The following is a 56380-nucleotide window of genomic DNA, read 5'->3' on the forward strand; positions in this document are numbered from 1 at the left end:
ACTATATTCACTATTATAACCATATCCGTATTCAAGCGAAACTAAACAACCAGCCGCCGGTCAAGTACCGGCAGCTGGCTGCTTAAAGGTGTTTTGATCCCTGTCTCAAAAATGGGGGTCAGTCCCATAAAAAGGGCGGCTTTTTATATATTGCCGGCAATAAAAAAACCCTGCGCGGATATCCGGCAGAGTCATTCAGAAGAAGCTCGGGAGCTTCGCTTTCCTTTATTTCCTTGAATAAGAGTTAAATGTGAGGCTTTCTTGCGGCGGGCTGCTTTCTTTTTCGGTTTTCCTGTCGTGAAAGCAACGGATGATTTCGGTTTAAAACCTGTTTTTGTGGCGTAGCGTTTTTTGGATTGTTTCACAGCTTTAGAGTAAGCGCGGTTTTCGCTGCGGTTTCCTCCAGTCCGGTTACGCATAAACAGCCGGAGCAAGAACATCACAATCGCAACAGTGATTACAGCAAAAGCAATTTGCTGCACGAGCTGCCCGGGAGAGGTGATCATCATTGACACAAGACCAATGGCAGCGAGTGCAGTAATGACGGAAACGACAACAGTGCGAACATTCATTAAAGCCACCTCCCGGAAAAATAGTGTTACTTACATATTAGACAATTTCGTCTGCTTTTAATCCTTTTGCAGTACTTTCTTCAATGGAAATTAATTTCTTGAAAGAGGCGATCGCCACTTCCACTTGATCATCTGATGGGTCCTTTGTGGTTAAAAGTTGAAGCCAAAGTCCAGGATACCCAAGCCACTTTAAGCCGGGAACATCACGAACTTTGTTTGTGAGCTGCAGAACCTCAAAAGAAAGGCCAAGCACAACAGGAATAAGAGCAAGCCGGTTAAGCACTCGTACATAAAATGGCTCAGTCGGTACAAGCATATACACAAAAACACCAACAATAACCGTAAATAAAATAAAGCTGGATCCGCAGCGGTAATGAAGCCGGGAAGAGGCCTGCACATTCTGCACAGTCAGCGAAAGCCCATTTTCATAAGCATTTATTACTTTATGCTCCGCTCCGTGATATTGGAATACACGTTTAATAAGCGGCGTCATCGAAATGGCCCAAATGTAAACAAGCAGCAAGAGTAATTTAAACAGCCCTTCTACCAAGATCTGGGCCATATCACTTTGAAAAATAGGCCTTGTCAGTTCAGCCAGTCCAACCGGTACAAGAGTAAAAATAAATTTTCCAAACAGGAACGATAAAATCCCAACGAGCGCTACCCCAAACATAAGGGTAAACTTCGACGGCTCTTCTGCTTTTGCTTCTTCTTCACCCGGCGGGACATCATACCGGTCATTGGCAAAGTTTAAATGTTTAGACCCTGTGGCAGCAGCTTCTAAAATGGCAACGATACCGCGAAGAAGAGGAATTTTTTTCATTGTCTGGAGGGCGGGGCGAATCGTGCGGGGCAGATGGAAATATTCAATCGACCCATCGTTGCGCCGTACGGCGGTAACCGTATGATTTTTTCCGCCGAACATAACACCTTCAACAACGGCCTGCCCGCCATACACCGGCTTCTCATTACTCATGTGTTCGTTCCTTCTTTCGTTCATCCTTTAGCAAGGACGTATAGTAATCATATTTTAGCGATAATCCGGCTAAAATAAAAGCGGGACCTGCTTGAAGGAGGAAAGAAATGATTCAAACCAACAATTCTAAACATTCTGATTATTTAAGGCGTATGATAAGTGAGACCGGCGTGATGGCAGGCCTGCTGCTGCTGCTATTCAGCTGGCTTTCTTATACCTTTCATTTTATGAACTGGAACCCTGTCTTTATGCTTGCTGCTTTCCCGCTGCCGCTGCTTGTAAAATACGGAATTGCCTTAGTGATAAGTGTGCTTATTTCTATTGTACTCTCTTTATTATACTATGCGCTGTTCCGTAAAAGAAAGCCCTTCCCCGTTGGAATTTCCATAACTGTTTTCTTTTTTTTGTTTGTTTTTTTCGGTGCTGACCGGTCGCTCCTGCACCTGGCCACCATTTTTTCTCTTTTGCTCGGTTATTTCTTGTTTATCAGCCTCACAATTTCCTGGCATTACGAAAGAGCCAAGTAGTCAGAAGCCGGACAAATATGGTAAACTAGTCGGGAAAATGAATAGCCGGGGGATAAGAAATGAAGAAAATTTTGCTTATTAATGGGGTAAACCTGAACCGGCTTGGAAAGCGTGAACCGCATATTTACGGAACGACGACGCTTGCCGAGCTTGAGGAACGGCTGATCAAACGCGGGGAGCAGGCAGGCGTGGAAGTGGTAACCTTTCACTCCAATTTTGAAGGAGAAATTGTGGAACGGCTTCATCTAGCAGAGGATGAAGGAATGGATGGGATTATTTTCAATCCCGGCGCATTCACCCACTACAGCTATGCTATTGCTGATGCAGCAGCAGGGATTAACGTACCGATTGTGGAAGTACATATTTCGAATATTCATAAGAGAGAAGCTTTCCGGCATCATTCAGTTACAGCACCTCACGCGGTAGGACAGCTGTGCGGCTTCGGGTTGTATGGCTACGAAATGGCACTCGACTTTTTGGTAAACAGGGAGGGCTGAGAAAATGGGACAGATTGAAAAGCTGCGCTCAAAAATAGCTGAGCAGGGGCTGGATGGCTTGTTTATTATGAGCCCTTATAATCGCCGCTATGTAAGCGGGTTTACCGGTACATCAGGCGCTGTACTCGTTACAAGCGAAGAAGCCGTTTTTATGACCGATTTTCGTTATACAGAGCAGGCAGCAAAGCAGGCAGCTGGATTTACGATCGTCCAGCATACAAAATCGATTTTCGAAGAAGCTATGCAGAAAGCAGAAGCACTTGGTGTACAGACGCTTGGTTTTGAAAAAGAATACGTTTCTTACCAGGAGTTTGAATTGCTTCATAAGTATTTCAACGGGACACTCAAGCCGGTGGCAGGAATCGTGGAAAACTTGCGCTTGATTAAGACCGAACCAGAGATTAAGATATTAAAGGAAGCGTGTGACATCGCAGATGCAGCGTTCAAGCATATTTTGGATTTTCTAAAGCCGGGAGTAAGAGAAATTGATGTATCGAATGAACTTGAATTTTTCATGAGAAAATGCGGTGCAGATTCTTCCTCTTTTGATATTATTGTTGCCTCAGGTGTCCGCTCAGCTTTGCCGCACGGTGTAGCGAGTGAAAAGGAAATCCAGTCAGGCGACTTTGTTACGCTTGATTTTGGCGCATACTATAAAGGATACGCATCGGACATCACCCGTACAGTAGCGGTTGGAGAACCATCCGAGCAGCTAAAGGAAATCTATGCGATTGTATTGGAAGCGCAAATGGCTGCGGTAGATCAAATCAAGCCTGGAATGACAGGTGCCGAGGCAGACGCTGTAGCACGCGATATTATTTCATCAAAAGGATATGGAAATGCATTTGGCCACTCCACTGGACACGGCCTTGGTCTTGAAGTGCATGAAAGTCCGAGACTCTCGGTAAAAAGTGATAAACCGCTCGAATCCGGTATGGTTGTAACAGTGGAACCGGGCATTTATTTGCCGGGTATCGGCGGCGTCCGGATCGAAGACGATATCCTGCTTACAGACAGCGGAAATGAACGGCTCACACATTCTGCTAAAGAACTTATTATTTTGTAAAAACCTCAGGAGGAACACACATGATTTCAGTAAACGATTTTCGTACAGGCTTAACGATTGAAGTAGACAACGGCATTTGGCGCGTTGTAGATTTCCAGCACGTAAAACCAGGAAAAGGAGCAGCATTTGTTCGTTCGAAGCTGCGCAACCTTCGTACGGGTGCCATTCAGGAAAAAACATTCCGTGCCGGTGAAAAAGTAGGAAAAGCACAAATCGACAACCGTCGTATGCAATACTTGTATGCAAACGGCGACCAGCACGTGTTCATGGATAACGAATCATATGAACAAATCGAAATTCCAGCATCTCAAATCGACTATGAGTTAAAATTCTTGAAAGAGAACATGGAAGTATCCATTATGATGTTTGGAACAGAAACACTTGGTGTAGAGCTTCCGAACACAGTAGAATTAAAAGTAACAGAAACAGAACCGGGCATCAAAGGCGATACAGCATCAGGCGGTACAAAGCCGGCAACTGTAGAAACAGGACTTACTGTAAACGTGCCGTTCTTCGTAAACGAAGGTGACGTACTGATCGTAAATACAACGGACGGATCATACGTATCGCGTGCATAATGATTTTTTAGGGCGTACCTGACAGGTATGCCCTTTTTATTTGCGTTCTGTCCTGCTTATTCGTACGATGAAAGAAGATAAAGAGAAAGAAGGTCGATCGTATTGAATATGAAAGAAAAAATCGAGCCGCTGATTCCGGCCTTTCAATCTAGGGAACCGGCATTAGACGAGCTGAATTCTTTTCCATTTGAAAATATAAAAGATTTAAAGAAGATCGGCTATACAAAAGCAATGCTTCCGCAAAACGGAGGAATGTCACTCGTTGATTTTATCCAGCATCAGGAGTTAATCGCAAAAGGATGCGGGGCAACGGGCCTTTCGATTGGGTGGCACACCGGCATCCTGATGGAATATGCAGAGTACCGGCACTGGAACCCGTCGATTGCTGACTTTCTTGCAGAAGAAATCCAAAACGGCAAACTGGTCAATGCGGCAGCAAGTGAACGCAATGCAGGAAGCCCGCTTCGAGGGGCACGATTTAAAACAAATGCCGTTCGTGACGGCCAGGGATATGTAATCAACGGGGAAAAAACATTTACCTCTGCAGCGCCCGTCTTGGATTACGTATTTGTCTCTGCATCCATTGGTGAGACAAAAGAGGCAGCTGTGTTTCTTGTACCGATGTCTGCCGAAGGAGTTTCCATAGGGGAAACGTGGGACAGTGTAGCCATGCGTGGAACAGCGAGCCATGATTTAATTCTCGAGAATGTGAGAATTCCGGCTGATTATATTGTGGAGAAGCTTGATCAGTCCCAGCGGCTTCGCCGAAAAGGGTCTCTTCTTCACATTCCGGCTTGTTACATTGGCATTGCCGGTGCCGCCCGTGATTATGCGCTTAAGTTTGCGGCCTCTTATACGCCGGCTGCACTCGATCACCCGATCGGCGAATTGCTGGTTATGGAGCAATCTATTGGTGAAATGGAAACCAAGCTGATGGCTGCCCGTCAATTTTTGTACCGAACGGCAGAGCTGTATGACCGGGAACCAGAGAATCCGATCAGTCCGCAAATGGCCGCCGCAAAAGCGTTTGTAACCAACACGGCTATTGAAGTAACCGATATAGCCATGCGGATTGTCGGGGCCAGAAGCTTGTCTGCGAAAAACCCGCTTCACCGGTACTGGCAAAACGTTCGTGCAGGCCTTCATAATCCGCCAATGGACGATATTGCATACCGGATGCTTGCCCAAAGTGCGCTGTCGCAATTTCGCTCATAAATATTAAACCGCCAATCTCTTGGCGGTTTTTTTCATGGATAATATCCCTGCTTCAGTCATACAATGTGGAAAGAGCGGAAGGAGGCGGCGGATTGCCCTATAAAACCATTATCCCTTATTTACCCGAATCGACGCTACAAGCTGTCAGTCCTCTTTTGAGAAGCGATCCGGCGATTGAAGAAATCCGGCTTCGAACCGGGCAGCGTATAGAGCTGTCAGGACCAAAGCCGTACGTGCTGTCTACTTGTTTTTCTGAGCAGGACCGTGCCGCGTTTGTTCATAAAATCACCAAACATTCTGTATACCGGCTTGAGGAGCAATTAAAGCGCGGTTATTTAACAATCGAAGGAGGACATCGAATCGGTCTGGCGGGACAAGCTGTTTTAAAAGACGGAACGGTGTCTTCGATGACAAACTTATCATTCTTCAATATTAGGATCGCCAAGCAAAAAAAAGGAGCAGCTCTTCCGTTGCTGGCATCTTTATGTGAAGACGGATGGAAAAGTGCGCTGCTGATTGGTCCCCCAAGGTCTGGCAAAACAACGCTGCTGCGGGATATTGCCCGCATTGCGGGTACGGGGGAGGACAAGCGGAATATAAAGCCGGTGAAAACATGCATCGTCGATGAAAGATCTGAAATTGCCGGATGTCTCTATGGGGTTCCCCAGCTCGACGTTGGCATGAAAACAGATGTACTCGATGCATGTCCTAAATCGGAAGGCATGATGATGATGATCCGTTCGATGAGCCCGGAAGTTTTGATTGTGGATGAGATTGGACGGCCAGAGGATGCACAGGCGCTTTCTGAAGCCCTGCATGCAGGCATTGCGGTAATTGCCACTGTTCATGCACGTTCCCTAGAAGAAGCGCTTCGTCGTCCCGTTATTCGCCATATTAAAGAAAGCGGTTTGTTTGATACGTATATTGAGGTAAACCGGGAGCATGGCTTTACGATTTTAAAAAAGGAAAGGCAAGCGGCCGGATGAAGTGGGCAGGGGCTCTTTTTATTATCGCAGCGAGCTTGTTTATCGGCTGGCACAAGTCCAGGTCATACGGGGAGCGTGTTCGTCAAATTCGCCAGTTTGAAACAGCCCTAATGATGCTTGAGTCTTCTATTGCTTATGGTGCTGAATCGATGGAAACGGCTGCGCGCTCTATTTCCCAAACGATTGAAAAGCCTGCCAATCTGGCTTTTGCAGAATTTGCTGAAGCGCTGGCCGTCTCAGAAAAAAGTGCCGGTGATCTTTGGTCCGCTGTTTTAAAAAAGCAGGGAACCGGGCTGGCATTGAAAAAAAGGGACTTACAGGTTGTAGAACAGGCAGGCTGTATGCTGGGGACTGTAAACCAGACGGCAGAAGCGAGAAAGCTCCAGCTTGTTTTAAAGCAGCTTGAAAAGCAGCGGGAGGAAGCAGCGATCGAAGAAAAAAGGCTTTCCGGCATGACACGGTCCGTCAGCCTGCTGTGTGGACTTATGACAGCCATTTTGCTCCTATAGGGTGGGTCGATAGATGGATATGGACGTGGATTTACTGTTTAAAATTGCAGGCATTGGCATTGTCGCTGCTTTTCTGCACACCATTTTAGACCAGCTTGGAAAAAAAGAATATGCCCAGTGGGTCACGTTGTTTGGATTTGTTTACATTTTATTTATGGCGGCTACTATTGTTGGCCAGCTGTTTGAAAAAATCAAATCCGTATTTTTATTTCAATGACAGGAGCGGTGAATCATTGCCATTACTCATATTGCCGCTATTATACTCGTCGCTGTTTTTTTAGCCATTCTGCTTCATGAATATAATCCGGGTTTTTCATTGCTGTTTGTCCTGTTTACGTGCAGCATTCTTTTATTTCAATTTGCAGACGAAATGGCCAAATTGATCGCGGCCGTCCGGAAAATGGCTGCCTATGCAGGAGTGGAAGCCCTTTATATTGAGACCGTCTTAAAAGCGGTCGGCGTAGCCTTTATATCGGAATTTATCGCCAATATTGCGAAAGATGCTGGTCAGCAGGCTCTTGCAGCAAAAATGGAGATAGCCGGGAAAATTATTATTATGGCGCTTATCCTGCCGATTTTGACCATTTTGATTGAAACAGTGTTAAACATGCTTCCAGGGCGGTGATCCATGGGATCTATATGGCAGCCGATAATGGAGCAAGCGGATTTATCGGCGCTTGAAAAAAGGTGGAGTGAATTAAAGCAGCTGTACGGCCCTTTTTTGCCAAGAAAAATGGAGTTTGATTCCGGAAATATTGATTTAGCTGCTTTGTTTTCTCCCGAAAGCTGGATGTCGGCATTGAAGTCTTACGTGCTTTTCGAAGTTACCACACACGCGCAAAGCTTAGCCATTATTTTTTTGCTGTCCATTTTGGCAGCTGTGCTTAAAACAGTAGGACAAGCATTGGAAACGCAGACGGTAACGAAGACAGCAGAAGCCGCCGTATTGATTCCGATTTTTATACTGGCGATGGGCACATTCCGGCTCGCTGTCGAGTCTATTTCGGGTGCGGTAGAGCAAATGACCGTTTTCATGATGGCCTTTATGCCGGTCTTGATCGCTTTATTGACGATAAGCGGCGCTGTAGCCTCTGCTGCTTTATTCCCACCGCTGCTTCTTTTTATGATGAACGCGTCCGGCATTTTAATTGACCAGATTATTTTGCCGTGCTTGATCTTCTCGGTTGTTTTCAGCCTGGTCAGTTTGCTTTCCGACCACTACAATGCCGATCGGATTGCTGCACTCCTTAGAACGGTCAGTATCTGGCTTCTCAGTGCGTTTATGACGGTGTTTCTGACCATTTTGACTTTAAGGGGCGTGACTGCGGCGGCGGCGGACGGTTTAACCGTCAAAACAGCAAAATTTATAAGCGGTACGTTTGTGCCGGTTGTAGGGCGCATGATGGCAGATGCCGCGGACACAGCTTCCGGTGCCGCTTTAATGATTCATAATACAGCCGGTGTGGCTGGCATTGGGCTTTTGGCGCTGACGGCCCTTTTTCCCGTCGTAAAACTAATGGTGCTCGTCATCCTGTATAAGGCATCTGCCGCCGTGCTGCAGCCGCTTGGTGACTCAGCGGCTGCGTCACTTCTGGATATTATCGGCAAAACGATGTCATTTATGCTGGCTGCGCTGGCACTCGTGTCTTTTATGTATTTTCTATTCATGGCCGCTGTTGTAGCGGCTGGAAATGCCGCTTACATGATGAGGTGAGGAAATGCAGGGGCTTTTTGACTGGCTTGCATCAGTGCTGGCACTTCTTTTATGCGCTTCTATCGTAGACATGTTTTTGTCCGAATCACCGATGAAAAAATATGTCAGGCTGGCGGCAGGACTTGTGATCATGGCCGCCCTGGTCAAGCCGCTCTTTTCTGCTGATTGGTCCTTTTCTTTTTCGAATGAGCGAACCGTTTCTTCGTTTGAGCAGGAAACGAAACAGCAGGTCGAGCAGTTGTCCGGTGTTTCTGAACTGGCTTCTGATACCTATGTCAACCAAGCGCTGCAGCAGGAGGCACAGGCGACTGTTTCTGCTTTTTCTTCCTGTGAAGTAACCGCTGTTGAAGCAGAAGTGGCAGAAGAGCAAGTAAAACAGGTGGACATAGAGATGAAAGGGCAGTGCCCGGAACAAGAAATTGAGCGCCGTTTAACGGAAAAATGGAATATTGGGGCTCATCAGCTGAATATGGTGATGGAAAAGGAGGAAACAGGAGGTGGCTGACCGGCAATCGCTTTTAACATGGTGGAAAAATGGAAAAGCGGACAAGCCGCTGAAGTGGGCAGCAATCATGCTGGGCGCCGGCATCGCACTAATGGCTCTTAGTGATTTAACCGGACCGGAACAACCGCCTGAGAAAGAAGAAAGCAAGCCTGCTGCTGCGAATACAGAAGCGGATTGGAAAAAAAGCTACGAAACAGAATTAACAGACGTATTAAATAAAATTGAAGGTGTATCGGATGTTTCAGTAGTCGTGAACCTGGCTTCTTCTGAACGAAAGGTATACGAAAAAAACATTGTTTCTTCCGATGGAGAAAGTGAAAGCACGAGGGATGAACAAATCGCTCTTGTGCGGGATGGCGATGTAGAAAGTCCCGTCATGATTGAAACGCGCAGGCCGGATATTCAAGGAGTACTCATTGTTGCCGGAGGGACAGAACGGGCTCAAGTGAAAAAAAGGGTGGTAGAGGCGGTCACACGGGTGCTTGGTGTTCCGGTGCACCGCGTAGCCGTCATGCCCGGAAAATCAGGAGGGAAAAACTAATGCCGAAAAAACAAACGGTTTGGCTGTTTACAATGGTTAGTTTAACGGCTGTGCTTGGTGTGTATTATATGACCGGTCCGGAGAAGCTGCTGCCAGCCTCTACCCTTGAGGAAAAAGTGTCAGAACCGGAAAAAGAAGTAGATGTAGCCGTCGAAGAAACGCCAACGGATGAAGTATTTGAAATGATCCGGCTTGAAGCAGAAGAAGAGCGCAGCCGCTTAAAAGAAGAATTAACCGCTAAAGTAGCTTCTGCGGACCTGTCAGCGGAAGCGAAGGATGAAGCTTATACAACGATGCAGGAGCTCGATGAACAGGCTGCAAGCGAGCGGATGCTTGAAACGGTGATCAAATCAAAAGGGTATGAAGACGCACTCGTACGGACAATGGATGGAGAAGTTCGGATTACCGTCAAAGCGGACAGCCATTCCACTGAAGCCGCCAATGAGCTGATTCGGCTTGCCAAAGAGGAAATGGGCGAAAAAATGCCTGTTTCGGTAGAATTTGAACCCTTAAAATAAAAAAAGCTTCCCGCTTTTCGTAAAGCGGGTTCCTTTCATTTGGATTCTATATTTGCTAATTGACGAAAAAAAGATAAAATGAGAAAAGGAGCTTTTTTGTTATGTGAAAACGGCTCGTTTATTTTTTTCCTAAAAGGGGTGCTCTGTACATGAAAGTACAAGAAATTAGAGAATTAATCAAACTGGTTGATCAATCAGGAATTGATGAATTTGTATTTGAATCAGCAGGAAGTAAGCTGAAAATGAAAAAATCAACAGGAACGACTACATATGCTGCAGCACCGGTATCACACGTTCAGCAGGTATCTGTTACACCGGAAGCGCCAGCCGCGCCTGTTATGCAGGAAACACCGGCACCAGAAGCGCCAAAATCAGCAGCGGATGATTCCAGCCTACATAAAATTACTTCACCAATGGTCGGAACGTTTTATCAATCGCCATCGCCGGATAAAGAAGCATATGTAAAAGCAGGGTCAAAGGTTCAGCCGGACTCCGTTGTCTGCATTGTGGAAGCTATGAAGCTGTTTAATGAAATCGAAGCAGAAGTGAGCGGAGAAATTGTCGAAATCCTAGTAAAAGATGGCCAGCTTGTTGAATATGGCCAGCCGCTTTTCTTGGTGAAACCGGAATAAAGGAGCATTTGCGATGATTAAAAAAGTATTGATTGCCAATCGTGGAGAAATCGCGGTTCGAATTATCCGCGCCTGCAAGGAGCTTGGGATCGACACAGTGGCGGTTTATTCAGAAGCAGACCGCGAAGCGCTGCATGTACAACTGGCTGATGAAGCGTACTGCATCGGCCCAACTGCTTCAAAAGACAGCTACTTGAACTTTACCAATATTGTCAGCGTAGCGAAGTTAACAGAGTCAGATGCCATCCATCCTGGTTACGGCTTTTTAGCGGAAAACGCGAGCTTTGCGGAATTATGCCGTGAGTGCAATATTACCTTTATCGGTCCGTCGCCAGAAGCGATTACGCAAATGGGAACAAAAGACGTAGCGCGCGATACAATGGAAGAAGCAGGAGTGCCGATTGTTCCTGGTTCAGATGGGATCATTAAAGATATTGAGGAAGGACTGACGGTTGCTGCCAAAATCGGATATCCGGTGATTATCAAGGCGACAGCCGGCGGAGGCGGAAAAGGGATCCGCGTAGCCCGTGATGAAGCGGAACTGGAAAAAGGCATTAGTATGACGCAGCAGGAAGCAGCCACTGCTTTCGGCAATCCAGGTGTGTATTTAGAGAAATTCATTGAGGATTTCCGTCATGTTGAAATTCAGGTGCTGGCTGATACGCATGGAAACGTCATTCATTTGGGTGAGCGTGACTGTACGATTCAGCGCCGTATGCAAAAGCTGCTTGAAGAAACGCCGTCTCCGGCTTTGAACGAAGAAACAAGAGCCCAAATGGGTGAAGCAGCCGTTAAAGCAGCCAAAGCAGTTGATTATACAGGGGCAGGCACGGTAGAATTTATTTATGATGCGCATGCGGGCACATTTTATTTCATGGAAATGAATACCCGTATTCAAGTAGAGCATCCTGTCACAGAAATGGTCACCGGCGTTGATTTGATCAAGGAGCAAATCCGGGTCGCTTCCGGTGAAACATTATCACTGACACAAGAAGCTGTCACATTTGACGGCTGGGCGATTGAATGCCGGATCAATGCAGAAAACCCGGAAAAGAATTTTATGCCGTCTGCAGGAAGAGTAGAAGGATACCTTCCGCCAGGCGGATTCGGGGTACGAATCGATTCTGCAGTGTATCCAGGCTATATGATTCCGCCTTATTATGATTCAATGGTTGCGAAATTAATTGTTCATGGGAAAACCCGAGAAGAAGCGATTGCACGGATGAAGCGGGCGCTTTCAGAATTTGTGATTGAAGGTGTTCATACAACCATTCCGTTTCATCAAAAGCTGCTTGAGCATGAAGTGTTTGTAAGCGGAGATTTCAATACGAAATTTCTTGAAATCCATGATGTAATGCAAACTCAATCCTAATCCGGAGGTGCTTAAAATGTCGGAACAGCAATCTGTAAATCAAGTACTTGAAATGAGCAATGGAGAGGGCGGCCATGGCCGTATTGAAATTGCTCCTGAAGTGATAGAAGTGATTGCCGGTATCGCTGCATCAGAAGTGGATGGCGTTGAAAAAATGCGCGGAAGCTTTGCATCGGGTGTAGTGGAACGGCTTGGAAAGAAAAACCACGGCAAAGGTGTCCGGGTTGATTTAACGGAAGACGGCATTAAAGTAGATGTTTATTGTGTTGTGAAATTTGGTGTATCGATTCCGCGTGTTGCCAAATTGATGCAGGAAGGAATCCGCCAGACACTTCTAAACATGACGGCACTCGAAGCTGACGAGATTAACATTCATATTGTTGGGATACAATTTGAAACGAAACAGCCGGAACCTGAATATCAGGATGAAGTATAAGTGAAAAAGCGCTCTGGCATTGCCGGAGCGTTTTTCGTATGTTTTCCGCGGCGCTTTTTTATGCTATGATCAAGAAGGCATTAAACAAAAAGGAGCAATCGAATGAACAGACGTACAGCACGGGAAAAGGGCATCCAGGCTCTTTATCAAATGGATTTAAGTGGAGCGGAGTCAGCAGAAGCAGTTGCAAACGTATTAGAGGACAGCGACAGCGACAGCAGTTACTTGCGTGAAATCGTCACGGGAGTGGAACAGCACCGCGAGGAAATCGATACAATTATTAAAAATAATCTGGAAAAGTGGTCGTTTGAGCGCTTGGCAAAAGTGGACCGGAATATTTTACGTCTCGCTGTATATGAAATGCAATATTCAGACGATGTTCCAGCAAAAGTAGCCGTGAACGAGGCAATTGAGTTGGCGAAATATTTTAGTGATGAACGAGCCGGTAAATTTATTAATGGCGTTTTATCAAAAATTAATCAATCAATGGACTAAGTGAGGGATTTTCAATGGCAGCTATTATTGACGGAAAAGCAATTGCAAAAGACATTCGTGCAGAGTTAAAAGAAGAAATCGATGCAATGAAAGCAACAGGTACAACACCAGGACTCGCTGTTGTGATCGTCGGAGATGATCCGGCATCTCATACGTATGTAAACAGCAAGGAAAAAAGCAGCAAAGAAATTGGCATTTACTCGGAAGTACACCGTTTTCCAGCGGATTTCACGGAAGAAGCACTTTTAGAAAAAGTAGATGAATTAAACCGTGACAAAAATATCCATGGAATTCTTGTGCAGCTGCCGCTTCCTAAACATATTTCTGAGGACAAGGTCATTGACGCCATTTCACCTGAAAAAGACGTGGACGGCTTTCATCCTGTAAACGTTGGTAAAATGGTCATCGGTAAAGACTCATTTTATTCATGTACACCATACGGAATTATGAAGATGCTCGAGAAAGAACATATTTCGCTTGAAGGCAAGCATGTAGTGGTCATTGGACGCAGCAACATTGTCGGCAAACCAGCCGCTCTTCTTTCCTTAATGAACAACGCAACCGTCACAATCTGCCATTCCCGCACGAAAGATTTAGCGGCAATCACCCGTCAGGCTGACGTTGTAATCGCGGCTGTCGGCATTCCGAATTATGTGAAAGCAGACCACTTAAAACCAGGCGCTGTTGTGATTGATGTCGGCATTAACCGCAATGAAGAAGGCAAGCTGTGCGGTGATGTAGATTTTAACAGCGCGAAAGAGGTAGCGGGTGCGATTACTCCAGTGCCAGGCGGCGTAGGCCCGATGACAATTACAATGCTTCTCTACAATACAGTCAAATCAGCGAAAGCATTTGCAGCGAAATAAATTCATAGCAGATGAATGAAACTGTCTTTTCGATCATGTTATAATCGGAAAGACAGTTTTTTAATGGACAGAAAAAGGTGATCGGAAATGGAACCAGGACGGCATTTAACTGTTAAAGCATTAACCAAATACATAAAGCGAAAATTTGATGCGGATCCGCATTTGAAAAATGTGTCTGTAAAAGGCGAGCTTTCAAACGTAAAGCACCACTCCAGCGGGCATTTATACTTTACATTAAAGGACGACAGTGCACGTATCATGGCGGTTATGTTTGCCGCATCTGCCCGACATTTGGCGTTCCGGCCGGAAAACGGGATGGAAGTAATTTTAACAGGGGATGCCACCGTTTATGAATCAAGCGGGCAGTACCAGCTGTATGTAAAAACGATGCAGCAGGAAGGCGCTGGGAATTTGTTTGCGGCTTTTGAGCAGTTGAAAAAAAAGCTTGAGCAGGAAGGGCTTTTTCGTCCGGAGGCAAAGCGCCGGGTTCCGGCGTACCCATCTGTTATCGCCGTTGTGACGTCCCCAACCGGCGCAGCGATTCGGGATATTTTAACGACCATTAACCGGCGCTATCCATCAGCGGAAGTGCTGATTTATCCTGCGCTTGTTCAAGGAGAGCGTGCACCTGAGTCGATCGTCAGGCAGCTTCAGAAAGTGAACCAGGATGGCCGGGCGGACGTGGTGATTGCCGGGCGCGGCGGCGGCTCTATTGAAGAGCTTTGGGCATTTAATGAAGAAGCCGTTGCGCGGGCGATTCGTTCCTCAAAGGTTCCGGTTATTTCTGCTGTTGGCCATGAAACCGACTTTACTATTGCCGATTTTGCAGCAGATCTGCGCGCACCAACACCGACAGCCGCTGCGGAAATGGCGGTTCCCCATGTGGAGGAAGTATCGGAACGGATCAAAGCAAAAGAAAGCCGTCTGATGCGGGCAGCTTCAGAAATGGTCCGCTCTTCACGGAATCGTCATCAAGCCGTAATGAACTCATACGTGATGCGCAATCCAGAAGCGCTTTACAGGCAGCAGTTTGAGCGGGCAGACCGGCTGCATGAGCAGCTTATCCGCAGCACCAATGCCTTAATTGACCGCAAGAAAACAACAGTGCAGCATGCGTCGTTCCGCCTGTCGAGAACAGGACCCGGCCCGCGCATTGCATATGAGACAGAGCAGCTTGAGAAATTGAAAAAAAGCTTATACCGGCTGACTCAGTCGGTTGTAAACGAAAAAAAATCGACATTTGGGCGTCATATTGCCATGCTAGAAGCGCTTAGCCCGCTAAAAGTGATGGAAAGAGGGTACAGCCTCGTATACAGTGAAGAGAAAGAATTAATCAAAACGGTTCAAGACGTACAACAAGGAGACCGCATCCATGTGCAGATGGCAGATGGCACCATTTACGCACAGGTTGATTCAATTGGGAGGAACAAAGATGAAACGTGAAGACATCAGTTTTGAAGAAGCAATGGAACAACTAGAAAAAATAACAGCCCGCCTTGAAGAAGGGGATGTGCCGCTTGAAGAAGCGCTCGAAGAGTATAAACGCGGAATGGAACTGTCTGCTTTATGCCACAGCAAGCTGAAAAAAGCGGAAACAGAACTGGCTAAGCTTGTAACCAATGACGGCGACCAGCCATTTTTGCTGGATGGTGAAGACGCATGACGAATATTAAAACATACATCGAAGAAAAGCTGCCGTTATTTGAAGCGCATATGATGGAACGGATAGACGCGCTGCAGGCACCGGGTTCGCTTAAAGAAGCAATGATCTATTCACTCAAAGCAGGAGGCAAACGAATCCGTCCTATGCTTCTGTTTGCGGCGCTTGAAACGTACGGTAAAAAAGCGGATGCCGGTCTTGATGCAGCCTGTGCGCTAGAGATGATTCACACGTATTCGCTGATTCATGATGATCTGCCGGCAATGGATGATGATGATCTGCGGCGTGGAAAGCCGACCAATCATAAAGTATTTGGCGAAGCAACCGCTATTTTAGCGGGAGATGCCCTCCTAACGTACGCATTTGAAGTGATTGCGCGTTCCGAGGCGTATTCGCCAGAGCAGGCGGTTGAGCTGATTCGAATGCTGTCATTTGCAGCAGGACCGGCCGGAATGGTCGGCGGGCAAGTGGCGGACATGGAAGGGGAACAAAAAAAGCTGTCTCTCGGAGAGCTTGAATATATTCACCATCATAAAACGGGCCGTCTGCTTGCTTTTAGTGTAATGGCCGGCGCCTTGATCGGCGGGGCGGACGAAATGGAAAAAGCGCTGCTGGAGACCTATGCCTGCCATATCGGCCTTGCTTTTCAAATCCGGGACGATATTTTGGATATTGAAGGCACTGAAGAAGAGATTGGCAAGCCCGTCGGCAGCGACGAGTCGAATGATAAAAGTACGTATCCGTCCCTGCTCACAATGGCAGGAGCCAAAAAGAAATTAGAGGAAGAGCTGCAGGGAGCGCAATCTGCCCTTGCCTCATTAAAAAGACCAGCACCTCTTCTCGAAGCCTTTGCGGATTTGATTGCCAAACGCACGTCGTAAAATGCCGAAAATTGTTAGCACTCTGAGCGTGTGCTATAATAGCGGTACATTTTAACCAAAACTGAAACAGTCAGGAAAGTGAGCTGATCCACTTGGATCTATTATCCATTAAAGACCCATCTTTTGTGAAAAAAATGAATGTGCATGAAATGGAGCAGCTGAGTTCAGAAATCCGTAAATTTCTTATTGAAAAATTGTCGGTTACAGGCGGACACATCGGCCCGAACCTTGGAGTTGTTGAACTAACGATTGCCCTTCATCACTGTTTTACAAGCCCGAAAGACAAATTTTTATTTGATGTTGGACATCAGTCCTATGTTCATAAAATCTTAACCGGCCGTGCCGACAAATTTGATACGCTGCGGCAATATAAGGGTCTATGCGGATTCCCGAAAACGATTGAAAGCGAGCATGACGTATGGGAAACCGGCCACAGTTCAACATCGCTGTCTGCGGCAATGGGTATGGCAATTGCTCGTGATTTAAAAAAGTCAGGCGATCATATCGTACCTATTATTGGAGACGGCGCTCTAACAGGCGGGATGGCACTCGAAGCGCTGAACCATATTGGCCATGAAAAAACTAATATGATTGTTATTTTGAATGATAACGAAATGTCCATTGCGCCGAATGTTGGTGCGATGCACAACATGCTTGGCCGAATGAGAACTGGCGGCAAATACAATAAGCTTAAAGATGAATTGGAAGTGCTGCTCAAGCGAATTCCAGCTGTAGGCGGGAAAGTAGCCTCAACAGCGGAGCGCATGAAAGACAGCTTGAAATATATGTTTGTTCCTGGCATGTTTTTTGAAGAATTTGGATTTACTTATCTCGGCCCCATTGACGGCCACAATTTTGATGATTTGATTAAAAGCCTGGAGCAGGCGAAGCGGACAGAAGGGCCAGTCCTTGTGCATGTGATCACGAAAAAAGGAAAGGGATACAAGCCGGCCGAAACGGATACGGTTGGTTCCTGGCATGGCACCGGCCCTTATAAGATGGACACCGGCGATATGATTAAAGCAAGCGGTGAACCGCCTGCCTGGAGCGCGGTTGTCAGCGAGACAGTCCGGGAGCTTGCTCGTACAGACGAGCGTATTGTGGCGATTACACCAGCTATGCCGGTCGGGTCAAAACTGCTTGGTTTCGCAGGCGAATTTCCGGATCGGATGTTTGATGTTGGGATTGCCGAACAGCATGCGGCAACCGTAGCAGCCGGCCTTGCCACACAGGGCATGAAGCCGTTTCTCGCCATTTACTCAACATTTTTGCAGCGCGCCTATGATCAGGTCGTTCATGATATATGCCGGGCAAATTTAAATGTATTTATTGGCATTGACCGCGCCGGTCTCGTTGGAGCGGATGGAGAAACGCATCAGGGAGTGTTTGATATTGCATTCCTCCGTCATGTGCCGAACATGGTGCTGATGATGCCAAAAGATGAAAATGAAGGACGCCATATGGTAAATACGGCCATTCAGTACGACGGTGGGCCTATTGCGATGCGCTTCCCGCGCGGCAACGGGCTTGGCGTGGAAATCGATCCAGAGCTTGGGGTTATTCCAATCGGATCGTGGGAAGTGATCAGGGAAGGCAGCGATGCAGCTATTTTAACGTTTGGGACAACCATTCCGATGGCGCTTGAAGCGGCAGAGGAGCTTCAAGCCCGCGGAATCAGCGTAAAAGTAGTGAATGCACGCTTTATTAAGCCCCTTGATCATAACATGCTGAATGTTCTTTTCGCGCAAAAGATGCCGGTTTTAACAATTGAAGAAGCAGTGCTTGAAGGCGGATTTGGGAGTGCTGTGCTTGAGTATGCACACGAGGCAGGCCATCACGGTGCGGTCATTGACCGAATGGGAATCCCGGATCAATTTATAGAACACGGCAGTGTGGGTAAACTGCTTGAAGAAATCGATTTAACGAAAGAAGAAGCGGTTCGCCGGGTAGCTGCTTTTGTTCGGGAAAAGCAAGAGGAACGTGCATAAACATGGCAAAAAAAGAACGTATTGATGTATTGCTTGTAGAAAAAGGATTAATTGAAACACGAGAAAAAGCAAAACGCGCTGTTATGGCGGGGATTGTTTATTCTAACGAGGAGCGGATCGATAAACCTGGTGAAAAAATTCCTGTCGATGCTCCGCTTGAAATAAAAGGAAAAACAATGCCTTATGTAAGCCGGGGCGGCTTAAAACTTGAAAAAGCACTGCAGGTGTTTGATTTGACCGTTCAAGACAAAACGTTAATTGATATTGGTGCTTCAACGGGCGGCTTTACCGACTGCGCGCTTCAAAACGGCGCAAAAATGTCTTATGCACTCGATGTAGGGTACAATCAATTAGCGTGGAAGCTTCGGCAGGATGAGCGTGTAGTCGTCATGGAACGAACAAATTTCCGCTATGTAACACCGGCGGATTTGGAGAGGGGCATGCCGGATTTTGCCGTTATTGATGTATCATTCATCTCGCTGTCCCTCATTTTACCTGTTTTAAAAACATTGCTTGTGCCGGGTGCTGATGTGATGGCCCTTGTAAAGCCCCAGTTTGAAGCAGGGCGTGAAGAAGTAGGCAAAAAAGGGATTGTGCGTGATCAGAAAGTGCACCAGGCGGTTATTGAAAAAATCGTGCAGCTGGCTTCCTCATTGGGGTACGATATCATCAATCTATCCCATTCACCGATTACAGGCGGCGACGGAAATATCGAATTTCTGCTGCATATACGCTGGACAGGTGAAGAAAAAAGCGGAAATATCAAGCTGCCTATTACACCTGAACAAGCCGTTAAAGCTGCACATGAGGAATTTAACCAAAAAAGCTAACAGATTCAGCTCCAAAAAAGCGGCCGATTCCGTAAGTGTAAATGGAAACGTGCCGCTTTTTCTATACTTTTTAAATTAGATACAGTATGATAATGTATAAAGAAGTATAATTATACATTATGAGGTGAACGATATGAATAAGGGACAACGACATATAAAAATTAGAGAAATGATTGCCAATAATGAAATCGAAACGCAGGACGAGCTTGTCGATTTGCTGCGTGAATCAGGATATAATGTAACACAGGCAACGGTATCGCGTGATATTAAAGAGTTGCACCTTGTCAAGGTGCCTTTAATGGATGGACGTTATAAGTACAGCCTGCCTGCGGACCAGCGCTTTAATCCACTGCAAAAACTAAAGCGAACGCTTGTAGACAGCTTTGTCAGCATTGACTCAGCCGGTCATTTTGTCGTTATGAAAACCCTGCCAGGTAATGCGCAGGCTGTCGGAGCGCTTATTGATAACCTGGACTGGGAAGAAATTATGGGAACGATATGCGGCGATGATACATGCCTGCTTATTTGCCGTGCGCCAGAGCATACAGAGGTTGTCTCGGCTCGCTTTTTAGAAATGCTTTAATAAGGATGTGACCGATTGTGCTTCAGGAATTATCCATTCGCCATTTCGCCATCATTGATTCCCTGGCGCTCTCATTTGAAAGGGGACTCACAGTATTAACTGGTGAAACAGGAGCAGGGAAATCGATTATAATTGATGCCCTTCAGCTTTTAACAGGCGGAAGAGGTTCAGGCGAATTTGTTCGTCATGGAGAAAAAAAGGCGGAAATCGAAGGGATGTTCACGATTCATAGTGAGCATCCATGTGCCCACGTCTGCCGGGAGTTCGGCATCGATGTGGATGAAGAGACCATCATTTTACGGCGGGAAATTTCCGCGGCGGGTAAAAGCGTCTGCCGGGTCAATGGAAAAATGGTGACGCTGTCTATTCTCCGGGAAATAGGCGCCCGTCTGATGGATATTCATGGACAACACGAGCATCAGGAATTAATGAATGCGGGAAGCCACATTCGGCTGCTGGACGATTTTGGCGGTTCAGCTGTTTTAGGCGCGCGCGCACAGTACGGAGAAGTATATGAGCGCTATGCGCATTTACAAGCTGAGATTCGCCGTTTAAGTGAAAACGACCAGCATCTGGCACACCGGCTCGATTTGATTCAGTTTCAGCTGAATGAAATTGAAAAATCGGCGCTGGTACCTGGTGAAGAAGAAAAACTGGAAGCGGAACGCCAGCAGCTGGCGAACTTTGAAAAATTATACGGAGCGCTGTCTGAAGCATACAACGCCTTGTCCGGTGAAGGCAGAGCATTGGATTGGCTCGGAGTGGGAGTGAATGGGCTCGAATCCGCTGCCGACATTCATGAAGAATACAAAACTCTTCACGAATCTGCGGCAAACAGCTTTTATGTACTTGAAGATACCGTGCGGGATGTGAGTTCACTGCTTGATACACTTGAGTTTAATCCAGAGCGGCTAAATGAAATTCAAAGCCGCTTAAATGAAATCAGCCAGCTCAAGCGTAAATACGGATCCACTATTGATGAAATTTTACAATACGGAGAATCCACTGCCAAAGAAATTGATCAGCTGACTCACCGTGATACGCATGTAAACCGTCTTCAAAAAGAATTGGCCGAAGTGGAAATTCTTGTACAAAAGGAAGGGGAAAAGCTCTCCTCTCTTCGCCGCGAAGCAGCCGTGAAGCTTGAAGAAGCGATTCACAGAGAACTAAAAGAACTTTATATGGAAAAAACCGTTTTTAAGGTACATGTACTGAATGAATCCGGGCAATTTAAAAGAGATGGAATGGATCAGGTTGAATTTTACATGACCACCAATCCGGGAGAACCGTTAAAGCCGCTTGTGAAAATTGCTTCCGGCGGGGAAATGTCCCGGGTGATGCTGGCAATGAAAACGATTTTTTCAAGACACCAGGGCATTACCTCCATCATTTTTGATGAGGTCGATACAGGTGTAAGCGGGCGGGTTGCCCAGGCCATTGGCGAAAAAATTTATAAAATTGCCATTCATTCGCAGGTGATGTGTATTTCGCATTTACCGCAAGTAGCAGCGATGGCTGATACACATTTATACATTCAAAAGAATCTGGAAGGGGAACGGACAAGCACGTCTGTAACACCTCTGGATGAAGAAGAAAAAGCGGCAGAAATCGGCCGTATGATTTCCGGTGTTGAAATGACCGACTTAACGAAAAAACATGCGAAAGAGCTGCTGGCTCTATCTGCAAAATTAAAGCAATCGGCTGTTTGAAAAGCCATCCATCTAGCCCCCTAATTACCGTTATAAGAACACGCACCTCCGGACAAAGTAACAACGCAGGATGAAAAGGAGGGAGTGGGATGGCGGTAGTAAGTCGGGGTCTTTTTTCATTTTTACTACTGTTTACGTTTTGGACGGCAGATGGAGCCGTCACGAAAGCAGAGCAGACAGAGACAGAGCTGCTGCAATCGGCTGGCTTTTTAAAAGCAGAGGAAAAGCGTGAACGTGTTTTTGTTGTACCCGGCGGACAGTCGGTTGGTGTACAGCTTGAAACAAAAGGACTTTATGTAGTCGGCTTTCATTTTATCCAAACAGATACAAATCGTATTTCTCCAGGTGAAGAAGCAGGTCTCCTGCCAGGTGATGTCATTACACGTATAAATGGCCACAAAGTAACAGAACCTCAAGCCATTCGGCCGTATGTGCAAAAAGCGGCTGATGGAAAAACCTCCGTAAAGCTCACAGTGTTACGCGGCAAGAAAACGCTGAGTCTTTCAGTAAAACCGATCAAGGATGCAGAAACAAAAAGTTCAAAGCTGGGCTTATACATTAAAAATAAAACCGCAGGAATTGGGACATTGACGTTTTATGAACCAAAATCGAAAAAATTTGGCGCGCTTGGCCACGTCATCAGCGACGTGCAGTCAGGAAAGCCGTTTGCACCTGTTAAAGGTACGCTTTACCCTGCCCGCGTAACTGGAATCAAGCGTGCAACAGAAGGGATTCCGGGAGAGAAAGCGGCTGAGATTCCTACAGAAGAGAGATGGGGAACGGTCACATCTAATACGCCATTCGGCTTGTTTGGACGGCTGGATCGCGAATTGAACAGAACAAAGTTGTATCCGGCGGCGCATCCGGATGAAGTAAAAGAAGGACCAGCGCAAATTTGGACGGTGACAAAGGAAAATAAAATCGAAACATTCGATATTTCCATTGTTCGTACGGTTGAGCAGTCAAAGCCAGCCATTAAAGGCATGATTATTAAAATGACCGATCCCCGTTTAATTGAAAAAACAGGCGGTATCGTTCAAGGAATGAGCGGCAGCCCTATCTTACAAAATGGCCGGGTGGTTGGAGCTGTTACGCACGTTTTTGTGAACGATCCACTTTCCGGATACGGTGTCCACATTGACTGGATGCTTAAAGATGCCGGAGTGTTGTAGAGCGCAGCTGCGCTCTTTTTTTAGCGAATTTTTTCTGGAAAGAAAGTCGAAAAATGACAGAAAACGGTGTAAAATAAATATTTTGAATTTTTTAAAGGAATCCATTTCGCTTTGTCGAAAAAACCTTTAGAATAACCTTATGGATGGAGCATCGCCTTAAGGATAGAAGTGAGGAGGAAATGATTTGAGTAAAATAAAGGTAGCAATTGCGGACGATAACCGGCAGCTTGTACAGCTGCTTGAAGAAGTGATAATAAGCCAGGAAGATATGACAGTTGCAGGAACGGCATTTAATGGGCAGGAGTGTCTCGGCATGCTGCCGGAAATAGAAGCAGATGTGTTAATTTTAGATATTATTATGCCGCATATGGACGGGCTCGCTGTACTTGAGCGTCTCCGGGCAAGCGGCCAGAAACAGCCTCATGTGATTATGCTAACCGCATTCGGCCAGGAAGATGTAACGAAAAAAGCGGTTGATCTGGGGGCTTCCTATTTTATGCTGAAGCCATTTGACATGGAAAGTTTAATTAGTCAAATCCGCCAGGTGGCCGGTGCAGAACAGCCGATGCGTCATGTAGAACGAAAAGAAGAGCCGAAAAAGCAAAAGAAAAATATTGACGCCAGCATTACGGCAGTGATTCACGAAATCGGTGTACCGGCACATATAAAAGGCTATTTGTATTTGCGCGAAGCAATTACAATGGTATTTAATGACATTGAACTGCTTGGCTCAATCACAAAAGTACTTTATCCAGAAATTGCCCGGAAGTACAACACAACACCAAGCCGGGTGGAACGGGCGATCCGGCATGCAATCGAAGTAGCTTGGAGCCGCGGCAATATGGAATCCATTGCGGCTTTGTTCGGGTATACAGTATCTGTATCCAAGGCCAAACCGACAAATTCGGAATTCATCGCCATGGTGGCAGATAAACTTCGTATCGAATACATGGCTTCTTGAAAGTAGGAGTGGCGCGGGTTTAGACGTTAAGACAACGTACACTCAAGACCGATAAACTAACGGAACAACCCGATAAATAACCGGCGGGTTTACCGTTAATTTTTGCGTTTCTCTTTATCAAAGGAGAGGCGCTTTTTTGTGTTTAACGAAATCGAATTTCAAATCGATAACTACATGCTATACTGCGATTCAAAAAATCTCACGCACAAAACGAAGGCAAGCTAGGAGCAGTCGCTAAGGCTGTTTTCCGCTTACCTGCGCAATCACCATAATATAACAAAGCCAGGCCGTTATTAAGGCGGCTCATATCCGTTCCTACATTCAATATTTGCGCGGACAGGGGAAAGTATACCGTTGTTGCAGACGAATATTCCAAGAATAAAAACGACCCGGACGGCCGCACAGACTGAGCCAAGCCGATAAGCGATACGACGATCGCGAACTATTTACGCAATATCAAGGTATTTCTTAATTTCCTCGTTGAAGAACGCGAATTAAAGGAAAACCCGGCCAACAAGATGCCGAATATAAAGCCTCAACGCAAGCAGAAGCGACTAATGGCTCAAACGAAATAAAAGGCTGCTGCAGACGTTTGATCTAACGACGTTCCAACGGGTATCAACGGGTATCGGAATTGGCTAATGACCCGTCTAATGCTCGATACAGGCATCAGAGTAGGCGAATGCACGCAGCTCAAGCCGGAAAACATCGATTTCCATAATCGTTCTATTCTTATTATTAATCCGAAGAATCATCGTGACCGTTACGTTTTCTTTTCGGGTAGGCTTTCAACGGATCTTAGGCGGCGGCTTCATGATCATGATCGCTTTAGCGACAGTGCGTATCTGTTCCCGACAACTCGCGGTAATATGATCGACGCCAACGTATTTGAGAAATCGTTAAAAAAGGTTGGGGCGGAAAGCTGGAGTTCCGGATATACAGTCGCATCAGTTACGGAATAACTTCGCTAAGTATTACCTTTTGAACGGCGGGAGTTTTGTGACACTAAGCCGGATCCTCGGGCATAGTAGCGCGGATGTGACGATGAAGGCGTATTTAGACTTTATACATAACGAGATAGCCAAGAAGTATCAGCGACACTCACCGTTCAACAACTGGAAATTTTAAAGAAAACAAAAAAGGCCACTGTTGCCGAAACAACGGTGACACTCGTGGTAAGGGCAGTCTATCAAAAATTTCGGCTTTAAGCAAATTCTGTCCGTCTGTCTATCTGTCAGAACGTATGTACTTATTTGGTTGGGGTGTCCAATTAAAGGAGCAGTTTAAAATGATCGATATTATATTCGATAAAATACAAAAATCAAATTGCGCAAAATTCAAAAACATAAACGAACTTTAGATCTGCAGTTAATTGCCATGTTTGTACGATAGGAGCAAGAGAGCTGTCTGCCTCTTGGAAGCGTAAGCTCATCCGTTTACTACACTACCTGCGCGACATTTTCTGTAAATATCCCGGCTTGTCGTTCCGTAAGCAACGTACGATTGCTGTGTGGCTTAAAAAGCTGGCGTCTTTAGATATCGTTAATATACTGCCGACAAAGCGCAGCTCGACGATGCAGCAGACTGTAAATTTGGTACAAATATTACCGGCTGAATATGCGGAAAATAAAAAAGCGGACAAGAGAGAGCAGAAAACGGGGAGCATGAAGTCAATATCTCTCCTAAGACTAGTACTAATATTAATACTAATACGTGTCAGCCTGCGGCGCCGACTTCAATCTACGGACGTTTTAAAAATTTCATTTCTTCAACAATCGGCAAAGACCAATCGTTAATCAGCCGTCTGTATGGCGTCTACAAAGGGCAGCCTGCCACTCTAGCCGCTTACTTACGGCAAGGAAGATATTGGAAACATTGCTATAAGCGCATTGTATGTCGGTGTCATGTCAACAAAAAGCCGGCGTATTCGCAACTTGCCAGGCTTCTTTAACGGGATAGTCGGATGCTGGACCGCTATATCCGTAAGGTGATTGCGCAGAAATCCGTGCTATTAATGGAACTGCTGCCGGTTTGGTGAATAACGCACAAAAAAGTCGCGGGGGATCAGTCTGCGGCAATAACTATTCGAACGGAGATTAGTGGCGATGTGGGGGACACTGCTTTACAGATACCGCTGTCCAGCGATATAAACAAAAAAAGGCCGCGGAAAAGATCCGCAGCAAAGGGTTGGGGTTGTTATGTACAAGAATGAGTCGAACATTAGGAAGTGGTGGGTCACCACTATTACTTCTTTACCCACTTTAGTAAAAGTTAAACCAACATACGCGAAAAAAAAGCCACGGACGCGACTCCGTAGCCAATAAGAGAGTAATGAGTGTAAGTGGTTTGCGAGATCATGCTTGCCGTTAACCGCTTAGCTAGAAAAATAAACAGTAAAGAGAATAATTGGGAAATAACCCCGTGACAGACGCTGTGCCTAAAGAAAGACCGCAGAGGGCTCCACGGCAAAAATTCGGAAGTGACGCACAATAAAACGCCATTTCTAAGTGCTTGATAACTCTGAAAGTGGGAGTCGCTGAAATGGTATTAAATCACTTAAATTAACAGTCGCCGCCGTAGCTCTTTTTGAATGAAGCGCCAATGATGATAAGAAGAATGAACAATACTACAATTAGCGCAAAACCGTCGCCGTAACCGCCGTTAGAACCGCCACAGCATTCATATCCGCCGTAACCGCCGCCGTAACCGCCGAAAAATCCCATACTATTTCACCTCTTTTACTGAAAAGTAGCGAAACAATTATATAAATCAATTTCTCGGAATTAATCTATAATAATTGAATCTATGTTATATGGTATGAACAGAGATCCATATTGGATTGAGCGGTTGTCACCTCTAATAATCTTTTTCTATGAAAGAGAACAATAATTTAAACTGAAGGTATTAAACGGGATGACAAAACGTAAGAAAAAACACAGCAAACAGCCTTCGCAGGTGCCGCCACTGGATGAACGACATTACCTTGCGATGGAGTTAATTATGAAGCCGTATTATGACCAAAAACGTGACCGTAACCGCTGGCTAAACCGTTCAGAAATTACGGAGCTCGTCGGCGTATCCCGTATGCCGCTTTGCCGTTGGGAACAGCGCAAGGACTTTCAGCATGAAAAAAGTAAAAGGCACCGGGCATACTCGCGTAAGACTACTCAAAGGGGTCCGACACATGCGGAAATGGCTTCGACTGTTATTAGTGAAGCCGATAATATTCCGCAGGTAAAACAAGCGCTAAGAAATACGTATCAAAAGATTTCAGAAAAATCGTTAATGGATGAGCAACGCAAGGCTCGTGAAATTATGGGTTACTTAGAAGGTGCGATCTGCCGTCCATTATTCCGCAGCGAATCGATTCAGATGCAGGCGCTTGATCGAATCATCCGGCCAGAATGCACGCAGTATGCGAATAAACCGCGCAGCTACATTGACTTGACAGCAAAAGCAGAGTAAATAATCCGTGCGTTTGAACCACGGCTGTTTTCTTGGGAATCACAGCGATGGGCGCACGAACTGCCATGTGATAAACCTCCGTATTGCCGGCGTCAGAAAAAACGCTGGAAAGTATCGGACGGTACAAATTGTCAAAAGAGAAATACTTCGCAGCATTCAGTAATTAACGAGCGGCAAACAGTCGTAGACTCAACACAGGGCGAATATCTTGTAATGACCGGCATGTCCAGCTCAGACGCAGTTGTGGAAGTGGGGCATGTTCAGCCGGAATCCGAAAGTGCGGAAGGAGGGCTGGGGCATGAAACAACGGTGGAAAAGCTACGGATTGTGGATCGCAGTTGCGGCGCTTGTCGGCATGGTGCTGCAGGATTTTGGTATAATGATCCCATCGGAAAGGTACGATACTTACGTAGATACCTTGCTAACGATCGCAGTACTGGCGGGTATCATCAACAACCCATCAGGAACCAATGATGAAAAGAAATAACGGGCGGCCCCACGCGGGCGGCTCTTTTTTTGTCTCACACAAAAAGAAAGGACGAAGGAAATGGACGGACAAATTGGGAAGTTAGAAGCGCTGTTTGGCGACGTAGATAATGTCGTCAAATCAACAGGACAGAAGCGTATCAGCGTTGCGCATATCGACAGTTTGCAGGCGCATAAAGCCGTTTTCTTACGTTTTCTTAAAGGAGAAGCCGGGACACACGACATTTCTGGCGCTAAATGGCATCAAGAATACACTGTCTTACATTGACATTTACAATAACGGTAATGATTTGGATGAATTAAAAAAGGCAGTCACAGCTGAATAAGCAAAAAATTACACTGGTTTTAAAGCTGATGGGTATGAGTTCAAATTTAAAACATAAATTTAGGGTAAAGCAGAGTTCGCAAAAGCGGGGTAAAATATCAGGAGCGAAAGAAGGCGAAAAATCATGCTGAAGAGAGTATACTGGTCTAAATTAAACGACTCGCATGATAAAATAACAGCAAAAGCGGGCTTTAGAAAAGAAAGCAACAAGCTGTATGAGCCTTATGAACTTTACCTTGAAACATGGGAAAAAGAAGAGGGCGGCTGGGTGTATAAAGGCAGCCAGCCGGGGCAAAGACAGCAGCAATTAGAGGCGCACCCAGCCATAGAACCACTTTTAAAGAGCTGATACGGCAATTAAATAATGCCAATGAGCGCCGTAAAAAGGTGCTTTTTTCTTTTTTACTTATTATCCTCTTCCTCGTCTCCATCATCCTCTTTTATATTAAAAAAGCCCCCCATCCGGCATACAATAAATTGAAAATCCAGGCGTTTGCTATTCTTACGTTGGCCGGGTTTCCTGCGGTTTAGCTATAACGCTGCTTTCAGAGAGCAGCCCAATCAAATCATTGCGGTCGATTAGTTTTACGTTTAGTCTCTCTGCACAATGATACGCATTTTTAGTAAATGCATGGTTGGTGACAGCCCAGACTTCATTTGTTTTATAGTACGCTTTGCCGCAGCTCGCTTCTTGCACGGCTTTGACACCGGCTGAGCCATTGTACCGTTTTGCCTGCACAGCGATACTGTAGTTTCCCTCGCGTAAAATGAAATCAGTCCCATAATCACCTAATTTCGGCGTATACTCAATGGCGTACCCTCTGCTTTCAAACAAGGCACCCACATATTCTTTAAATTGAACGGTATCCATACTGTCAAGTTCGTTTAATCCTGATTGAAGGAATTGTTGTTTTTTCTTATCTTTTGTATACCAGCGCAGCAAAAAATACGGGATCGCTAACAGAGCGACGAGTATGGTATAGCCAATGAACACTTCGATATGCTGCAGCATAACAATCAAAACGACAGCATACAGCATGTAAATCAGTATTTTATCGCTGCTAATCCCAAGTCCTTTATGGCCCCTTCCAGACATCGTCCCAGCTCCTTTAAACCTGTTTTTTTTTATTTTTGACGGCGAAAGCGAGAACTATCCAAAAAGATAAAATAAAAACACTCATTCAAGAGCGTGGACCGAAGAATTTTTTAATCATGCCCTTTTTTATGACAAAAAGCAATAAAAGAAACGAACTTTGCCTGTTTGGTTAAAGCGGGAAAAGAAAGATCGGCAGAATGATTAAAAAAGATAAATTAACTCTTGAAGAAACTTTTTCCAAAACCCAGTAAATACCCTCCAGTTTTATGATAAAGTTGTTTTATAGATTGGAGCTGGGAAAATGAAGAAGATCATTGGATGGACCCTCGTTGTTTGTATCACTCTTCTCATTGCCGGGCTGGGGACTTATGTATTAATAGAAATGAATAATACAAAAGCAACTCAACAAGAAAAGCTGAATGGCCGGAACGATAAGAAAATTGTTGGTGTTCAAAATACAGCCTATTTAAAAAAGGGTGACGATGAAGAAAAAGTTATTTCTGTTATGCATAAAATGACGCATCAAAAAGTAGCAGCTGATGAAAAATGGGGAGCCGTGCCCATGACACCTTCTACTATCAAGGAAGTTATTTCAATTGTAGAAAAAGAGGAGTATAAAGAAAAGAAGCTTCTTCTTGACATACTTCAAAAATGGCAGGCGGGCAATTTTACAGAAATTGTCCAGGATCATAATTATTTATGGACACTTCAAGATGGAACAGAAGGCAAAGCATACGGAATCATGAGCCCTATTCAGGAAAGGCAATTTGTTCATCAAAACTTTAACGAGACTGTGGCAAAAGAGCTTGGTTACCTATAGGAGCGTTCTCAAAAAAAGTGTCCACTTTGTTTAAAGAGGCGCTTTTTTCGCTATAGGTGAGCCTAGTTTGTACACAGTTCATAATATGAAAAATTCACAATATAAACACTTGTATAAAAAAGATTGTACTGCCGACAGGAGAAGCGTTAAAGGAGGTAAAGCATAAGCGGAAGAAGCCTCTCTTTCATAGAAAGGTTTAAAAAGAGTGCATGACGGAAATAGTAATACATGGAGCTTTCGGTCAGATAACGTCAAGCAAGCCGGTACACAGTACAAGCCGCTTTGATGGATCAAAACGACCAAAGCTGTCAAATGCTTTTGGGGAGGCGTGAAGCTTCACTTATTTTTTCTCCATTCGCTCGTATCAATGGCTGCAATATTTACGGAACAGCTCCGGCTTGTTTGGCTGAAATGAAATTCTGCCAATAAAACTGACGCTGACCGTTAGACCCTCCAGTATCTTTCAAAAGGGGTTATGCAGCCGAATGACAGAAGACGAACGCAAAATCATCACATATGTCAGAGAAGTCAGCACAGCTCAATTAGTTCAAGAGCTGTCTGACGGAAAAGTATTAGGAACGGACCTGAGGGCGATTGGGAAGCTGCGGTTGTACCGCTTGCCCGAAGAAGTAAAAAACGTTCTGTTATACTGTGCAAAATGTAAAATGAGCAAACACATAAATTATAGGGACGTTTATAAAATAGCCGCCCGCTGGAACAGGCTCCGTGTTCAAACAGCAGAAGAAGCGTTCGAATTAGCGAAGCAGGAGGGTTGTTTTCAACAACAGAAGTAAATGTCTCCCCTTGAAACTGCACTCTTTATGAGTGCAGTTTCAGATTGTAGACAAATAAAATCTTTTGTCAAAAGATCTCTTTCGTTTCTTTTTCATGTAAGACGTTCGAATGGTTGGGATGAGAGTCGATAAGGCGGCGGATGCGCGGCTTCGCTGGCGCTGAGCCCGTCTTTGCAGCACAGCTGCCCAAGCTGCCCAGCCGGCTCGCTTGTCCCATAGGAGTCTTCGCCGCACACCCGCCGCCTGTGCGGTTAAACAAAAGACTGCACAGCTTAATAGGTACACTTGCCCTATCACCAAAGCAGTAAAAGTGCAGGCGGAGATGCGCTTTTTGCTGATTTTTCGAACCAAATGGGGGAGCCGGCCGGACTGCACTGACCTAAGGTCCGCGCAGTCCAGCGGGCTTCCCCTATCGGCTCTTTTTAAGAAGCAATGTTTCTCAAAAAATCTCCTGCCCGTTTTCAGCGGTGAAAACTTTCATAAAAAAAGACTAACCCTTTGTCGACAGTCTCAAACTGCATTCTTTATGAGTGCAGTTTTCTTTGTTTATAGAATGCCTCAGCGATGATGCGAAGAAAAAATATGAACAGACAAAAAGCAGTCCTCGGGAAGGAACTGCTTTTATTTTTTTTCTTGGAATTTTGCCTGCACCTTGTTGTATTTGCGGTCCCGTCTAAAAATAAATCCGGCAACAAAGCCAAGACCGCCAACAAAAAGAAGGAAACCGGCTATAAATTGCATCCATAATGCAGGAAAAGGGGGCTGCAAAATGCCAAAAAGCATATCCCGCATCCATTTAATTCCGACGCCGGCCAAAAAGCCGGGAATGACTAAAATAAGCAGTGCAATAATCCGGATCATGTGAACCCCTTCTTTCAAGATTCTTCTTTTCCACATCATAGCGCAAACGCTTTATTTGTCAAGAACAGGATAAAGAGTGAAAAAACAAATAAAATTTGGTTTATTACATGACATAGTTTTAAAAACCGTATAAAATGATAAAGGAATTATAAATAAGGAGCGAAGTACATGACAATAACATATGATCTTGTCATTCTAGGCGGAGGAACCGGTGGATACACGGCAGCCATTCGTGCAGCTCAGCTTGGGTTAAAAACAGCCCTGGTTGAAAAAGGGAAAGTAGGCGGTACTTGTCTGCACAAAGGCTGTATTCCAACAAAAGCGCTGCTGAGAAGTGCAGACGTTCAGCGGACAGTAAAAGAGGCTGCATCGTTTGGTATAGAAGCCGGCAGTCCAGTTGTTCATTTTGAGCGGGTACAGGAAAGAAAAGAAGAAATTGTACATACATTATATAACGGTGTAAAGTCCCTTTTAAAACGAGGGGAAATTGACCTTTATGAAGGGACGGGGCGCCTGCTGGGTCCATCTTTATTTTCACCGATGGCCGGAACGGTTTCGGTTGAAATGAATGATGGAACAGAAAATGCAATGCTCGTACCACGGAACGTCATTATCGCAACAGGATCGCGTCCAAAGCATCTTCCGGGCCTTCAGCCGGATGGCGAAATCGTTTTGTCTTCGGACGAAGCACTTGAGATGAAAGAGATCCCGGCGTCGATTATCATTGTAGGCGGCGGTGTGATTGGAGTAGAATGGGCATCTATGCTTGTTGACTTTGGCAGCAGGGTCACCATTCTTGAATACGGAGACCGGATTTTGCCGTCTGAGGATAAAGCAGTTTCGGCCGAAATGGCACGCCAGCTTTCAAAAAGAGGCGTTCAAATTATCGTAAATGCAAAAGTGAAAGCAGATACGCTGCAAAAAAATTCGGGTGCTGTTTCGATTCAAACAGAAGCAGACGAAACCTTTTCGGCAGAGAAAGTACTTGTTGCCGCCGGTCGTACAGCAAACACGGAACAGCTTGGACTTGAAAACACGGACATTAAGGTTGAAAACGGCGTGATCCAAGTGAACGAGTGGATGCAGACAAATGAATCGCACATTTATGCGGTGGGTGATGTAACGGGAGGGCTGCAGCTGGCACATGTAGCTTCTTACGAAGGAATCACAGCCGTTGAACATATGATAGGAAAAGCGGCAGACCCCGTTGATTATTCGGCTGTTCCGCGTTGTATTTACTCACATCCAGAAGCGGCCAGTATCGGCATGACGGAAGAGCAGGCTGCTCTTGAAAGAACAAAAATTAAAACAGGCGTATTTCCATTTCAAGCGAATGGGAAAGCTCTTGTATATGGCGAAACAGAAGGATTTGTAAAAATAGTGGCAGATGCTAAAACGGATGATATACTAGGAGTTCATGTAATTGGACCGCATGCAACCGAGCTGATTTCAGAAGCTGCATTGGCCCAGCTGCTCGATGCATCCGGCTGGGAGCTTGGCGCAGCCATTCATCCGCATCCTGCTTTATCGGAAGCGATAGGAGAAGCAGCTCTAATGCTGGATGGAAAAGCGATTCACTTTTGAAGGGAGCGGAAAAAATGGAATCTAAACATAAACAAGCAGGGTTAACCGATCAGGATGTAATCGGCATGTATGAAACAATGCTCCTTACACGCCGTCTCGATGAAAGAATGTGGCTTTTAAACCGGTCGGGAAAAATTCCATTTGTCGTATCGGGTCAGGGCCAGGAGGCGGCGCAGGTCGGTGCTGCTTATGCGTTAAATAGAAAAGAGGACTACATATTACCTTATTACCGTGATTACGGGGTCGTACTTGCTTTTGGCATGACGGTTCGCGACCTGATGCTTTCTGCTTTTGCGAAAGCAGAAGATCCAAACTCCGGAGGGCGCCAGCTGCCAGGACACTTCGGACAACGGAAAAACCGGATTGTGACAGGATCATCCCCCGTAACGACCCAGGTGCCGCATGCTGTCGGCATCGCGCTTGCAGCGAAAATGGATCGAAAACCGATCGTTTCATTTGTGACGTTCGGAGAGGGGTCTTCCAATCAAGGCGATTTCCATGAAGGAGCAAACTTTGCGGGCGTGCACAAGCTGCCGGTTATTTTTATGTGTGAAAACAACCAGTATGCTATTTCTGTACCGTTAAACAAGCAAATTGCAGCCCGCGTATCAGACCGGGCAGCAGGGTACGGGATGCCGGGCTATACGATTGACGGAAATGATCCGATCGAAGTGTACAAGTGCGTAAAAGAAGCCGCCGACCGTGCACGGCGCGGCGAGGGACCGACGTTAATTGAAGCACTCACATACCGGTTGACGCCGCACACATCTGATGATGATGACCGTTCGTACCGGACAGTAGAAGAAGTGGAAAGCGCGAAAAAAGAAGATCCGCTTCACTCCTTCCGGCTATACGTAAAAGAAGCAGGTCTTTTAAGTGACGAGCGTGAAGAGCAGCTTGAAAAAGAAATTGCTGCCGTCATTAACGATGCAACGGAGTACGCGGAAGAAGCACCTTTTGCGAATCCAGAATCGGTTCTTCAATTTGTTTACGCCGAAGAAGAAAGAGAGGCGGAAAAATAATGGCTGTTATTTCGTATATCGAAGCAGTGACCATGGCGATGCGCGAAGAAATGGAACGTGATCCGAACGTATTTATCCTCGGTGAAGATGTCGGGAAAAAAGGCGGTGTTTTCAAAGCAACAGCCGGGCTTTATGAACAGTTTGGAGAAGACCGGGTGCTTGATACGCCTCTTGCTGAATCGGCGATTGCCGGTGTGGCCATCGGTGCGGCCATGGTTGGAAAACGGCCCATCGCTGAAATGCAGTTTGCCGATTTTATTATGCCGGCAGTGAACCAAATTATTTCAGAAGCTGCGCGGATCCGGTATCGGTCCAATAATGACTGGCACTGCCCGATTGTCATTCGGGCGCCGTATGGAGCCGGCATTCAAGGGGGATTATATCATTCTCAGTCAGTAGAAGCTGTTTTTGCCAACCAGCCGGGGCTGAAAATTGTAATTCCATCTACACCGTATGACGCAAAAGGACTTTTAAAAGCCGCTGTCCGCGATGAAGATCCGGTATTGTTTTTTGAACATAAAAAAGCGTACCGTTCCATTAAAGGGGAAGTACCGGACGATGACTATGTACTTCCAATCGGCAAAGCGGACGTAAAGCGTGAAGGAGAAGACATTACCGTGATTACGTATGGTCTTTGCGTTCACTATGCTCTGCAGGCGGCCGAAAAGCTGGCAGGGGAAGGCATCAGTGCAGAAGTAGTCGATCTTCGGACGGTTTATCCTCTTGACCAGGAAACAATTATTCAATCTGCCTCCAAAACAGGGAAAGTACTTTTGATTACAGAAGACAATAAGGAAGGCAGTGTAATCAGTGAGGCAGCGGCGATTATTGCCGAACACTGCTTGTTTGATCTGGATGCTCCAATTGCGCGTCTGGCTGGGCCTGAAGTGCCGGCTACGCCATATGCAGCACCTTTAGAAAAGCATTTTTTAGTAAATCCCCAAAAAGTAGAGAAAGCAATGCGTGATCTCGCTGAATTTTAATAAGAAAGAGGAGGCGCACCATGGCAATTCAAGAAATGAAAATGCCTAAACTCGGCGAAAGTGTAACAGAAGGGACCATTACCAAATGGCTTGTTGCACCGGGAGATTATGTGAATAAATATGACCCGATCGCTGAAGTGCTGACCGATAAAGTAACAGCTGATATTCCGTCTTCTTTCGCCGGAGTCATTAGTGAAATTGTAGCAAAAGAAGATGAAAAAATGGCTGTTGGCGAAGTGATCTGCACCATTGAAACAGAAGCAGCCACAAAAGAGCCAGAAAAGCAGCCCGAAGCTCAAACATTTGTAAAAGGTGAAACATCTGCTCAATCAGCCGCTGATCAAAGCAGCCGATATTCACCGGCAGTATTAAAGCTCTCGCAGCTTCATGGCATCGATTTAAAAGAAATCAAAGGAAGCGGAAGAGGCGGCCGCATTACCCGTAAAGATGTGCAGGCAGTCATCGACAGCGGAGTAAAAAGCGTTGTGCCGCCAACGGCAGCGTCCAGCACTGCTGCCAGCGCTCCGGCCGCTGAAACAAAGAAATCATTTGAAACGCAAACAGGCGATATTATTGTGCCAATCGATGGCATTAAGCAGACGGTTGCAGCCAATATGGTGAAAACAAAGCAGGAAGTGCCTCATGCGTGGATGATGGTAGAAGTGGATGTTACAAGCCTTGTGCGTTACCGGGATTCCATTAAAACATCATTCAAAGAAGCGGAAGGGTACAACGTAACATATTTTGCTTTTTTTGTGAAAGCAGTCGCGCGTGCGTTAAAAGAGTTTCCGGAAATGAACGCCATGTGGGCGGGCGACCACATTATCCGCAAAAAGGATATTAATATCTCGATTGCCGTCGCAGCAGACGACAAGCTGTTTGTACCGGTTGTGAAGCATGCGGATGAGAAAACCGTCAAAGGCATTGCCAGAGATGTAAATGACTTGGCCAAAAAAGCGCGCAGCGGTACACTGACAACGGAAGACGTCAGCGCCGGTACTTTTACGGTAAACAATACAGGCTCGTTCGGATCTGTTCAGTCAATGGGCATTATCAATTATCCGCAGGCGGCTATTTTACAGGTAGAATCGATTGTAAAGCGTCCTGTAATTATTGATGGTATGATCGCGGTGCGGGATATGGTGAACCTGTGCTTGTCACTCGACCATCGCGTGCTTGACGGGCTTGTATGCGGGCGGTTTATGCAGCGTGTGAAAGAATTGTTAGAGACGGCTTCAGAAGATACAATGCCGATTTATTAAAAAAACAGCTTCTCCTATTTGGGAGAAGCTGTTTTTTTACTTAAACAAGCCGGCAATGCTGTCGACGATCGATTGAAGGAAATCGATAATGGACTGTAGAAAGCCTTGTCCTTCTTCTGAATTTTTAAAGCTGTCCCACTGTTCTTTTGCTTTATCAATTTGGGAGTTTACTTGATCCCAGTTGATATTTAAATCTTTCATCTTATTGAATAAACCAGCAAGCTGGTCTGTCTGTGCGTCGGTCAGCGTAATATTAAGCTCGTTGGAAATATTATTGACAATCACTTTAATTTCCTGAAGCGTTTGTGGGTTCTGAGCGGCCACTTCTTCTTTAATTCGCTCAATCAGCTGAGTGGCATCTTCCTGTCCGATGTCCTCACCAAGCTTAGCTGTTGTTACCATTTCTTCATTGGCTACTTGTTTTTGTTCTTCGGGAATTTTTTCACCAGTCGTCGTTTCATAGGCTTTAATAATGCCGGTTAGAGCAGCTGTACCGGACACCTCAAACGGGGCTGTAATGAAAATATCAGCATCTTTTACACTCGCAGTAGATAAGGCATTGGTGTACATTTCTTTCGATACCCATGAAATGTTTTGGGTTTCTACATTTAATCCGGAACCAGATTCCGTCGTTGTAATTTTGCTTGATGAGATGGCTTTTGTCCCAATTTGGGCTTTTGGAATATATTCACCTAAATATTTGTGTTCCTCCGCGTTGGATACCGTAATCGTTTGAACATCCGCTGATACGTTCATTTCTTCAAGCACCTTTTCTTTTTGGGCAGGTGTTAAATTTTCGCCAAGCGTGACCATTGTATCGCCGGGCGTACTATCTGCAGAAACGGCAGTACCAAAACTCAAAACGGCAACCCCAAGCAAACCCATTAATTTTCTCATACTCTCTCTCCTGAATTCTAAAATTGGCTCCGTAGAGCTAGTAATAGAATAGCATGCGGCTGATATTTTTTCACGTTTTGGCTAAAGTGCATTGCTTCTAAAGCGATGCTTATATTACAATAAAGAGAATATCCAATTGCTTACTTTTTATTTGTAAACGATTACAAAATGAAGAGGAGTGGGAACTTGGCTGATCAATTATTTCCACCGGTATCAGAGGCAGATTGGAAAGCAGCTGCAGAAGCTGCATTAAAAGGCGCTTCTTTATCGGCATTGTGTACAGAAACTGCAGAAGGAATTCAGTTGAAACCGTTGTATGTGAAGGAAGATCGCAGCGTACTTTCACCTTTTCCAGGTGAAAAGCCGTTTACAAGAGGGTTTCGAGCGATGTGGTCTTTTCCGGAAACAAATACTGAGCTCGGGATCGACCCTATTTCTTCCGGTGCTGCAGCCGGCGTTTTTCCGGAAGATTCCGCTCTTCAAGCTGTACGAAAAGGAGAAAGGATTACCGTTAATACTGTTCCTTACCATACAGCCGGAGCGAATGCGGTTCAGGAACTCGCGTTGGCGCTTTCAGAGGCGGCCTGCTTTTTAAAAGCGGAAAGAAAAGAATGGGAGACGGTCTCAAAGTGGCTGTTTCATTTTGCCGCCGGCACTAGCTTTTTTACAGAAATAGCGAAACTCCGGGCTTTCCGCACACTTTGGTCTGCCTTTGTGGATATATATCAGCTTGAAGGCCACCAAAAGCCGGTGCTGAGTGTAGAAACGAGTGAATCAATGCTGTCTGTCCTAGATCCTCATGTAAACCTGTTACGTACAAGCAGCGCCGTGTTTGCTGCTGTCGTTGGAAATGTTGATTATGTAAAAGTATCCCCATTTGATCAAATAAAAGAAGGAGCTTCCTCCGAGCTTGCTGAGCGGATGGCCCGCAACATACCGTCCATTTTAAAGCACGAGGCACTGCTTGACAAAGTAATGGACCCTGCAGGCGGCTCTTATTATATCGAGTCACTTACCGAAGAAATTGGCCGAAAAGCCTGGGATTTATTTGCGGAAATCGAAGAAGCCGGCGGGATCAAGCAGGCTCTAACGGCTGGAACGGTTCAAAAAAATATAGAAGCGGTCCGCGCTAAAAAAGAACAAGATACAGCGAAGCTCCGATTTAAAATGATCGGGGTTAATCACTACGCTGATCCAGGAGGGCAGGTCCAGCAGCCGAAGAAGCCGGCTGTACAAAAAGCAGTACGGGGAGAACCCATCCAGCCTGTTGTATCAAAAAGAACGGCAGAGCCATTTGAAGCGCTTCGATTGGAAGCTGTAAAGCTGCGACAAACTGGACAGTCTCTTACAGCGGGATTGATTTGTTTCGGTGAACGGAAAACTTATCAAAAGCGGGCCGATTATGCGGCAGGTGTTCTGTCTGCGGGAGGAATTAAAACAATTTGTTCTGAGGGATGCCGCACAATAGAGGAAGCTGTTAAGTTTATCCAAAACCACTCAACAAGCTACTATTGCATTTGCGGCTCCGATGAGACCTATGAACAATTCGGTTCCTCTCTGGCATCTTCGCTGAAAAAAGCAGCAAACGGTGCGGTGATTGATAGTGCCGGAAGCCAGGAAGTGGAGGGGGCTGACGGACGGATTGCGGCTGGAGACGACATGGTAAAAAAACTCACACAAATCCTTGCCGTGTTTAAGGGAGGCCGTCCTGCATGAATTTAAAAAAGCAAAATCCGTTTAACCGGCCGTCCAAACCGTCATCAAAACGGGAGCAGGAACAAGCATCAGCCAGCTTCAAGCAGTTGTATGACGCACTATCCTTCCAAACAAACGAATCCATTCGCCTGCGTGCTCTCTACACAGAAAAAGAGACTGAGGGACTTACTCATACAAATGATTATCCGGGTATTGTCCCGTTTACCCGCGGCCCTTATCCAACCATGTACATCACGCGTCCGTGGACCATTCGCCAATATGCCGGCTTTTCAACAGCCGAGGAAAGCAATGCGTTTTACCGGCGCAATTTAGCAATGGGGCAAAAGGGACTTTCCGTTGCGTTTGATCTGCCGACCCATCGGGGATATGACTCCGATCATCCGCGTGTGGTCGGGGACGTGGGCAAAGCTGGCGTTGCCATTGACTCTGTAGAAGATACCAATATATTGTTCAAAGGCATACCGCTTGATCAAATGTCGGTTTCTATGACCATGAATGGCGCTGTCCTGCCCATTATGGCTTTTTATATTATTTCGGCAGAAGAGCAGGGAGTAGCGAAGGAAAAACTGGCCGGCACGATTCAAAATGATATTTTAAAGGAATATATGGTGCGCAACACGTACATTTATCCGCCGGAAACCTCCATGCGGATTATCACCGACATTTTGAGCTATACATCGGCTCATATGCCAAAGTTCAATTCGATTTCCATCTCCGGCTATCATATGCAGGAAGCCGGTGCACCGGCTGACCTGGAGCTTGCTTATACGCTTGCCGACGGATTGGAGTATGTCCGTACAGGACTTGCTGCCGGCATTGACATTGATTCTTTTGCTCCCCGGCTATCCTTTTTCTGGGCAGTCGGCATGAATTATTTTATGGAAGTGGCGAAAATGCGTGCCGCCCGGCGGATGTGGGCAGAGTTGATGAAGCCATTTGGCCCCAAAAATCCAAAATCGCGCATGCTGCGGGCCCACTCGCAAACATCCGGCTGGAGCTTAACCGAACAGGACCCGTTTAATAATGTGACAAGAACGTTGATTGAAGCGCATGCCGCAGCGATGGGGCATACACAATCCCTTCATACGAATGCCCTTGATGAAGCCATCGCTCTTCCAACCGATTTTTCGGCGCGGATTGCCCGTAACACACAGCTGTTTTTACAGGAGGAAACAGATATTACCAATGTAATTGATCCATGGGGCGGTTCGTATTATGTAGAAACACTCACCGGTGAGCTGATGACACGTGCATGGGCCCATATTGGAGAAATTGAAACGCTTGGCGGGATGACAAAAGCGATAGAAACAGGGCTTCCGAAGTCTAAAATCGAGGAAGCGGCTGCCCGCCGCCAGGCAAGAATCGATTCAGGCGAAGAAGTGATTATTGGCGTAAACAGGGACCGGCTTTCACAGGAGGAAGCGATCGACATTTTGGACATTGACAATACTGCTGTCCGTTTAGAACAAACGGACCGGCTGAGAAACGTGCGGCAAAACCGTGACATTCACCAAGTTAAACAATCACTAGAAGCGATTACAACAGCTGTTAGATCAGGTAAGGGAAACCTGCTTGAATTGGCTGTTCAAGCGGCAAGACTTCGGGCAACGCTCGGTGAAATCTCTTCTGCTGTAGAAGCAGCAAGCGGAAGGCATAAGGCGGTGATCCGGACAGTGAGCGGTGTGTACAGTGAACATTACTCGGATGCAGAACAAATAGAAGCGGTTCAAAAGATGACGGCAGAATTCAAAGAACAGGAAGGGCGGCGTCCACGGATTTTAGTTGCTAAAATGGGGCAGGACGGCCATGACCGGGGAGCGAAGGTAATTGCTTCTGCTTATGCAGACTTAGGCTTTGACGTGGATATCGGACCGCTTTTTCAAACACCAGAAGAAACAGCCAAACAAGCAGTTGAAAATGATGTTCATGCCATTGGCTTTAGTTCTCTTGCTGCTGCTCATAAAACGCTGCTGCCTGCGCTGGTAGAGGAATTGAGAAACCGCGGGCGGGAAGATATTGTAGTATTTGTCGGCGGTGTGATTCCGCCAAAAGATTATGCTTTTTTAAAAAGCCATGGCGCTGCTGCTATTTTTGGGCCGGGAACCATTATTCCTGTTTCTGCTCAAGTAATCTTAGAAAAAATTTATGAACGGCTTGGGTATGAGGAAGTGGTGGAATGAGCGGTAAACAAAAAGAAGGAGAGGAAAAAAGCAACACGTCTCATGATGGCATGACAGTACCGCCGCCCAAAAGGTTTCGCAAAAAGAACCGTCCGCTGCCTGAGCCAGCATCACTCGCCGCTGCAGTAAGGAGCGGGTCGGTAACGGATTTGGCAAAGGCGATTACTTGTATAGAAAGCAGCACTCCGGCTCATTTTGAATATAGCGAGCAGCTGCTTCAACTGCTGCTGCCGCATACAGGAAACTCGATTCGGATTGGAATAACGGGGGTGCCGGGGGCAGGAAAAAGCACGTTTATTGAATCATTTGGTCTTATGCTGTGTGAACAGGGCCGCCGGGTTGCTGTTTTGGCCATTGATCCGAGTTCTTCCATTTCAGGAGGTTCTATTTTAGGGGATAAAACAAGAATGGAAGAGCTGGCGAAGCATTCAAATGCTTTTATCCGCCCTTCGCCATCCGGAGGAACGCTTGGCGGTGTACACGGGAAAACACGCGAAACCATTCTTTTATGCGAAGCCGCCGGCTTTGATATCATCCTCGTAGAAACAGTTGGCGTAGGCCAAAGTGAAGGCATCGTTCGCAATATGGTTGATTTTTTTATGATGCTTGTGTTAACAGGGGCCGGAGATGACCTGCAGGGAATCAAAAAAGGGATTATGGAACTGGCAGATGCCATTGTAATCAACAAAGCAGATGGTCCGAATAAGCCGCTGGCTGAACAAACGAGAAAGGAATACGAACAGTTTCTTCATGCGATAAAGCCCTATACGGAAGGATGGAAATCCAAAGCTTATACGTGCTCCGCTTTGGAAAACGAAGGCATGGATATGCTCTGGCAGGCGATCCAATCTTTTCAATCCGTTACACAAAAATCGGATACGTTTGATAAGCGGCGCCGTACTCAGGTAAAAACATGGATGCATGCGTTGATTGCAGATGAGCTGGAGCGCTATTTTTACCATCATCCATACGTGAAGGAGCATCTCGATGGCTGGGAACAGCAGTCCATGGCGGGGAGTGTAACGCCAGCCCAGGCCGCCCGGGCACTTTGTAAACAAGTATTTCAAGCTTATAAATAAAAAAGGACCGGCCGAGTTGCACTCAGCCGGTCAATACAGGGAGTTTAGGGGTATGGATCCAGTTGCCTTATTATTCTACCCGCGTTTTAAAAAAGTAAACATTATTTTTAAAGGCATGTAAAAGAGAGATGCCGCTTTATTGAAATAAACGTTTTTTTCCCTTATGATTAAGCTACTAATCACAAAGGAGAGAAAAACATGGGAATGAATTTTAATTTTTTTATGAATGATGTTGTTCGCCAGGCGCGCGATGAAATCAAAGCGGCCGGCTATTCAGAGCTTACAACACCCGAGGAAGTCGATGCAGTTCTAAACGAAAAAGGAACAACACTTGTAATGGTGAATTCTGTATGCGGCTGTGCCGGAGGAATTGCCCGTCCAGCAGCAGCGCATGCGATTCATTATGACAAGCGTCCTGATCGTTTAGTGACTGTGTTCGCAGGGCAGGATAAAGAAGCGACAGCTCAGGCGCGCAGCTTTTTCACGGGTTATCCGCCGTCTTCTCCATCTTTTGCTTTATTAAAAGATGGACAGATTCAAGCGATGGTGGAACGCCATGAAATTGAAGGGCATCATCCGATGTCTGTCGTTGAACATCTGCAATCACTCTTCGATCAGCACTGCGAAGAAGTGTAAGGATGACCTGAAGCCCTGCCGTGTGCGGCAGGGCTTTCTTTAATTCGAGGTGAACGTAATGATCAAAATCGGGTACCGAACGTCCAAAACGGCTCTTGGTATAGCGGTGTCTATTTTACTTGCTGAATGGATCGGCCTTCACAACTCAGCTTCTGCCGGCATTATTGCCATTTTGTGTATTCAAAATACGAAGCAGCAGTCTTTAAAAGCTTCCTGGACCCGTCTTGTAGCCGGGATGCTCGCTCTTTTTTATTCCGCCGTTTTTTTTGAATTGCTTGCTTATCACGCGGTTGTGATCGGCCTGATTTTAATCGTCTTTATTCCGACAACCGTGGCGCTTAAAGTACAGGAAGGCATTGTTTCAAGCACCGTTCTTATTTTGCATATGTATGCTGCAAAAGAAGTTTCTGCAGCGCTTCTCTTAAATGAAATGGCTCTTGTCATCATAGGAGTAGGCATAGCACTTGTGCTCAATTCCTACATGCCGAGCGTAGAAAACGAGCTTGTAAAAATGCAGCAGCAGACAGAAGAACTGTTCGAGCGTATTTTCAAAGAAATTATCTCTTACTTGCGAACGAATGAACACACTTGGGACGGAAAAGAACTGACGGAAACGGCCGAGCTGATTAAACGGGCAAAATCGCTTTCCTACAAAGACGTACAAAACCATTTTACCCGCCATAACAGCTTGTTTTATCAGTACTTCACGATGCGTGAAAAGCAGTTTGAAATTATCGAACGGCTTATTTCAGTTGTGATTTCTATTTCTCACCGTCCGGAGCAGGCGGAAATGATTGCTTCCTTTATGGAAGAAGTAAAAGGGAATATTCACCCGGGCAATACTGCCAAGCTGCACTTAAGCCATTTAAATGATTTAAAACGGGAATTTGAAGAAATGCCTTTACCGAAAACACGCGAAGAGTTCGAAGCACGTGCTGCCCTTTTGCAGTTTGTAAGAGAAATGGAACGATATCTCCGTATTAAAGCGCGGTTCCGGGGCATGAAAAAAAGAGCAGCCCATAGGCGCCGCCCTTCTGTTACATAAACATCGTTAAGCCAAACATAAGTGTTGAAATCAACATTGCAAATAACATTAAATACACAACAATCTTTTGAAATGTTTTATTACGCATGAAACTCTCCTTTAAGGGTTGTTGAGTATTATTGTACCGGCAATGAAACGGATTTTCAACAGGCTTGCTGCAGAAGAAACGCCATTTAACCGCTTATCTATTTTCATCAAAGGGGATGGGAACATGAATAAAGTCGATCATATTGGCATAGCCGTTTCATCATTGGAAGCAGCACTTTTACTGTATACCGGGAAGCTTGGCATGACTCATATTAAAACAGAAACTGTTGCGTCACAAAAGGTTCGCGTCGCTTTTATTGATGCCGGTAATGTAAAATTGGAATTATTAGAGCCGGCTGCGCCTGACAGCCCAATCGCCCGGTTTATCCAAAAAAGGGGGCCTGGCATCCACCATATCGCGTTTAACGTGAAAGATATTGAGACGAGAATAGCGGAGATGAAAAGCCGGGGAATTGAGATGATTCAAGAAGAGCCGGTCGCCGGTGCGGGAGGAGCTAAAATTGCTTTTATGCATCCGAAGTCAACAGGCAGCGTGCTGATGGAAATGTGTGAAAAAGGGGGGGCGAAGCATGAAGGATATGTTTGATGCTATTCATTATTTGCAGGATAAACGGCGGGAAGTGGAATTGGGCGGCGGCGACGAGCGAATTGACAAGCAGCATGAAAAAGGAAAACAAACAGCGCGTGAGCGGATTGACCTGCTTGTAGATGAAGGTACATTCGTCGAATTAAACCCATTTGTCAAACATCGGAGCACAGATTTTGGACTTGACCGCATCGAGGGACCTGGAGACGGAGTTGTCACGGGATACGGGAAAGTAAACGGCCGTCCGATTTATTTGTTCTCACAGGATTTTACCGTTTTCGGAGGCGCTCTCGGTGAAATGCACGCACAGAAAATTGTTCACGTAATGGACTTAGCGGCTAAAAATGGTGCTCCTTTTGTCGGTTTAAACGACTCAGGAGGGGCACGTATTCAAGAAGGAGTCCTTTCGCTTGATGGATACGGCCAAATTTTTTATCGGAATGCGATTTATTCAGGAGTGATTCCGCAAATCTCAGTTATTTTAGGCCCATGTGCAGGCGGCGCGGTGTATTCGCCGGCCATTACTGATTTTGTTTTTATGGTCGACCAAACGAGCCAGATGTTTATTACAGGCCCTAAAGTGATTGAAACGGTAACAGGTGAAAAAATTTCGGCCGAAGATTTAGGCGGGGCGAAGGTACATAACACCGTCAGCGGCAATGCCCATTTTCGCGGCCGTACAGAAGAAGAAGTAATAAAAGGCGTGCGCACATTATTAACCTATCTCCCTCAGAACAATCATCAAAAAACACCTCTTTCTGAAACAAAAGATGAAAGCGATTACCGAGACGACTTGGCGGATATAGTGCCATTTGACGGGCTTCGTCCATATGATGTGCGCCTCGTTGTCAGCCAAGTTGTCGATACAGGCTCTTTTATGGAAGTTCAAAAAGAATTCGCCAAAAACATTGTAGTCGGCTTTGCCAGAATAAAAGGAGAAGCGGTCGGCCTTGTCTGCAATCAGCCAAAATGTATGGCAGGAGGGCTTGATATTGATTCATCTGATAAAGCAGCCCGGTTTATCCGCTTTTGTGATTCGTTTAATATTCCCCTTATTACATTTGAAGATGTTTCAGGCTTTTTTCCGGGTGTGAAGCAGGAGCTGGGCGGGATTATCCGCCACGGTGCCAAAATTCTGTACGCTTATTCAGAAGCGACCGTGCCGAAAATTACAGTGATTTTAAGAAAAGCGTATGGCGGTGCTTACGTTGCCCTTAATTCAAAGTCCATTGGCGCTGACCTCGTATTTGCCTGGCCGAATGCGGAAATTGCCGTTATGGGGCCTGAAGGCGCTGCAAATATTATTTTTGCCCGTGAAATTGCCGAAAGTCCAAATCCGGAAGCGGCCCGTCAGGCGAAAATAGAAGAGTACCGCAGAAAATTCGCCCACCCTTATGTGGCGGCTGCCCATGGGATCGTGGATGATATCATTGATCCGCGCGAAACACGCATTAAATTGATTCAAGCGCTTGATATGATGCGGACAAAACAAGAGGATCGGCCCAAGAAAAAACATGGAAACATGCCTTTATAAACGGTGCTGCAGCGCGTGCTGGCTGATTTTTCCGTTTGAAATGTTTATAATGAAAAAGTGAGAAAATGTGGAGGTGCTGCGCGATGAATGAAGAACGTTTAGTAAATGAATTTTTAGAACTTGTACAAACAGATTCAGAAACAAAGCATGAACAGGTGATTGCCCAGCTGCTTAAAAAGAAATTTGAAGACCTTGGCTTGGATGTTCATGAAGACGAGGCAGCGGCAAAAACAGGGCATGGAGCCGGCAATTTAATTTGTACCCTGACGGGAAATAAACCGGGCGTTGACCCGATTTATTTTACCTCTCATATGGATACAGTGGTTCCGGCCAACGGGGTAAAGCCTGTTGTAGAGAACGGCATCGTCAAAACAGATGGCACAACTATTTTAGGAGCGGACGATAAAGCCGGGCTTGCGGCTATGTTTGAAATGATCCGTCAGCTCAAAGAGCGTAATATCGAGCACGGAGACATTCAATTTATCATTACCGTCGGGGAAGAGTCCGGGCTTGTAGGAGCGAAAGTGCTTGATCCATCTCTTATCAAAGCTAAATATGGGTTTGCTCTTGATAGTGACGGGGATGTCGGCAATATCATTATAGCCGCACCGACGCAGGCCAAAATTACAGCGCATGTATACGGGAAAACAGCGCACGCCGGTGTAGCACCTGAAAAAGGTGTCTCAGCGATCACAATGGCTGCTAAAGCGATTGCGCGTATGTCTCTTGGCCGGATTGACGAGGAAACGACTGCGAATATTGGCCGCTTTGAAGGCGGACAGGCAACCAATATCGTTTGTGATTATGTTAAAATTTTGGCGGAAGCCCGCTCGCTTGTACCGGATAAAATGGAGGAGCAGGCGGGTAAAATGAAAGCCGCTTTTGAAAAAGTGGCAGCCGAAATGGGCGGTCGTGCAGAAGTAGAAATTGAAGTCATGTATCCAGGCTTTAAATTTGGTGCTGATGATCATGTTGTACAAGTAGCACAGAAAGCTGCCGCAAAAATCGGCCGGCCATCCGAGCTTTTAACAAGCGGCGGCGGAAGCGACGCCAATGTCATTGCCGGTTTTGGCATTCCGACTGTCAACCTGGCTGTCGGATACGAAGATATTCATACAGTGAACGAAAAAATGCCGGTAAAAGAATTAGTCAAGCTTGCCGAAATGGCGGTCGCCATTGTAGAAATTACAGCAGAATAAAAAAGCAGCTGCCGAAACGGGCAGCTGCTTTTTGCTTGTATAAGAGCTGTATGGATAAGGTTAGTGAATATCTCTTTTTTTAAAGCGGCCGCCGCGCATCTCTGTAATGCCGCCTGCCGCTAAAAAAGCAACTGGATCAACTTCTTCAACCATTCCTTTAATTTCTTTCAGAGGACTCTTTGGTACTGAATTTTTTGCTGGTGAAAAGTGAGGTAATTTCATTTTGCTTTCGTAAAATAGTTGGATGAGAGCGGGAAAGGAGCCGCGCTGTTATGGATAATGCAGCCTTGCCGCGTCTTTATTTTTTACTCATCGCATGCAAATGTCTCTTTTACAAAAGGGATAAGCATCTTCATACATGAGCTCATTCATAAAAAATAAAGAAATATAATAGTTTTACGGTGCCTTTATAGTATATTATAAGAAAATGGAAGCAATGGCGGGCGCTGTTTGACTGTAAAGACCGACATTGATAGGGGCACGAAAAAAGACGCCTTTTAAAAGGCGTCTTCATAAGCAAGATTAGTTACTACATACATCTACATCAAGCATGTTCAGCGGCCACCAGAAGAAGCCGTCTTTCTCAAGGAGTGCATCGGCTGCCTGTGGTCCCTTCGTGTTAGCTGCGTAATTTGGAAACGATGCTTTTTCCTCACGCCATGCTTTTGAAATGACATCCACAAAGCTCCAGGAAAGAGATACTTCGTCCCAATGCGTGAAGTTCGTTGAATCGCCGCGCATGGCGTCATGAATAAGCTTTTCATATGCTTCAGGCGTATTCATAATATCAACACCGTTGTTTGCGTAGCTAAGCTTAACCGGTGTTGTTTCCAGCTGATGGCCGGCACGCTTTGCATTCAAGTGAAGCGTAATACCCTCTTCCGGCTGAATATGAATAACGAGCAGGTTTGGCTCCAATTCCTGATCATCCGGACGATAATACAGGTTCATTGGGATATCTTTAAACTGAACCACAATTTTCGTTGACTTCATCGGCATCCGTTTTCCTGTGCGGATATAAAATGGTACACCCGCCCAGCGGAAATTATCAAACATGATTTTTCCAGCTACATATGTTTCTGTATTGGACTGGGGATCCACATTGCTCTCCTGGCGGTAACCAAGAAGAAGTTCACCTTCATTCGGACCGTACTGGCCGCGGACAAAATAATCATTGACCGTTTCAGGCGTTAACGGGCGCATAGAGCGGAAAGCCCGAACTTTTTCCAGCCGGATTTCTTCATCCTGAAGGCTGATTGGCGGCTCCATAGCAAGAAGGGCTACCATTTGCAGCATATGGTTTTGAACCATGTCTTTTAATGCGCCGCTTGTTTCATAATAGCCGCCGCGCTCTTCCACACCGAGCGTTTCGCTGGATGTAATTTGAATATTTGAAATATATCGGTTATTCCAAAGCGGCTCAAACAGTGCATTGGCAAAACGGATCGTTTCGATGTTCTGCACCATTTCCTTGCCAAGATAATGGTCAATTCGGTAAATGTCTTTTTCATCAAATGATTGGCGAATTTGGGCATTCAGTTCTTGAGCAGAAGGAAGGTCATGGCCAAACGGCTTTTCAATCACAAGACGCCCAAAGCCTTCTGTATCGGTTAAACCGTCTGCTTTTAAATGATCGGCGATTGTTCCAAAAAATTCTGGTGCCATCGCCAGGTAAAAAAGACGATTGCCGCCGAGAGTATAGGTTTGGTCAAGCTCGTCGGCGAGTGTCCGTAATTCAGCATACGACTCGGAATCCGATACATCGTGCGGCAGATAATAAAAATGTGAAATAAATTCATCTATTTGGTCATGAAGAGAAGTGGATTTCATGACGGATTCTTTTACGTGTTCCCGGAACACTTCATTGTCCCATGGGCGGCGTGCTGTTCCGATCACGGCAAAGCCCGAAGATAAATGTCCTTTCCGGTAAAGACGATAAAGGGACGGATATAATTTTCTTTTAGCCAAGTCTCCTGTTGCGCCGAACAGGATTGTCAGCGCTGATGGCGTTTCGAATTGTTTCACGATAGTAACCCCGCTTTTGAGTTTTCATTTTTATACTATTGCATTTTTTCACAAAACAGTGAAAGTGACAAGTATTTTTGTTTATGATACATATATGTCAAAAGAAGATAAACAAGGGAGTGTTTCTGATCGAACTTTTATTTCTTGGTACCGGGGCTGGCGTTCCTGGAAAACGGCGTAATGTAACGTCCATCGCCCTGAAAATGCTGAATGAGCGCGGTGCAGTCTGGCTGATTGACTGCGGTGAAGCCACACAGCATCAAATTTTACATACGAGCTTAAAGCCGCGCCGTATAGAAAAAATTTTCATTACGCATTTGCACGGCGATCACCTTTTTGGACTGCCTGGATTACTTGGCAGCCGTTCATTTCAAGGCGGGACGGAACCGTTAACCGTATATGGGCCGTCCGGCATAAGGGCTTTTATTGAGACAGCTCTTTTAGTCAGCAATACTCATTTACAGTACCCTCTTTTAATCGAAGAAATTCAAGAAGGAACGGTGTTTGAAGACAGCCACATGCTTGTAACAGCAGAAAAGCTTGATCACGGAATTGATTCATACGGCTACCGGTTTGCTGAAAAGGAAAAGCCAGGCGAACTGCTTGTTGAGAAGCTGCGCGAGGATGGGATTCCGCCGGGCCCTGTTTATAAAAAAATAAAAGAAGGACAGATGGTTACCCTCCCAGGTGGGCGTGTTATTGACCCAGCTCCATACACAAGCGGCCCGCAGCCGGGAAAAATCATCACGGTCCTTGGTGATACAAGACAGTGTGAAAGTGCCGTCCGGCTGGCCCGCAACGCAAACGTACTCGTTCATGAAGCGACGTTTGATGCGAAAAGTGAAAAGATGGCCCGTGATTATTTTCATTCAACCACGAAACAGGCAGCCGAAACAGCGGAACGGGCTGGAGCGAAAAAACTATGCCTCACCCATATCAGCTCCCGCTATACAAAAGAAGAAGAGCAGCAGCTTGTAAAGGAAGCGGCTGAACGGTTCCCATCTGTCGTGATTGCGTATGATTTTCTGGAAGTTCCGATTGATTAGCGGATATAAGCATTGCCAAGGCGCTTTGACTGGACAGCCGCTTCTTTAACGCCTGCTTCAATCGCCTGCTTTACCCGAAATTCATCAAATGTGCGCACAGCCGCTTCGGTTGTGCCGCCAGGACTTGTGATAGCTTTTCGGAGGGCAGCGGCCTGGCCGTCGTGTTTGGAGAACATGCTGGCAGCGCCGAGCAGTGTCTGCATGAGCAGTTCCTTCGTGGTATCATGATCCAGACCAAGATCTTCGCCAGCCTGCTGGATCGCTTCTGCTACATAATAGAAGTAAGCAGGGCCGCTTCCGGAAACAGCCGTTACTGCATCCATTTTCGATTCATCGACCGTAATCGCGGTGCCGATAGCCGAAAATAAATGAATGGCAGCAGCATGCTGTTCTTCTGTAACAAAGCGGTTCAGGGCGATCGCCGTAGCGGATTTTCTGACTGCAGCGGACGTATTAGGCATCGAGCGGATAATAGCGCACGGCTTGCCGATCGTTTCCTCAATAAAATCAAGGCTGACACCAGCAAGTAAACTGACGATAACCGAATTCTCCTGAATAAAAGGCTGAATGCTCAACAGGCCGGCTTCTGCATCTTTCGGCTTCATAGCCAGCACAACCAGATCAGCATCCCGCACAGCGGCGCCGGCTTCATAGCCGGTTTGAACCCCGAATTCATCCGCGAGCTGCCGCAGCCTGGCATCGTTGGCTTTATTCGTTACATATGTATGGTCAGCCTTTAATGCACCGCTCTGCAGAGCTCCAGCGATGAGGGCTTCTGCCATAGAGCCCGCGCCGATAAAAACAGTTTTCAATTTCATTCCTCCCATTGCCTAAACATTTTGACTTTTCAAGTGATTATGCGGAATAATCACCCATCTGTCAAGAGGAGAAGATAAAGGGAGTGATAATTCCTTTTTGAAACGCTGCATGAAACAGAATAATAAGTACATAAGCAAGAATGAGGTGAAAAAATGGCGATTGAAACGTATAAAGATATTGTAAAAATAACCGTGCCAACTCCTTTTCCAATCGGTGACGTCAATACATATGTTGTAAAGGGAGACCGGCTGACTTTGATTGATGCCGGTATTCGCACGGAAGAAGCAGGCGCCGCCTTAAAAGCGGGATTGAAAAACGCCGGCTACGAGGTTTCGGACATTGAACAAGTGGTTTTAACCCATCATCACCCTGACCATATAGGGCTTTTAGATCAATTTAACGTCCATATATATGGTCATGAGTACGCCAAAAACTGGCTTTCCTATAATGAGCCCTTTATGCAATGGCGCAAAGAGTTTTTCTTTGCTCTTTTTAAAGAGTTTGGTATTCCGGCAGACAAATACGAAATGGCAGCGAATCTGGAAAAAACATTGTCTTTTGGATCGCAGAGGAGCCGGCTCAGCGGCTTTTTAAAAGAGGGAGATACTATTCCGGGCCTACCGGATTTTCGTGTGTTTGAAACGCCGGGCCATGCGCAGAGCCATCTTGTTTTTTACCGGGAAAAGGACGGTCTTCTTCTGGCTGGAGACCATATACTAAAAACCGTTTCGTCCAATCCTCTGATTGAACCGCCAATGGAGGTGGGAGGGACACGAAGCAAGTCACTGCTTCAATATCATCATTCATTGAAAAAAATAATGGATCTGGATATCAGCCATGTGATGACAGGGCATGGAAATGATCTTTCATCGATCAAGCCGGTGCTTCAGCGCCGCTTTGAACGGCAGCACGAACGGGCTATGCTTGTTTTATCCATGCTTCAAAGCCGGCCTATGACTATGTTTGAGTTATGTATCCAGCTGTTTCCGGAAGTATACGAAAAACAAACCGGCTTAACGCTGTCTGAAACAGCCGGACAAGTCGATTATTTGCTCCAGCAGGGAAGTATTCGTGCAGACCGGGCAGAGGACGGAGCGATTTATTACTATGGAGCGTAATCAAGAAAAAGTTGTGGTGATTACAGGTGCTTCATCCGGACTTGGTGCAGAACTTGCGAGGGCTGCCGGAGCAAAAGGATACCGTCTTGTGCTTCTTGCAAGACGGCTGGACCGGTTAAAGAAGCTGCAGAAGGAGCTGAACGGACAGGGCGTCTCTGTCCGCGTGTTTGAGGCGGATGTGGCGGACAGGCAGAGAATGGAAGAGGTATTTAAACAAATAGGCACGGTTGATGTACTGATTAACAATGCGGGAGTCGGTTTTTTTACATGGGCACATGAAGCGAAGGCGGAGGAGACCAAGCAGATGCTTGATGTAAATGTGAGCGGGCTGATTACGTGCTGTGAACTGGTTATTCCGCACATGATGGCGCGCCGGAGCGGTCATATTATTAATATTGCGTCACAAGCCGGCAAGATGGCTACGCCAAAGTCAGCCGTTTATGCGGCAACAAAACATGCAGTACTCGGTTACACGAACAGCCTGAGAATGGAAATGAGCCGGGCCGGGGTGCTGGTGACGGCCATTAATCCCGGCCCGATTGCGACGCCGTTTTTTGATCAGGCCGACCCGGAAGGCACGTACGTAAAAAATGCCGGCCGTTTTATGCTGGACCCAAAAAAAGTAGCCGGAAAAACAATTGCCATCATCGGACGGCCGGTGAGGGAAGTGAATGTTCCGCGCTGGATGGCCGCAGGCAGCCGCATTCATTCCCTGTTTCCAAACGCAGTTGAAAAACTGGGGAAAAACGCTTTTTTCAAAAAATAAAAAGGAGCCGATTCGGCTCCTTTTTATGATGGATATAAATCAAACTCTGCCAGAAAGCGATCAATGGCTTCTTCATATTCTTCCGGATTTTCATTATAAGATTGAGCGTGTCCGCCTGTTTCGGCCATAAAGAGCTGTTTGGGCCCCCTTTTTGCTTCAAACAGCGCTTCTGTCATATCAGGAAGGATAAAGTCATCTTCTTTGCTGTGAATAAAAAGAACCGGCTTCTCGATAGATTGAATCGCTTCAAGCGGAGACAGCTCCGTCATTTTATAACGCCCGCGCAGCCAAACGGCCCATTCAGCAATCGTCATAAAAAAGGGAGGAGAAAAACCGAGCTCTCGTTTCATTTGATGACGCACCTGCTGCCGAAAATCTGAAAACGGACAATCAGCTATATAAAAAGATGCTTTGTCTTCTACCGTGCCGGCATAAAGTAAAAGCGTAACGGCACCCATTGATTCCCCATGGATGCCAAAGCGGATACCCTCACCTTCCCGGCGGATCAATTCATCGATGATGGCTTTTAAATCATGCTTTTCAAAATGACCATAGCTTGTAAAAGACCCCTCAGACTCTCCGTGCCGGCGGTGGTCAAAAAGAATTGCGTTAAAGCCGCGTTTTAAAAATACATTCATATATTTTACGGAGTTGATTTTATGCTCTGTGACTCCATGGCAGAAGATCACATATGGACGGCCGGGGTTAGGTGTAATAAAAACACTTTTTAAACGGGTACCGTCCATAGAACGGACCCACACCTCCTCTTTTGGAAGCTGTCTGTATAGCTCAAGGTCGAATCTCCCGGCTTTTGTTTCCCGTTCTGCAACCGCTTCTTCCGCTTTTTTGGCGATATATAAAATCCGCTGGGACAAATAAAGGCCGGTTCCTGCTATGGCCAGTACCGCAGAAGCACTGGCAGCCAGGCCTTTTTTTACAGCCGATGCGCGTCGTAGTCGGCTGTTTTTGAGATATCTTGTATCCATTTGTATTCTTCCTCCGTCAGCGCTGCTTCCCGTACGGCACGGGCATTTTCTTTCAGCTGCTCAACGGAGCTTGCCCCGGCCACAACAGTAGCAGCAGCTGGATGACCGAGCACATAGCGGAAAGCAAGCCCGTTTAATGTGCGTCCTTCCGGCACGTTTTTCTCAAGTGTTGACAGCACCGATTCGAGTTCCGGCTCACTGTACCAGTTAACCCCTTTTTTTGACGCCTTTGAAAGCTTGTCACGCCAGTGGCTGGTTAAAAGTCCGAAGGCCACCGGACCGCGTGCGGCGACAGTGACGCCATTCTCTGCTAAAATAGGAAGCGCCTGTACTTCAGGACGACGGTCCAGTATGCTGTACTGCATCATGACATTTGAAAGATTCGATCTTTTTACATATTCATTGATCACAGTCGGTCGAATGGAGGAAATACCATAAGCGCGGATAAGCCCTTCTGCTTTTAATTCCTCAAATGCTTCGATTGTCTCATCAATAGGATCTTCAAGGGTGCCGCCGTGCAGCTGATATAAATCAATATAGTCAACACCGAGCCGTTTTAAACTTTGTTTGGCTGCTTCTTTTATGTATGCCTTTGAGGCATCCCACGTCCAGCTGTCTTTCGACTCGGTCCAGCGGTTGCCTGCTTTTGTCGCGATCACGACCTGGTCACGAACTGCGCGCAACGTTTTGCCGACCAGCTGTTCATTAACACCAAAGTCGTATAAATCAGCTGTATCAAAATAGGTGATGCCTTCATCTAGAGCTGTTTTTAAAAGCGTTTCTGCCTGCTTTTCTTCGGTGCCGATGGACATGCATCCAAGACCCAGCTCGCTGGCGTAAATACCAGATTTCCCAATTTCACGTTTATTCAATTTACATCACCTTCCTTTTTTGTACAGTGTAACATATGGAAGAAAAAAATAGAAAAGAGGGACCTTTATGCACAAATTTGAAGAGAAAACAACGAAAAGCGAATCGATTTTCAGCGGAAAAGTAATACAGGTACGAGTGGATGAGGTTATACTGCCGGATGGAAAGTACTCAAAACGAGAATTAATTAAACATCCGGGTGCGGTTTGTGTGATCGCGATTACAGATGAAAAGAAAATCATTTTGGTAGAACAGTACCGGAAAGCACTGGAGCGCCCGCTCGTTGAAGTGCCGGCAGGAAAGCTGGAGCCAGGAGAAGAGCCGTCTCTTTGTGCCGCGCGGGAGCTGGAAGAAGAAACAGGCTATCGTCCAGGCAGTATCCGGCCTGTTCAATCGTTTTACACATCGCCGGGGTTTGCCGATGAACTTGTACATGTTTTTTTAGCGGAGCAGCTTCAAAAGGTTGAGGGTGGACTTGTAGCAGATGAAGATGAGTTTGTAGACCTGCTTGAAGTCACGCTGGAAGAAGCAGAGGAACTGGCGAAAACCGAACGTATTTTTGATGCCAAAACACTTTGGGCACTGCAATATATCCGTTTAAACGGCCTGGCATAATAAGGGCTCCCCTCTCATATAGTGCGAAAAGAGAGGGGGCCTCCATTTATGTGGACTGCCATCATCGAACATATTCAAAAAAGAGCCGCACTATATTTGTTTTCAGCCGTATTGTTTATGACGGGAACAGCATTCGGAGCCATTACAGTCAACAGCATGGAACCGGTGCAGAAATCGGAGCTGTACACGTATGTAAAAGAGTTTTTCGGCCAGTCTTCGTCTGGAACTGTTGCCAACCCGACTGATCTTTTTGTGGAGAGCTTAATTCATAACATAAAGTTTACAGGGGCGATGTGGGTCGCCGGCATTTCGATTATCGGACTGCCGCTTATTTTTATTCTTCTTTTTATTAAAGGAGCTGTAACAGGGTTTTCTGTTGGCTTTCTTATCCAGCAAATGAAATGGGACGGGCTCTTTCTGTCGCTTCTGGCCATTTTGCCGCAAAATCTGATTCTCATTCCCGTTTTTCTTTTTACCGCTGTGATGTCGGCATCCTGCTCGATCCGTCTCGTGCAAAAAATTACAACCCGGCAGACAATGCCTCTTCCGGTTACCAAAAGTGTTTTTTCTTATATAGGGTACGCTGCAGCAGGAGCGGCGGCTATTTTGCTTGCGTCTTTAACAGAGGCGTTTATTTCAAGCCAATTTATGAATATTCTCGTAAATAAATTCTTTTGATTCATTGACGCCTTTTGTTATAATAGGGAATACATCGGCGAGGGAGGGAA

General features: G+C 46.0%; 62 protein-coding genes and 1 pseudogene. 51 read left to right on the forward strand and 12 right to left on the reverse strand.

The genetic code is table 11. The features are described from left to right. Positions 1 to 191 precede the first annotated feature (191 nt). Both RIN81_RS03665 and RIN81_RS03670 read right to left on the reverse strand, forming a co-directional pair. A complete protein-coding gene (locus tag RIN81_RS03665) occupies positions 192 to 572 on the reverse strand; it encodes an SA1362 family protein (RefSeq protein WP_309087526.1) in 381 nt (126 codons plus the stop codon). A 37-nt stretch (positions 573 to 609) separates the two neighbouring features. Next, a complete protein-coding gene (locus RIN81_RS03670; RefSeq protein ID WP_309087528.1) occupies positions 610 to 1548 on the reverse strand; it encodes a DUF1385 domain-containing protein in 939 nt (312 codons plus the stop codon). Between the two features lie 107 nt (positions 1549 to 1655). Between RIN81_RS03670 and RIN81_RS03675 the strand changes: the two genes are divergently transcribed. From RIN81_RS03675 to RIN81_RS03810, 28 genes are all read left to right on the forward strand, one after another. Beyond that, positions 1656 to 2075 (forward strand): YqhR family membrane protein, encoded by a 420-nt coding sequence (locus RIN81_RS03675; protein ID WP_309087530.1) that lies wholly within the window; start codon positions 1656 to 1658, stop codon positions 2073 to 2075. A 59-nt stretch (positions 2076 to 2134) separates the two neighbouring features. Then, the gene (aroQ, locus tag RIN81_RS03680; protein ID WP_309087532.1) at positions 2135 to 2572 is read left to right on the forward strand and encodes a type II 3-dehydroquinate dehydratase; all 438 of its coding nucleotides are present in this window, start codon (positions 2135 to 2137) and stop codon (positions 2570 to 2572) included. A gap of 4 nt (positions 2573 to 2576) precedes the next feature. Further along, a complete protein-coding gene (locus RIN81_RS03685) occupies positions 2577 to 3638 on the forward strand; it encodes a M24 family metallopeptidase (protein WP_309087534.1) in 1062 nt (353 codons plus the stop codon). 20 nt (positions 3639 to 3658) lie between these two features. Beyond that, positions 3659 to 4216, forward strand: a complete 558-nt coding sequence (gene efp, locus RIN81_RS03690) for an elongation factor P (protein ID WP_242233510.1) — start codon at positions 3659 to 3661, stop codon at positions 4214 to 4216. 108 nt (positions 4217 to 4324) lie between these two features. Beyond that, positions 4325 to 5431 (forward strand): acyl-CoA dehydrogenase family protein, encoded by a 1107-nt coding sequence (locus RIN81_RS03695; RefSeq protein ID WP_309088269.1) that lies wholly within the window; start codon positions 4325 to 4327, stop codon positions 5429 to 5431. A 92-nt stretch (positions 5432 to 5523) separates the two neighbouring features. Further along, positions 5524 to 6417: a stage III sporulation protein AA gene (gene spoIIIAA, locus RIN81_RS03700; RefSeq protein WP_309087537.1), complete on the forward strand. Its 894-nt coding sequence runs from the start codon at positions 5524 to 5526 to the stop codon at positions 6415 to 6417. Further along, complete coding sequence (locus RIN81_RS03705; protein ID WP_309087539.1) at positions 6414 to 6926, forward strand: hypothetical protein; 513 nt, start codon at positions 6414 to 6416, stop codon at positions 6924 to 6926. The genes spoIIIAA and RIN81_RS03705 overlap by 4 nt, the downstream gene beginning before the upstream one ends. Before the next feature lie 13 nt (positions 6927 to 6939). Further along, positions 6940 to 7143, forward strand: a complete 204-nt coding sequence (gene spoIIIAC, locus RIN81_RS03710) for a stage III sporulation protein AC (protein ID WP_242233513.1) — start codon at positions 6940 to 6942, stop codon at positions 7141 to 7143. Positions 7144 to 7296: 153 nt separating this feature from the next. Then, the gene (locus RIN81_RS03715; protein ID WP_309087541.1) at positions 7297 to 7551 is read left to right on the forward strand and encodes a SpoIIIAC/SpoIIIAD family protein; all 255 of its coding nucleotides are present in this window, start codon (positions 7297 to 7299) and stop codon (positions 7549 to 7551) included. Positions 7552 to 7554: 3 nt separating this feature from the next. Further along, a complete protein-coding gene (spoIIIAE, locus tag RIN81_RS03720; RefSeq protein WP_251271009.1) occupies positions 7555 to 8640 on the forward strand; it encodes a stage III sporulation protein AE in 1086 nt (361 codons plus the stop codon). Positions 8641 to 8644: 4 nt separating this feature from the next. Beyond that, entirely contained in the window at positions 8645 to 9145 is a 501-nt protein-coding gene (locus tag RIN81_RS03725) for a stage III sporulation protein AF (protein WP_309087544.1), read from the forward strand. After that, positions 9138 to 9686 carry a stage III sporulation protein AG gene (locus RIN81_RS03730; protein ID WP_251271007.1) on the forward strand — a complete coding sequence of 183 codons (549 nt, stop codon included), beginning with the start codon at positions 9138 to 9140 and terminating at the stop codon, positions 9684 to 9686. The genes RIN81_RS03725 and RIN81_RS03730 overlap by 8 nt, the downstream gene beginning before the upstream one ends. Continuing rightward, positions 9686 to 10204: a SpoIIIAH-like family protein gene (locus tag RIN81_RS03735; protein ID WP_309087546.1), complete on the forward strand. Its 519-nt coding sequence runs from the start codon at positions 9686 to 9688 to the stop codon at positions 10202 to 10204. Before RIN81_RS03730 ends, RIN81_RS03735 begins: the two co-directional genes overlap by 1 nt. Positions 10205 to 10353: 149 nt before the next feature. Continuing rightward, positions 10354 to 10836: an acetyl-CoA carboxylase biotin carboxyl carrier protein gene (accB, locus tag RIN81_RS03740; protein WP_309087548.1), complete on the forward strand. Its 483-nt coding sequence runs from the start codon at positions 10354 to 10356 to the stop codon at positions 10834 to 10836. A gap of 13 nt (positions 10837 to 10849) precedes the next feature. Further along, on the forward strand, positions 10850 to 12208 hold the full coding sequence (gene accC / locus RIN81_RS03745) for an acetyl-CoA carboxylase biotin carboxylase subunit (protein ID WP_309087550.1): 1359 nt from the start codon (positions 10850 to 10852) through the stop codon (positions 12206 to 12208). Between the two features lie 16 nt (positions 12209 to 12224). Further along, positions 12225 to 12644 (forward strand): Asp23/Gls24 family envelope stress response protein, encoded by a 420-nt coding sequence (locus tag RIN81_RS03750; protein ID WP_242233521.1) that lies wholly within the window; start codon positions 12225 to 12227, stop codon positions 12642 to 12644. A 102-nt stretch (positions 12645 to 12746) separates the two neighbouring features. Further along, positions 12747 to 13139, forward strand: coding sequence for a transcription antitermination factor NusB (nusB, locus tag RIN81_RS03755; protein WP_309087552.1), 393 nt, complete (start codon positions 12747 to 12749; stop codon positions 13137 to 13139). A gap of 14 nt (positions 13140 to 13153) precedes the next feature. Further along, on the forward strand, positions 13154 to 14005 hold the full coding sequence (gene folD, locus RIN81_RS03760) for a bifunctional methylenetetrahydrofolate dehydrogenase/methenyltetrahydrofolate cyclohydrolase FolD (RefSeq protein WP_309087554.1): 852 nt from the start codon (positions 13154 to 13156) through the stop codon (positions 14003 to 14005). An 87-nt stretch (positions 14006 to 14092) separates the two neighbouring features. After that, on the forward strand, positions 14093 to 15448 hold the full coding sequence (gene xseA, locus RIN81_RS03765) for an exodeoxyribonuclease VII large subunit (protein WP_309087556.1): 1356 nt from the start codon (positions 14093 to 14095) through the stop codon (positions 15446 to 15448). Beyond that, the gene (gene xseB, locus RIN81_RS03770; RefSeq protein WP_242233525.1) at positions 15438 to 15668 is read left to right on the forward strand and encodes an exodeoxyribonuclease VII small subunit; all 231 of its coding nucleotides are present in this window, start codon (positions 15438 to 15440) and stop codon (positions 15666 to 15668) included. The genes xseA and xseB overlap by 11 nt, the downstream gene beginning before the upstream one ends. Beyond that, a complete protein-coding gene (locus RIN81_RS03775) occupies positions 15665 to 16546 on the forward strand; it encodes a polyprenyl synthetase family protein (RefSeq protein WP_309087558.1) in 882 nt (293 codons plus the stop codon). Before xseB ends, RIN81_RS03775 begins: the two co-directional genes overlap by 4 nt. Before the next feature lie 92 nt (positions 16547 to 16638). Then, positions 16639 to 18534, forward strand: a complete 1896-nt coding sequence (gene dxs / locus RIN81_RS03780; RefSeq protein WP_309087560.1) for a 1-deoxy-D-xylulose-5-phosphate synthase — start codon at positions 16639 to 16641, stop codon at positions 18532 to 18534. A 2-nt stretch (positions 18535 to 18536) separates the two neighbouring features. Next, on the forward strand, positions 18537 to 19364 hold the full coding sequence (locus RIN81_RS03785) for a TlyA family RNA methyltransferase (RefSeq protein ID WP_309087562.1): 828 nt from the start codon (positions 18537 to 18539) through the stop codon (positions 19362 to 19364). A gap of 133 nt (positions 19365 to 19497) precedes the next feature. Next, a complete protein-coding gene (ahrC, locus tag RIN81_RS03790) occupies positions 19498 to 19947 on the forward strand; it encodes a transcriptional regulator AhrC/ArgR (RefSeq protein ID WP_251270998.1) in 450 nt (149 codons plus the stop codon). Between the two features lie 17 nt (positions 19948 to 19964). Continuing rightward, entirely contained in the window at positions 19965 to 21656 is a 1692-nt protein-coding gene (gene recN, locus RIN81_RS03795) for a DNA repair protein RecN (protein WP_309087565.1), read from the forward strand. Between the two features lie 89 nt (positions 21657 to 21745). Further along, on the forward strand, positions 21746 to 22828 hold the full coding sequence (gene spoIVB, locus RIN81_RS03800; RefSeq protein ID WP_309087567.1) for a SpoIVB peptidase: 1083 nt from the start codon (positions 21746 to 21748) through the stop codon (positions 22826 to 22828). Between the two features lie 184 nt (positions 22829 to 23012). Next, positions 23013 to 23789 (forward strand): sporulation transcription factor Spo0A, encoded by a 777-nt coding sequence (gene spo0A, locus RIN81_RS03805; protein ID WP_309087569.1) that lies wholly within the window; start codon positions 23013 to 23015, stop codon positions 23787 to 23789. A gap of 641 nt (positions 23790 to 24430) precedes the next feature. Continuing rightward, positions 24431 to 24751, forward strand: coding sequence for a tyrosine-type recombinase/integrase (locus tag RIN81_RS03810; protein WP_309087571.1), 321 nt, complete (start codon positions 24431 to 24433; stop codon positions 24749 to 24751). Positions 24752 to 26350: 1599 nt separating this feature from the next. Here RIN81_RS03810 and RIN81_RS03815 read toward each other — a convergent pair. Continuing rightward, entirely contained in the window at positions 26351 to 26512 is a 162-nt protein-coding gene (locus tag RIN81_RS03815) for a YjcZ family sporulation protein (RefSeq protein WP_309087573.1), read from the reverse strand. Between the two features lie 190 nt (positions 26513 to 26702). Between RIN81_RS03815 and RIN81_RS03820 the strand changes: the two genes are divergently transcribed. The 4 genes from RIN81_RS03820 to RIN81_RS03835 all read left to right on the forward strand — a co-directional run bounded on the left by RIN81_RS03820 (position 26703) and on the right by RIN81_RS03835 (position 28414). After that, on the forward strand, positions 26703 to 27254 hold the full coding sequence (locus RIN81_RS03820; RefSeq protein ID WP_309087575.1) for a hypothetical protein: 552 nt from the start codon (positions 26703 to 26705) through the stop codon (positions 27252 to 27254). A 298-nt stretch (positions 27255 to 27552) separates the two neighbouring features. Continuing rightward, complete coding sequence (locus RIN81_RS03825; protein ID WP_309087577.1) at positions 27553 to 27741, forward strand: holin; 189 nt, start codon at positions 27553 to 27555, stop codon at positions 27739 to 27741. Between the two features lie 60 nt (positions 27742 to 27801). Continuing rightward, positions 27802 to 28008, forward strand: coding sequence for a hypothetical protein (locus tag RIN81_RS03830; protein ID WP_309087579.1), 207 nt, complete (start codon positions 27802 to 27804; stop codon positions 28006 to 28008). Positions 28009 to 28189: 181 nt separating this feature from the next. After that, entirely contained in the window at positions 28190 to 28414 is a 225-nt protein-coding gene (locus RIN81_RS03835; RefSeq protein WP_309087581.1) for a hypothetical protein, read from the forward strand. Between the two features lie 153 nt (positions 28415 to 28567). On the opposite strand, the gene RIN81_RS03840 is transcribed toward RIN81_RS03835, so the two are convergent. Beyond that, entirely contained in the window at positions 28568 to 29161 is a 594-nt protein-coding gene (locus tag RIN81_RS03840; protein WP_309087583.1) for a restriction endonuclease, read from the reverse strand. 301 nt (positions 29162 to 29462) lie between these two features. Between RIN81_RS03840 and RIN81_RS03845 the strand changes: the two genes are divergently transcribed. Both RIN81_RS03845 and RIN81_RS03850 read left to right on the forward strand, forming a co-directional pair. After that, entirely contained in the window at positions 29463 to 29981 is a 519-nt protein-coding gene (locus tag RIN81_RS03845; RefSeq protein WP_309087585.1) for a DUF6241 domain-containing protein, read from the forward strand. A 485-nt stretch (positions 29982 to 30466) separates the two neighbouring features. Beyond that, positions 30467 to 30775 carry a replication initiation and membrane attachment family protein gene (locus RIN81_RS03850; protein WP_309087587.1) on the forward strand — a complete coding sequence of 103 codons (309 nt, stop codon included), beginning with the start codon at positions 30467 to 30469 and terminating at the stop codon, positions 30773 to 30775. A gap of 621 nt (positions 30776 to 31396) precedes the next feature. Here RIN81_RS03850 and RIN81_RS03855 read toward each other — a convergent pair. Continuing rightward, complete coding sequence (locus tag RIN81_RS03855) at positions 31397 to 31636, reverse strand: DUF2627 domain-containing protein (RefSeq protein ID WP_309087589.1); 240 nt, start codon at positions 31634 to 31636, stop codon at positions 31397 to 31399. 168 nt (positions 31637 to 31804) lie between these two features. Here RIN81_RS03855 and lpdA point away from each other — a divergent pair, with 168 nt between their 5' ends. The 4 genes from lpdA to RIN81_RS03875 are packed head-to-tail and all read left to right on the forward strand — an operon-like array spanning position 31805 to position 36487. Further along, positions 31805 to 33220, forward strand: coding sequence for a dihydrolipoyl dehydrogenase (gene lpdA / locus RIN81_RS03860; RefSeq protein WP_309087591.1), 1416 nt, complete (start codon positions 31805 to 31807; stop codon positions 33218 to 33220). Positions 33221 to 33234: 14 nt separating this feature from the next. Next, positions 33235 to 34242: a thiamine pyrophosphate-dependent dehydrogenase E1 component subunit alpha gene (locus RIN81_RS03865; protein ID WP_309087593.1), complete on the forward strand. Its 1008-nt coding sequence runs from the start codon at positions 33235 to 33237 to the stop codon at positions 34240 to 34242. Then, on the forward strand, positions 34242 to 35225 hold the full coding sequence (locus RIN81_RS03870) for an alpha-ketoacid dehydrogenase subunit beta (RefSeq protein WP_309087595.1): 984 nt from the start codon (positions 34242 to 34244) through the stop codon (positions 35223 to 35225). Before RIN81_RS03865 ends, RIN81_RS03870 begins: the two co-directional genes overlap by 1 nt. Before the next feature lie 20 nt (positions 35226 to 35245). Continuing rightward, positions 35246 to 36487, forward strand: a complete 1242-nt coding sequence (locus RIN81_RS03875) for a dihydrolipoamide acetyltransferase family protein (protein WP_309087597.1) — start codon at positions 35246 to 35248, stop codon at positions 36485 to 36487. 36 nt (positions 36488 to 36523) lie between these two features. Here RIN81_RS03875 and RIN81_RS03880 read toward each other — a convergent pair whose 3' ends face one another. Continuing rightward, positions 36524 to 37384, reverse strand: coding sequence for a DUF1002 domain-containing protein (locus RIN81_RS03880; protein WP_309087599.1), 861 nt, complete (start codon positions 37382 to 37384; stop codon positions 36524 to 36526). Positions 37385 to 37570: 186 nt separating this feature from the next. Here RIN81_RS03880 and RIN81_RS03885 point away from each other — a divergent pair, with 186 nt between their 5' ends. The 5 genes from RIN81_RS03885 (at position 37571) to RIN81_RS03905 (ending at position 44040) form a co-directional block, all read left to right on the forward strand. Then, on the forward strand, positions 37571 to 39100 hold the full coding sequence (locus RIN81_RS03885; RefSeq protein ID WP_309087601.1) for a methylmalonyl-CoA mutase family protein: 1530 nt from the start codon (positions 37571 to 37573) through the stop codon (positions 39098 to 39100). After that, positions 39097 to 41280 (forward strand): methylmalonyl-CoA mutase, encoded by a 2184-nt coding sequence (gene scpA / locus RIN81_RS03890; RefSeq protein WP_309087603.1) that lies wholly within the window; start codon positions 39097 to 39099, stop codon positions 41278 to 41280. Before RIN81_RS03885 ends, scpA begins: the two co-directional genes overlap by 4 nt. Next, positions 41277 to 42359 (forward strand): methylmalonyl Co-A mutase-associated GTPase MeaB, encoded by a 1083-nt coding sequence (gene meaB, locus RIN81_RS03895; RefSeq protein WP_309087605.1) that lies wholly within the window; start codon positions 41277 to 41279, stop codon positions 42357 to 42359. Before scpA ends, meaB begins: the two co-directional genes overlap by 4 nt. Positions 42360 to 42557: 198 nt before the next feature. Further along, a complete protein-coding gene (locus tag RIN81_RS03900) occupies positions 42558 to 42995 on the forward strand; it encodes a BrxA/BrxB family bacilliredoxin (RefSeq protein WP_309087607.1) in 438 nt (145 codons plus the stop codon). A 58-nt stretch (positions 42996 to 43053) separates the two neighbouring features. Then, positions 43054 to 44040, forward strand: a complete 987-nt coding sequence (locus RIN81_RS03905; protein ID WP_309087609.1) for an aromatic acid exporter family protein — start codon at positions 43054 to 43056, stop codon at positions 44038 to 44040. Here RIN81_RS03905 and prli42 read toward each other — a convergent pair. Then, positions 44033 to 44128, reverse strand: a complete 96-nt coding sequence (prli42, locus tag RIN81_RS15765) for a stressosome-associated protein Prli42 (protein ID WP_242233548.1) — start codon at positions 44126 to 44128, stop codon at positions 44033 to 44035. The genes RIN81_RS03905 and prli42 overlap by 8 nt on opposite strands. Before the next feature lie 123 nt (positions 44129 to 44251). On the opposite strand from prli42, the gene mce reads away from it, so the two are divergent. From mce to RIN81_RS03920, 3 genes are all read left to right on the forward strand, one after another. Continuing rightward, the gene (gene mce, locus RIN81_RS03910) at positions 44252 to 44674 is read left to right on the forward strand and encodes a methylmalonyl-CoA epimerase (RefSeq protein WP_309087611.1); all 423 of its coding nucleotides are present in this window, start codon (positions 44252 to 44254) and stop codon (positions 44672 to 44674) included. Then, positions 44658 to 46208, forward strand: coding sequence for an acyl-CoA carboxylase subunit beta (locus RIN81_RS03915; protein WP_309087613.1), 1551 nt, complete (start codon positions 44658 to 44660; stop codon positions 46206 to 46208). The genes mce and RIN81_RS03915 overlap by 17 nt, the downstream gene beginning before the upstream one ends. An 83-nt stretch (positions 46209 to 46291) precedes the next feature. Then, a complete protein-coding gene (locus RIN81_RS03920; RefSeq protein ID WP_309087615.1) occupies positions 46292 to 47407 on the forward strand; it encodes a M20/M25/M40 family metallo-hydrolase in 1116 nt (371 codons plus the stop codon). Between the two features lie 60 nt (positions 47408 to 47467). Here the strand turns inward: RIN81_RS03920 and RIN81_RS15825 are convergent. Further along, positions 47468 to 47572, reverse strand: a pseudogene (locus tag RIN81_RS15825) (YitT family protein); the annotation flags it as partial. 357 nt (positions 47573 to 47929) lie between these two features. Beyond that, positions 47930 to 49432 carry a glucose-6-phosphate dehydrogenase gene (gene zwf / locus RIN81_RS03925; RefSeq protein WP_309087617.1) on the reverse strand — a complete coding sequence of 501 codons (1503 nt, stop codon included), beginning with the start codon at positions 49430 to 49432 and terminating at the stop codon, positions 47930 to 47932. Between the two features lie 128 nt (positions 49433 to 49560). On the opposite strand from zwf, the gene rnz reads away from it, so the two are divergent. Further along, complete coding sequence (rnz, locus tag RIN81_RS03930) at positions 49561 to 50478, forward strand: ribonuclease Z (RefSeq protein WP_309088270.1); 918 nt, start codon at positions 49561 to 49563, stop codon at positions 50476 to 50478. Here the strand turns inward: rnz and proC are convergent. Continuing rightward, a complete protein-coding gene (proC, locus tag RIN81_RS03935) occupies positions 50475 to 51296 on the reverse strand; it encodes a pyrroline-5-carboxylate reductase (protein WP_309087619.1) in 822 nt (273 codons plus the stop codon). The genes rnz and proC overlap by 4 nt on opposite strands. Positions 51297 to 51449: 153 nt before the next feature. Between proC and RIN81_RS03940 the strand changes: the two genes are divergently transcribed. Both RIN81_RS03940 and RIN81_RS03945 read left to right on the forward strand, forming a co-directional pair. Next, positions 51450 to 52415: an MBL fold metallo-hydrolase gene (locus RIN81_RS03940; protein ID WP_309087621.1), complete on the forward strand. Its 966-nt coding sequence runs from the start codon at positions 51450 to 51452 to the stop codon at positions 52413 to 52415. Further along, positions 52405 to 53181 carry an SDR family NAD(P)-dependent oxidoreductase gene (locus tag RIN81_RS03945; RefSeq protein WP_309087624.1) on the forward strand — a complete coding sequence of 259 codons (777 nt, stop codon included), beginning with the start codon at positions 52405 to 52407 and terminating at the stop codon, positions 53179 to 53181. Before RIN81_RS03940 ends, RIN81_RS03945 begins: the two co-directional genes overlap by 11 nt. A gap of 23 nt (positions 53182 to 53204) precedes the next feature. Here the strand turns inward: RIN81_RS03945 and RIN81_RS03950 are convergent, their stop codons facing one another. After that, the gene (locus RIN81_RS03950; protein WP_309087626.1) at positions 53205 to 54167 is read right to left on the reverse strand and encodes an alpha/beta hydrolase; all 963 of its coding nucleotides are present in this window, start codon (positions 54165 to 54167) and stop codon (positions 53205 to 53207) included. Beyond that, positions 54116 to 55039, reverse strand: a complete 924-nt coding sequence (locus RIN81_RS03955; RefSeq protein WP_309087628.1) for an aldo/keto reductase — start codon at positions 55037 to 55039, stop codon at positions 54116 to 54118. Before RIN81_RS03955 ends, RIN81_RS03950 begins: the two co-directional genes overlap by 52 nt. Before the next feature lie 67 nt (positions 55040 to 55106). Here RIN81_RS03955 and RIN81_RS03960 point away from each other — a divergent pair, with 67 nt between their 5' ends. Beyond that, positions 55107 to 55652: an NUDIX hydrolase gene (locus tag RIN81_RS03960; RefSeq protein ID WP_309087630.1), complete on the forward strand. Its 546-nt coding sequence runs from the start codon at positions 55107 to 55109 to the stop codon at positions 55650 to 55652. Between the two features lie 48 nt (positions 55653 to 55700). Next, the gene (gene spoIIM / locus RIN81_RS03965; protein ID WP_251270965.1) at positions 55701 to 56330 is read left to right on the forward strand and encodes a stage II sporulation protein M; all 630 of its coding nucleotides are present in this window, start codon (positions 55701 to 55703) and stop codon (positions 56328 to 56330) included. Positions 56331 to 56380 lie beyond the last annotated feature (50 nt).

The sequence above is a fragment of the Domibacillus sp. genome (assembly GCF_031181085.1).
Taxonomy (GTDB): domain Bacteria; phylum Bacillota; class Bacilli; order Bacillales; family Domibacillaceae; genus Domibacillus.

Coding starts and splice junctions, on each gene's coding strand:
- prli42 (WP_242233548.1), bottom strand. CDS start 44,128: ATGCGTAATAAAACATTTCAAAAGATTGTTGTGTATTTAATGTTATTT.
- RIN81_RS03815 (WP_309087573.1), bottom strand. CDS start 26,512: ATGGGATTTTTCGGCGGTTACGGCGGCGGTTACGGCGGATATGAATGC.
- RIN81_RS03705 (WP_309087539.1), top strand. CDS start 6,414: ATGAAGTGGGCAGGGGCTCTTTTTATTATCGCAGCGAGCTTGTTTATC.
- RIN81_RS03920 (WP_309087615.1), top strand. CDS start 46,292: ATGAATGAAGAACGTTTAGTAAATGAATTTTTAGAACTTGTACAAACA.
- RIN81_RS03870 (WP_309087595.1), top strand. CDS start 34,242: ATGGCTGTTATTTCGTATATCGAAGCAGTGACCATGGCGATGCGCGAA.
- RIN81_RS03950 (WP_309087626.1), bottom strand. CDS start 54,167: ATGGATACAAGATATCTCAAAAACAGCCGACTACGACGCGCATCGGCT.
- RIN81_RS03850 (WP_309087587.1), top strand. CDS start 30,467: ATGACAGAAGACGAACGCAAAATCATCACATATGTCAGAGAAGTCAGC.
- RIN81_RS03785 (WP_309087562.1), top strand. CDS start 18,537: ATGGCAAAAAAAGAACGTATTGATGTATTGCTTGTAGAAAAAGGATTA.
- RIN81_RS03715 (WP_309087541.1), top strand. CDS start 7,297: ATGGCCAAATTGATCGCGGCCGTCCGGAAAATGGCTGCCTATGCAGGA.
- proC (WP_309087619.1), bottom strand. CDS start 51,296: ATGAAATTGAAAACTGTTTTTATCGGCGCGGGCTCTATGGCAGAAGCC.
- RIN81_RS03685 (WP_309087534.1), top strand. CDS start 2,577: ATGGGACAGATTGAAAAGCTGCGCTCAAAAATAGCTGAGCAGGGGCTG.
- RIN81_RS03960 (WP_309087630.1), top strand. CDS start 55,107: ATGCACAAATTTGAAGAGAAAACAACGAAAAGCGAATCGATTTTCAGC.
- spoIIIAC (WP_242233513.1), top strand. CDS start 6,940: ATGGATATGGACGTGGATTTACTGTTTAAAATTGCAGGCATTGGCATT.
- xseB (WP_242233525.1), top strand. CDS start 15,438: ATGAAACGTGAAGACATCAGTTTTGAAGAAGCAATGGAACAACTAGAA.
- mce (WP_309087611.1), top strand. CDS start 44,252: ATGAATAAAGTCGATCATATTGGCATAGCCGTTTCATCATTGGAAGCA.
- RIN81_RS03865 (WP_309087593.1), top strand. CDS start 33,235: ATGGAATCTAAACATAAACAAGCAGGGTTAACCGATCAGGATGTAATC.
- RIN81_RS03835 (WP_309087581.1), top strand. CDS start 28,190: ATGCTGAAGAGAGTATACTGGTCTAAATTAAACGACTCGCATGATAAA.
- RIN81_RS03945 (WP_309087624.1), top strand. CDS start 52,405: ATGGAGCGTAATCAAGAAAAAGTTGTGGTGATTACAGGTGCTTCATCC.
- RIN81_RS03880 (WP_309087599.1), bottom strand. CDS start 37,384: ATGAGAAAATTAATGGGTTTGCTTGGGGTTGCCGTTTTGAGTTTTGGT.
- spoIVB (WP_309087567.1), top strand. CDS start 21,746: ATGGCGGTAGTAAGTCGGGGTCTTTTTTCATTTTTACTACTGTTTACG.
- spoIIIAE (WP_251271009.1), top strand. CDS start 7,555: ATGGGATCTATATGGCAGCCGATAATGGAGCAAGCGGATTTATCGGCG.
- RIN81_RS03810 (WP_309087571.1), top strand. CDS start 24,431: ATGACCCGTCTAATGCTCGATACAGGCATCAGAGTAGGCGAATGCACG.
- RIN81_RS03940 (WP_309087621.1), top strand. CDS start 51,450: ATGGCGATTGAAACGTATAAAGATATTGTAAAAATAACCGTGCCAACT.
- scpA (WP_309087603.1), top strand. CDS start 39,097: ATGAATTTAAAAAAGCAAAATCCGTTTAACCGGCCGTCCAAACCGTCA.
- RIN81_RS03855 (WP_309087589.1), bottom strand. CDS start 31,636: ATGATCCGGATTATTGCACTGCTTATTTTAGTCATTCCCGGCTTTTTG.
- folD (WP_309087554.1), top strand. CDS start 13,154: ATGGCAGCTATTATTGACGGAAAAGCAATTGCAAAAGACATTCGTGCA.
- RIN81_RS03750 (WP_242233521.1), top strand. CDS start 12,225: ATGTCGGAACAGCAATCTGTAAATCAAGTACTTGAAATGAGCAATGGA.
- xseA (WP_309087556.1), top strand. CDS start 14,093: ATGGAACCAGGACGGCATTTAACTGTTAAAGCATTAACCAAATACATA.
- aroQ (WP_309087532.1), top strand. CDS start 2,135: ATGAAGAAAATTTTGCTTATTAATGGGGTAAACCTGAACCGGCTTGGA.
- RIN81_RS03775 (WP_309087558.1), top strand. CDS start 15,665: ATGACGAATATTAAAACATACATCGAAGAAAAGCTGCCGTTATTTGAA.
- RIN81_RS03695 (WP_309088269.1), top strand. CDS start 4,325: ATGAAAGAAAAAATCGAGCCGCTGATTCCGGCCTTTCAATCTAGGGAA.
- RIN81_RS03825 (WP_309087577.1), top strand. CDS start 27,553: ATGAAACAACGGTGGAAAAGCTACGGATTGTGGATCGCAGTTGCGGCG.
- RIN81_RS03830 (WP_309087579.1), top strand. CDS start 27,802: ATGGACGGACAAATTGGGAAGTTAGAAGCGCTGTTTGGCGACGTAGAT.
- RIN81_RS03900 (WP_309087607.1), top strand. CDS start 42,558: ATGGGAATGAATTTTAATTTTTTTATGAATGATGTTGTTCGCCAGGCG.
- RIN81_RS03735 (WP_309087546.1), top strand. CDS start 9,686: ATGCCGAAAAAACAAACGGTTTGGCTGTTTACAATGGTTAGTTTAACG.
- RIN81_RS03820 (WP_309087575.1), top strand. CDS start 26,703: ATGACAAAACGTAAGAAAAAACACAGCAAACAGCCTTCGCAGGTGCCG.
- RIN81_RS03725 (WP_309087544.1), top strand. CDS start 8,645: ATGCAGGGGCTTTTTGACTGGCTTGCATCAGTGCTGGCACTTCTTTTA.
- efp (WP_242233510.1), top strand. CDS start 3,659: ATGATTTCAGTAAACGATTTTCGTACAGGCTTAACGATTGAAGTAGAC.
- RIN81_RS03665 (WP_309087526.1), bottom strand. CDS start 572: ATGAATGTTCGCACTGTTGTCGTTTCCGTCATTACTGCACTCGCTGCC.
- accB (WP_309087548.1), top strand. CDS start 10,354: ATGAAAGTACAAGAAATTAGAGAATTAATCAAACTGGTTGATCAATCA.
- RIN81_RS03670 (WP_309087528.1), bottom strand. CDS start 1,548: ATGAGTAATGAGAAGCCGGTGTATGGCGGGCAGGCCGTTGTTGAAGGT.
- RIN81_RS03915 (WP_309087613.1), top strand. CDS start 44,658: ATGAAGGATATGTTTGATGCTATTCATTATTTGCAGGATAAACGGCGG.
- RIN81_RS03905 (WP_309087609.1), top strand. CDS start 43,054: ATGATCAAAATCGGGTACCGAACGTCCAAAACGGCTCTTGGTATAGCG.
- ahrC (WP_251270998.1), top strand. CDS start 19,498: ATGAATAAGGGACAACGACATATAAAAATTAGAGAAATGATTGCCAAT.
- spoIIM (WP_251270965.1), top strand. CDS start 55,701: ATGTGGACTGCCATCATCGAACATATTCAAAAAAGAGCCGCACTATAT.
- RIN81_RS03845 (WP_309087585.1), top strand. CDS start 29,463: ATGAAGAAGATCATTGGATGGACCCTCGTTGTTTGTATCACTCTTCTC.
- accC (WP_309087550.1), top strand. CDS start 10,850: ATGATTAAAAAAGTATTGATTGCCAATCGTGGAGAAATCGCGGTTCGA.
- RIN81_RS03875 (WP_309087597.1), top strand. CDS start 35,246: ATGGCAATTCAAGAAATGAAAATGCCTAAACTCGGCGAAAGTGTAACA.
- nusB (WP_309087552.1), top strand. CDS start 12,747: ATGAACAGACGTACAGCACGGGAAAAGGGCATCCAGGCTCTTTATCAA.
- RIN81_RS03675 (WP_309087530.1), top strand. CDS start 1,656: ATGATTCAAACCAACAATTCTAAACATTCTGATTATTTAAGGCGTATG.
- meaB (WP_309087605.1), top strand. CDS start 41,277: ATGAGCGGTAAACAAAAAGAAGGAGAGGAAAAAAGCAACACGTCTCAT.
- lpdA (WP_309087591.1), top strand. CDS start 31,805: ATGACAATAACATATGATCTTGTCATTCTAGGCGGAGGAACCGGTGGA.
- RIN81_RS03840 (WP_309087583.1), bottom strand. CDS start 29,161: ATGTCTGGAAGGGGCCATAAAGGACTTGGGATTAGCAGCGATAAAATA.